This window comes from Burkholderia sp. APQ4-4ca (assembly GCF_057837105.1).
Genome location: NZ_JBYQCG010000100.1, coordinates 1 through 57207 on the forward strand (window position 1 = coordinate 1; position 57207 = coordinate 57207).

Below are 57207 nucleotides of genomic sequence, written 5' to 3' on the forward strand. Positions count from 1 at the left end.
GGGTTCGAACCGTCACTTCCTCATCCCGGCCAAGGCCAACACCAAATGGGAAGTCATCGAGGGAACGCCTGATGATGCGGTGGTAAGCATGCGCGTGTCGCCCCAGGCACGCAAGAAATGCCCGGACCTGCCAGAGGTGTGGCAGGCGCGAGCCGTCACCCTGGTCGACTCAAGTGCCCGCAAGCGCGTACTGCTGACGTCACTGTTCGACCGAAAACGCTACACGAGCGCCGATATCGTGGCCTGCTATGCGCGCCGCTGGCAAATTGAAACCAGCTATCGAGAACTCAAGCAGACGATGATGGGCATGGCGCCGATCCTGCGCAGCCGCAGCGTTGAGGGGGTGTATCAGGAAATCTGGGGCGCGCTGATTGCCTACAACCTCGTGCGATTGGAGATTGCCAAGGCCGCGCTTGCGGTGAAGTGCGAGCCGACTGAGATTAGCTTCGTGCGCGCCTTCCACGTCATCCAGTACGAATTGCACTGGGCCGCGGTTACCCGTGCGCAGGGCAAGCTCCCAGCTCTGCTGCAACGACTGCGACTACGTCTGGTCGCGCTACTCAAAGAAGAACGGCCCGCTCGAAAATTCGAGCGGGCCGTGAAGGCTGTGCCAAAACGCTATGCCGTCCGTGTCCTTAAAAAGAACCTTAACTGAACGGCATTAGCCCTCGAGCCGGTTTTTTCATGGCAGGCAGCGGGGCGGCTTGCGAAGCCGCCCGCCGCCGCGCGGCGCAGGCCGTCAGGCCGGCTTGCCCCAGCTGTCGCGCAGCCCGACGATCCGGTTGAACACCGGCTTGCCCGGCTTCGAATCGACACGGTCTGCAACAAAGTAGCCATGGCGCTCGAACTGCAGGCGCGTTTCCGGCGCGACGTCGCCGTTGCCCGGCTCGACGTACGCCTGCACGATCTTCTTCGAATCGGGGTTCAGCGCCTCGAGGAAGTTCGCGCCGCCCGCATCCGGGTGCGGCTCCTTGAACAGGCGATCGTAGATCCGCACTTCGGCCGGCTGCGCGTGCTTCGCGCTGACCCAGTGGATGTTGCCCTTGACCTTGTACGTGTTCGCGCCTTCGGTGCCCGACTTGCTGTCCGGGAAGTAGTTGCAGTGCACGGCCGTCACGTTGCCGTCCGCGTCCTTGTCGAAACCCGTGCATTCGATCACGTAGCCGTAGCGCAGGCGCACCTTGTTGCCCGGGAACAGCCGGAAATAGCCCTTCGGCGGATGCTCGACGAAATCCTCGCGCTCGATCCACAGTTCGCGCGAGATCGGGAACGTGCGCACGCCGCGGTCCGGATGGTGCGGATGCACGGGCGCCGTGCAGGCTTCCTCGAGGTCTTCCGGATAGTTGTCGATCACGAGCTTCAGCGGATCGAGCACCGCGACCGTACGCGCGGCCTTGTCGTCGAGGTCGTCGCGCAGCGCGCCTTCGAAGATGCTCATGTCGATCCACGAATCGATCTTCGTCACGCCGATCCGCTCGCAGAACAGGTGAATGCTCTCCGGCGTGAAGCCGCGGCGGCGCACGCCGACGATCGTCGGCATGCGCGGGTCGTCCCAGCCGTCGACGTGGCCTTCGGTGACGAGCTGCAGCAGCTTGCGCTTGCTGGTGATCGCGTACGTGAGGTTCAGCCGCGAGAATTCGATCTGTTGCGGCAGCGGGCGCGTGAACACGCCGGCTTCCGCGAGTTCGTTCAGCACCCAGTCGTACAGCGGGCGATGATCCTCGAATTCGAGCGTGCACAGCGAGTGCGTGATGCCTTCGAGCGCATCCGAGATGCAGTGCGTGTAGTCGTACATCGGATACACGCACCATGCGTCGCCGGTGCGGTAGTGGTGCGCGTAGCGGATCCGGTAGATCACCGGGTCGCGCATGTTCATGTTCGGCGACGCCATGTCGATCTTCGCGCGCAGCACATGCTCGCCTTCCTTGAACTCGCCGGCCTTCATGCGGCGGAACAGGTCGAGGTTTTCCGCCGGCGTGCGGTCGCGGAACGGCGACGGCTTGCCGCCTTCGGTCAGCGAGCCGCGGTTCGCGCGCATTTCGTCGGCGCTCTGGCTGTCGACGTACGCCTTGCCGCGCTGGATCAGCAGCTCGGCGAATTCGTACAGCTTGTCGTAGTAGTCGCTCGCGAAATACTGATGATCGACGGCATCCTTGCGCCAGTCGAAACCGAGCCAGCGCACCGCGTCGACGATCGAGTCGACGTATTCGACGCTTTCCTTTTCCGGGTTCGTGTCGTCGAAGCGCAGGTGGCACACGCCGCCGTAGTCGCGCGCGACGCTGAAGTTCAGGCAGATGCTCTTCGCGTGGCCGATGTGCAGATAGCCGTTCGGCTCGGGCGGGAAGCGCGTCTCGACGCGCCCGCCCCATTTGCCGGTGCGGTTGTCGTCGTCGATGATGTTGCGGATGAAATTGGAAGCCGCGGGGGCGTCGTTGCGTTCGGTGCTCATGCGGTTGGCGTCAGGGTTGTGTCGGCGCGTCGCGCCGGTTTAATCCTGTAATTCTACCTGACCGGGGTCCGTCCCGCGCGGCCTGCGGGTCGGGCGCCGTCCGTTCGCGACGCGTATCCCAATATATCGAGTGTGTGTCGGCTGTAACACGACGTAAATCGGATTGCCGACGTCGTTCGGCGTTTCCTATGATGCCTTCACCGAGTCAATGCCGCCATTCGCAACTTTTGCGGGGCGGGAGGAAACCAACAACCATGATGAAGAAGACCACTTTTCTCGTTCGTACCGCGGTGATCGTCGCGGTCCTGTCGCAACTCGGCGCATGCGCGATGACGCATACGCAGCGCAATGCCGGTATCGGCGCGGCCGCGGGCGGCGCGCTCGGCTACCTGATCACGGGCGGCCCGGTCGGCACGGTGGCCGGCGCGGCGGCAGGCGGCCTGGTCGGCGCCGGCGTACGCTGATTCACGCCGGCGGGCGCCCGCGACGCGGGCGCACCCGACCGCCGGCCCGGTCGTGACGCCTGCCTGAGCGCGTCACGACCCGCTTGAAGGTTATGCACATCCCCCGGATTTTGACAGGCACCATCAGGGAGAGGCGGGTGTGCGACACTGCGTCGACGCTACAACACGATTTCATTCGTCGACGAATCCCTCCATGACCGACCCCGTCGTTTTCGTCTTGCCGGGCTACGCCAATTCGGGCCCGCTTCACTGGCAGAGCCGCTGGGAGCGCGCCGATCCGCGTTTCGTGCGGATTGCGATGCCTGACTGGGATCACGCTTTCCGCAACGGCTGGTGTCTCGCGCTCGACCGGGCGGTCGAAGCCGCGCGCGGGCCCGTGCTGATCGCCGGCCACAGCCTCGGCACGCTGACCACGGCGTGGTGGGCGACCCGCTACGCGCGGCCGGCCGCGCTCGCGAAAGTGCGCGGCGCGCTGCTCGTCGCGTTGCCCGATCCGGCCGGGCCGGCGTTTCCGGTCGACGCGCACGGGTTCGGCCCGGTCCCGCACGAGCGGCTGCCGTTTCCGACCTGCGTGGTCGCGAGCAGCGACGATCCGTACGGTTCGCTCGCGTTCGCACGCGGCTGCGCGAACGCGTGGGGCAGCACGTTCCATGACCTCGGCCCGCGCGGCCACATCAACGCGGACAGCGGGCTCGGCGACTGGCCGCAAGCGCGCGGCTGGCTCGATGCGCTGGCGCGCTGACCCGTCGACTCCGTCAATCTCGTTGGTTCGCGTGGCGCGTTCGATCGGCGTATCGGTCGCAGGCGATCGCCTGATACGCCGCCGCGCGCGCCCCGCAGCCACCGCGAGGCCATCGCGAGGCCGCCGCTCGAACCGCGCTCAGATCGCCTGCTTCGCCTTCAACGCGGCGATCCGCACATCGTCGTAGCCGAGCATGTCGCGCAGCACGTCTTCCGTCTGCGCGCCGAGCAGCGGCGGGGCCGTGCGCGCGTCGGGCGGCGTCGCGCTCATCCGGATCGGGTTGCGCACGAGCTTCACGTCCGCGCCGCACGGATGCGGCAGCGATACCTGCATCCCGCGCGCAACCACGTGCTCGTTGTCGAACACCTCGTCGAGTTCGTTGATCGGCCCGCACGGCACGCCGGCCGCTTCGAGCGCGCCGATCCAGTCGGCCTTGTCGCGCGCCTTCACCATCTCCGCGAGGATCGGCACCAGCGTGTCGCGGTGACGCACGCGCGACGGGTTCGTCGCGAAGCGCTCGTCGTCGGCCAGCTCGGCCCGGCCGCCCGCCTCGACGAACTTGCGGAACTGCCCGTCGTTGCCGACCGCGACGATGATCCAGCCGTCGCGCGTCTGGAACGTCTGGTACGGCACGATGTTCGGATGCGCGTTGCCCCAGCGCACCGGCGGCTTGCCGCTCGCGAGGAAGTTGGTGTTCATGTTCGCGAGCAGCGCGACCTGCACGTCGAGCAGCGCCATGTCGATGTACTGGCCTTCGCCCGTGCGGTCGCGGTGCGCGAGCGCGGCGAGCACGGCGATCGTCGAATAGAGGCCGGTCGCGAGATCGGCGATCGCGACGCCGGCTTTCTGCGGGCCGCCGCCCGGTTCGCCGTCGCGCTCGCCGGTGATGCTCATGAAGCCGCCGATCCCCTGCACGATGAAGTCGTAGCCCGCGCGATGCGCGTACGGCCCCGTCTGGCCGAAGCCGGTGACCGAGCAGTAGACGAGGTCGGGCTTCACCGCGCGCAGCGATTCATAGTCGAGCCCGTATTTCTTCAACTGGCCGACCTTGTAGTTCTCGAGCACGACGTCGCTTTGCGCGGCGAGCTCGCGCACGATCCGCTGCCCGTCGGGCGTCGCGATGTCGATCGTCACCGAGCGCTTGTTGCGGTTCGCCGCGAGATAGTAAGCGGCTTCGGCGGTATCCGCGCCGTCCGCGTCCTTCAGGTACGGCGGCCCCCAGTGGCGCGTGTCGTCGCCGGCGCCCGGGCGTTCGACCTTGATCACGTCCGCGCCGAAATCGGCGAGGGTCTGCGCGCACCACGGGCCCGCGAGCACGCGGGTCAGGTCCAGCACGCGGATATGGCTCAGGGCACCCATCGTCGAATCGTCTCCTTTCATGGCGGGCCTGCGTTGTCGGGCAAGGCCGATTGGCATCCCGAGCATCTTAAGGCGAATCGGCCGCGCGGGTGGCCCAGGCCGGTCGTCCGGATAGCCGGGCCGCCTTGCCCGCGCTTTGCCCGGAAGCCGGCCCCGATCCCGTATAATCGATCGTTTCCGAATCCATGCCGCCGTGCGCCCCGCCTGGGGCGCCGGCGTTTGAAGCCGTCTTTGCCAGACTGTCCCCGCACGCCATGAAAGCTGCCGAAATCCGCGAGAAATTCCTCAAATTCTTCGAATCGAAGGGCCACACGATCGTCCGCTCGTCGAGCCTCGTGCCCGGTAACGACCCCACGCTGATGTTCACGAACTCGGGCATGGTCCAGTTCAAGGACGTCTTCCTCGGCACGGACCCGCGCCCGTACTCGCGCGCCACGACGGCGCAGCGCAGCGTGCGCGCGGGCGGCAAGCACAACGACCTCGAGAACGTCGGCTACACGGCGCGCCACCACACGTTCTTCGAGATGCTCGGCAACTTCTCGTTCGGCGACTACTTCAAGCACGACGCGATCAAGTTCGCGTGGGAGCTGCTGACCACGGTCTACCAGCTGCCGAAGGACAAGCTATGGGTGACCGTCTACCAGGAAGACGACGAAGCGTACGACATCTGGGCGAAGGAAGTCGGCGTGCCGACCGAGCGGATCATCCGGATCGGCGACAACAAGGGCGCGCGCTACGCGTCGGACAACTTCTGGACGATGGGCGACACCGGCCCGTGCGGCCCGTGCACCGAAATCTTCTACGATCACGGCCCGGACGTGTGGGGCGGCCCGCCGGGGTCGCCCGAAGAAGACGGCGACCGCTACATCGAGATCTGGAACCTCGTGTTCATGCAGTTCAACCGCGACGCGCAGGGCAACATGACGCGCCTGCCGAAGCAGTCGGTCGACACCGGCATGGGTCTCGAGCGTCTCGCCGCGGTGCTGCAGCACGTGCACAGCAACTACGAGATCGACCTGTTCCAGAACCTGATCAAGGCCGCCGCGCGCGTGACCGAGATCAGCGACCTCACGAACAACTCGCTGAAGGTGATCGCCGATCACATCCGCGCATGCTCGTTCCTGATCGTCGACGGCGTGATCCCCGGCAACGAAGGCCGCGGCTACGTGCTGCGCCGGATCGTGCGCCGCGCGATCCGCCATGGCTACAAGCTGGGCCGCAAGGGCGCGTTCTTCCACAAGCTGGTGGCCGACCTCGTCGCCGAGATGGGCACCGCCTATCCGGAACTGAAGGAAGCGGAGCAGCGCGTGACCGACGTGCTGCGCCAGGAAGAAGAGCGCTTCTTCGAAACCATCGAGCACGGGATGTCGATCCTCGAAGCCGCGCTGGCCGACGTCGACGCGAAGGGCGGCAAGGTGCTCGACGGCGAGCTCGCGTTCAAGCTGCACGATACCTACGGCTTCCCGCTGGACCTGACGGCCGACGTGTGCCGCGAGCGCGGGATGACCGTCGACGAGCCGGCCTTCGACGACGCGATGGCGCGCCAGCGCGAGCAGGCGCGCGCGGCCGGCAAGTTCAAGGCCACGCAGGGCCTCGAATACTCGGGCGCGAAAACCACGTTCCACGGTTACGAGGAAATCGCGTTCGACGACGCGAAGATCGTCGCGCTGTACGTCGACGGCTCGGCCGTCAACGAAGTGAAGGCCGGCCAGGACGCGGTCGTCGTGCTCGACCACACGCCGTTCTATGCGGAATCGGGCGGCCAGGTCGGCGACCAGGGCGTGCTCGCGAACGCCGCGACGCGCTTCGCTGTGGCCGACACGCTGAAGGTGCAGGCCGACGTGATCGGTCATCACGGCACGCTCGAGCAGGGCACGCTCAAGGTCGGCGACGTCGTGCGCGCGGAAATCGACGCGCACCGCCGCGCCCGCACGCAGCGCAACCACTCGGCCACTCACCTGATGCACAAGGCGCTGCGTGAAGTGCTCGGCGCGCACGTGCAGCAGAAGGGTTCGCTCGTCGACGCGGACAAGACCCGTTTCGACTTCGCGCACAACGCACCGATGACCGATGACGAAATCCGTCGCGTCGAGCAGATCGTCAACGACGAAATCCTCGCGAACGCGCCGGGCATCGTGCGCGTGATGCCGTACGACGAAGCGGTGAAGGGCGGCGCGATGGCGCTGTTCGGCGAGAAGTACGGCGACGAAGTGCGCGTGCTCGACCTCGGCTTCTCGCGCGAACTGTGCGGCGGCACGCACGTGCATCGCACCGGCGACATCGGCCTGTTCAAGATCGTCGTCGAAGGCGGCGTCGCGGCCGGCATCCGCCGCGTCGAGGCGATCACCGGCGACAACGCGGTGCGCTACGTGCAGGAACTCGACGCACGCGTGAACGAAGCCGCGGCCGCGCTGAAGGCGCAGCCGTCGGAACTCACGCAGCGGATCGCGCAGGTGCAGGAGCAGGTGAAGTCGCTCGAGAAGGAACTGGGCGCGCTGAAGTCGAAGCTCGCGTCGAGCCAGGGCGACGAGCTCGCGCAGCAGGCCGTCGAAATCGGCGGCGTGTACGTGCTGGCCGCGACGCTCGACGGTGCGGACGCTAAGACGCTGCGCGAAACGGTCGACAAGCTGAAGGACAAGCTGAAGTGCGCGGCGATCGTGCTGGCGGCCGTCGAAGGCGGCAAGGTCAGCCTGATCGCGGGCGTCACGCCGGACGCGAGCAAGAAGGTCAAGGCCGGCGAACTCGTGAACTTCGTCGCGCAGCAAGTGGGCGGCAAGGGCGGCGGTCGTCCGGACATGGCGCAGGCGGGCGGCACCGAGCCGGCGAACCTGCCGGGCGCGCTGGCCGGCGTGAAGGGCTGGGTCGAGGAACGGCTCTGATCGTTGCACGACCGATGCGATGCCGTCGCGCCGACGGCATCGCGTGAATCGAAAAACGACCCGATCGGCAGTGCCGGTCGGGTCGTTTTGTTTGTGCCGGCTGGGCAAGTTGTGCGCGTCGCGATCGCCACGGCGGCGCGCGAACCCGGGTCAGGCCGGCACGGTCGCGGCCGGCTTCGCCGCGTCGTCAGGCTGCCGCGTGGCTTCGGTGAGCGCATCGCGGAGTGCTGCGAGCGCCGCCGACGCATAACCGCGCCGCCACCCGAGCAGCGTGTCGATGCCGGCGAGTTCGGGAATCGCGTGCGCGGCGATGTTGTCGGTGCCGAGCTGCAGATCGAGCACCGAGCGTGGCGCGACCGCGATGCCCGCGCCGGCCGCGACACACGCGACGATCGCGTGATACGAGCCGAGTTCGAGCACGCGCGCCGGCCTCACGCCGTGCGCCGCATACCACTGTTCGACGTACTTGCGATACGCGCAGCCGCGCTCGAACGCGATCAGCGTCGGCAGGATCACGTCGCGCGGCGTGCGCACCGGCGGATGGCCGCGCGGCGTGAGCAGCACGAGATCCTCGCGGAAAATCGGCACCGTCTCGAACGTGTCGGGCAGCGCGTCCGGCTCGGGCGGGCGCGCGAACAGCGCGGCGTCGATCTCGAAGTCGCGCACGCGGTCGATCAGGCAACCCGTCGTGCCCGTCAGCAGCTCGAGCGACACGTTCGGCCACGCATGGTGGTAGCGCGCGAGAAGGGCCGGCAGCCGGCTCGCGGCCGTGCTTTCCATCGTGCCGAGCCGCAGCCGGCCGCGCGGCGTGTCCTCGCGCACCGCGTCGCGCGCCTCGTCGGCGAGCGCGAGCAGGCGCTCCGCATACGGCAGCAGCGTATGCCCGGCCGGCGTCAGCACGAGCCGGCGGCCGTCGCGCACGAACAGCGCCGCGCCGAGTTCTTCCTCCAACTGCTTGATGCGCGTCGTGACGTTCGACTGCACGCGATTGAGCTTGGCCGCCGCGCGCGTCACGCCGTTCTCGCGCACGACCGCCCGGAAGATCGCCAGCGCCGCCAGGTCCATGATTCTCTCCGAGGGATGAGTTGATTCTTAATTATTCATTTTTCGAGAATGGTTGGTCAAGCTAGGATGAACCCATTCCGATTTCCGATCCGGCCGGCGTGCGCGACGCGCCGGCCTTTGCCGCCATGTCCCGCTTCGATGCCCTGACCGCAGCCGCCCGCGTCCTTTCGTCCGACCAGGCCGACCGCCGTGCCCGCGCGGCCGCGCTCGCCTGCATGGTCGGCCTGGCCGTCGTGCTCGGTGTCGGCCGTTTCGCGTTCACGCCGCTGTTGCCGCTGATGCTCGCGGACGGCTCGATCGGCCTGAAAGCCGGCAGCTGGCTCGCGTCGGCGAACTATGCGGGGTACTTTGCCGGCGCGCTCAGTTGCGCGGCGCTGCGCGTCGCGCCGGCGCGGATGGTGCGCTTCGGGCTCGCGGCGACCGTGCTGCTGACCGCCGCGATGGGCGTCGGTCACCTGCTGCCGGTGTGGCTCGTCGTGCGTTTCGTCGCGGGCGTCGTCAGTGCGTGGACGTTCGTGTTCGTGTCGCAGTGGGGCCTGCGGCGGCTGGCCGACCTGCATGCGCCCGAATGGAGCGGGGTGATCTATGCGGGGCCAGGCGTCGGCATCGTGGTGACGGGCCTGATCGGCAGCGCGCTGGCCGGCCAACATGCGGCGGTGGGCTGGCTCGGTTTCGCGGCGTTGTCGGCCGTGCTGTCGGTCGCGATCTGGCGCACGTTCGGCGCGGCCCCGGCGCCGGCCCCGGCCCCGGCGCACGCGCAGGCGACGCCGCCGGCCGCCGCGCCGCATATGGCCACCGGAGCGTCGGCCACCCAGGCCGCGCGGGCCGACACGCGAGGCCACCGCGCGGACGCCGCGTGGCTCGTTGCGCTATACGGCGCACCGGGCTTCGGCTACATCATCACCGCGACGTTCCTGCCGGTGATCGCGCGCGCCGCGCTGCCGGCCGGCTCGCCGTGGCCCGACCTGTTCTGGCCGATGTTCGGTGCGGCGCTGATCGTCGGCGCGATCACCGCCGCGCGGCTGCCCGGGCACTGGGACAACCGGCTGCTGCTGGCGGCCGGCTGCGCGACGCAGGCGCTCGGCATCGCGGCCGGGATCGTGTGGCCGAACGCGGCCGGCTTCTCGGTCGGCAGTGCGCTGCTCGGGTTGCCGTTCACCGCGATCACGCTGTTCGCGATGCGCGAGGCCCGGCGCCTGCACGGCGAGCGCGCGGCCGGGCTGATGGGCTATGCGACCGCGTCGTACGGCGTCGGGCAGATCCTCGGGCCGCTCGTCGCGGCGCCGCTGGCCGCGCGCTTCGGGTCGTTTACGCCCGCGCTGTGGGTCGCGGCGGCGGCGCTGCTGATCGGCGCCGGCGGCTTCGCGGCGCGCGCCGCACGCGGGCGCCGGTCCGCCTGACGCCGGTGGGGCCGGATCGTCTCGGGCGCGGGCAAACTCGCTAGAATGAAGCCTTTTCCGCGCCGAGCGGACGCGCGACGCGGCCTGCAGGCCGATGCCGGGCGCTCGCCAGATCCCCATCGATGACCACCGCCGACTACCGCTTTTGCCCGCGCTGCGCGAACCCGCTGACCGAGCGTGCCGATCCCGACCATGAGGGCGGCCGCATCCGCCAGGCCTGTCCCGACGACACCTGCGGCTACGTGCACTGGAACAATCCGCTGCCCGTCGTCGCCGCGATCGTCGAACTCGACGGCAAGATCCTGCTCGCGCGCAACGCCGCGTGGCCCGAAGGGATGTTCGCGCTGATCACCGGCTTCCTCGAAAACGGCGAAACGCCCGAGGACGGCATCGCGCGCGAGGTGTTCGAGGAAACCGCGCTGAAGGCCGAGCACGTGTCGCTCGTCGGCGTGTACGAATTCATCCGCAAGAACGAACTGATCATCGCGTACCACGTGCGGGCGTCGGGCACGGTGTCGCTATCGCCGGAACTGCTCGAATACAAGCTCGTCGATCCGCCGCTGCTGCGCCCGTGGCGCGCCGGCACGGGCGTCGCGCTCGCCGACTGGATGCGCGCGCGCGGCCTCGATTTCGAATTCGTCGACCGGCCGGGGCAGTGACGGGCCGGCCTGCCCGCAGGGTGTCGTCCGCCGTGCCGCGCGTGATCGCGGCGCGGGGCTGCGTTTCCTGCCGGCGCGCTGCGTCATGCGGCCGCCGCGCATCATCCCCGTCGTCCCAACCGCTTTCATCGTCCTGAGCGCCATCGCCATGTCCGACAAGCCGCAACCGCGTCCGCGCGACGCCTATCGCCACTTCCTGCCGATCACGACCCGCTGGATGGACAACGACGTCTACGGGCACGTGAACAACGTCGTCTACTACAGCTACTTCGACACCGTCGTGAACGCGTACCTGATCCGCGCGGGCGTGCTCGACGTCGAGCACGGGCAGACGATCGGGCTGGTCGTCGAGACGCAGTGCAACTACTTCGCGCCGCTCGTGTTCCCGCAATTGGTCGACGCGGGGCTGCGCGTCGTGAAGCTCGGCACGTCGAGCGTGCGTTATGAGGTGGGGCTGTTCGCGCAAGGCGATGCGTCGCCCGCCGCGCAGGGGCATTTCGTGCACGTGTACGTCGATCGCGGCACGCGCCGCCCGGTGCCGCTGCCCGACGCGCTGCGCGCGGCGCTCGAACCGCTCGCCGCCTGACGGCACGCGGTGCACGCATTCGCGCTCCAGGCCTTCAACGGCCTCAGCTACGGCTTGCTGCTGTTCATGCTGTCGGCCGGCCTCACGCTGATCTTCAGCGTGCAGGGCGTGCTCAACTTCGCGCATGCGAGCTTCTACATGCTCGGCGCGTATGTCGGCTACAGCATCGCGGCTCAGGCGGGCTTCTGGCCGGCGCTCGTGCTCGCGCCGCTCGCGGTCGGGCTGCTCGGCGCCGGCTGCGAACGCGTGCTGCTGCGCCGCGTGCAGGCGCGCGGCCATACGAGCGAACTGCTGTTGACCTTCGGTCTCGCCTACTTGATCGGCGAGGGCGCGAAACTCGCGTGGGGCCTCGCGCCGCTGCCGGCGCCCGTGCCGCCGCTGTTCGACGGCGCGCCCGCGAACGTGTTCGGTCTTGCGCTGCCGCGTTACCGGCTGTTCATGATGGCGATGTCCGCGACGATGCTGGTCGCGCTCGGCGTGCTGCTGCGGGCGTCGCGCATCGGGCTCGTCGTGCGCGCGGCGCTCACGCATCGTGCGGCGGTCGAGGCGCTCGGCTACGACGTGCCGCGCGTGATGACGGCGCTGTTCGGCGCGGGCACCGCGCTCGCGGCGCTGGCCGGCGTGATCGGCGCGCCGCTCGCGGTGATCGAGCCCGCGCTGGCCGAGACCGTCGGCTCGGTCGTGTTCGCGGTCGTCGTGATCGGCGGCCTGGGTTCGCTCGGCGGCGCGTTCGTGGCGTCGCTCGCGGTCGGCTTCGCGCAGACCTTCGCGGCCGCGAGCGACACGTCGCTGCGCGATCTCGCGCAATGGACGGGCATCGCGCTGCCCGACAGCGTGGCCGCGGTGTCGATCGCGCAACTGGCGCCGCTGGTGCCGTACCTGCTGCTCGTCGCGGTGCTGGTCGCGCGGCCGCGCGGGTTGTTCGGCGAGCGTGTCGATGCATAGCCGCGCACTCGCCGCAGGCGTGCGCTGGGCGCTGTTCGCCGCATGTTTCGCGCTGCCCGCGTGGCTGTGGCCGCATGGCGCGGTGCTCGGCTATCTGGCTCAGACGGCCGCGCTCGTCGTGCTCGCGCTGTCGTACAACCTTCAACTCGGCACCACCGGGCTGCTGTCGTTCGGGCACGCGGCGTTCGCGGGCCTCGGCGCGTTCGCAGCCGCGCACTGGTTCAATCGCATCGGCGGCCCGCTGCCGCTGTTGCCGCTCGTCGGCGGCGTGGCCGGCGCGGGCTTCGGATGCGTCGCCGGGCTGCTGGCGACGCGCCGTTCCGGCACCGCGTTCGCGATGATCACGCTCGGGCTCGGCGAATGCGTCGCGGCGGCCGCGTGGAGCGTCCCGGTGTGGTTCGGCGGGATCGGCGGCGTGCCGATCGACCGCGCGAGCGGCGCGCCGTGGGGCAACGCGCAGTTCGGCGCGCCGGCGCACGCGTATGCGCTGATCGCCGCGTGGTGCGTCGTGTCGGCTTGGGCGATGCATGCGCTGTCCCGCACGCCGCTCGCGCGGCTCGCGAACGCGGTGCGCGACAACCCGGCGCGCGTCGCCGCGCTCGGCACCGATCCGCGCCGCGTGCGGCTCGCGATGGTCACCTGCGCGTCGTTTTTCGCGGGCGTCGCCGGCACGCTGACGCTGATCGACGTCGAGATCGCGACGCCCGACAGCGTATCGATGGCGCGCTCGGCGACCGTGCTGATCGCCGCGGTGATCGGCGGCACCGGCGCATTCTTCGGGCCGGCGGCCGGCGCGGCCGTGCTGACCGCGCTGAGCGTCGTCGTCGCGGGCGTGTCGCGCGCGTGGGCGCTGTATCTCGGCGTGCTGTTCGTCGCGATCGTCGTCGCCGCGCCGGGCGGGATCGCGGGCATTGCACGGGCGCTCGCGCAGGCGCTGCGGCGCGGCGCGCCGGCGCTCGAGCGGTGGCGCATGGCATGCGGCGTCGGCGCGTGCGCGTTCTGGGGCGTCGCGATCGTCTGCGCGGCAGAGCTCGGCTATGCGTGGCGCTTCGCGCAGGACGACGGCACGGGCGTCGCGTTCGGCGCATGGGGCATCGACGCCGATACGCCGATCGGCTGGGCCGTCGCGTGTTCGGCGGCCAGCATCGGCATGCTGCTGTGGGGCTGGCGTGCGCGGCTCGGGCACGGCGCGGCGACCGGCACGCGGGAGGACGCGCGATGAACGGCAACGCGATCGCGCTTCACGGCATCGTGCAGCGCTTCGGCGCGCAGACCGTGCTAGACGGTGTCGATCTGAGCATCGCGGCCGGCGAGCGCCACGCGCTGATCGGGCCGAACGGCGCCGGCAAGTCGACGCTGTTCGGCGTGATCGCGGGCGCGACGCGGCCCACGCGCGGGCGCGTCATGCTGCACGGCGTCGCGCTGCGCGGGCGCGGGCCGGTCGTCGCGAGCCGCCTCGGCATCGGCCGCAGTTTCCAGCAGACGAGCGCGTTCGCGCGCCTGAGCGTATTCGACAACCTGCGCTGCGCGGCGCTGCATGCGCCGGCCGAACGGCGGCGCTGGTGGAACCGGCTGCGCGAATCCGCGTCGGTCGATCTCGCTGCCGCGCGCGTGCTGCACGACATCGGCCTCGACGCGCGGCGCGACACGCCGGCCGGCGAACTCGGCTATGCGGAGCAGCGCGCGCTCGATCTCGGCATCGCGCTCGCGAGCGGCGCGCGCACGCTGCTGCTCGACGAGCCGACGGCCGGCATGAGCCGCGCGCAGGCCGCGCGGATGATCGCGCTGATCCGGGCGACGACGCAGGGCCGCACGGTGCTGATGATCGAGCACGACATGGACGCGGTGTTCGGTTTCGCCGAGCGCATCACGGTGCTCGTGCGCGGCACGGTGGTCGCGACCGGCGCGCCCGACGCGATCCGCGCCGATCCGCGCGTGCGCGCCGCGTACCTGGGCGAGGGGGCGGCATGAGCGCGGTGCTCGACATTCGCGGGCTGCGCGCGTGGTACGGGATGCAGCCCGTGCTCGACGGCGTCGATCTCGCGCTCGCGCCGGGCGAGACGCTCGCGCTGCTCGGCCGCAACGGCTCGGGGCGCTCGACGCTCGCGAAGGCCGTGATGGGGCTGGTGCGCACGGCCGGCTCGGTGCGCATCGCCGGCGCCGAGTGCGCGGGGGCGCGCACGTTCGAGATCGCGCGGCGTGGCGTTGCTTACGTGGCCGAAAGCCGCGACGTGTTTCCGCTGCTGAGCGTGCGCGACAACCTGCGACTCGGTTTGCGCGGCGCAAGCGGCGCGGCCGAACGGGCGGCGCTCGACCGCCTGTTCGAGCGTTTTCCGCTGCTGGCCGCGCGCGCGGACGTGAAGGCCGGGCGGCTGTCGGGCGGCGAGCAGCAGGTGCTCGCGCTGGTGCGCGCAGTCGCCGGCCGCCCGCGCGTGCTGATCGTCGACGAACCGGCCGAGGGGCTCGCGCCGCTCGCGGTCGACGAAGTCGGCACGTGTCTCGCCGCGCTGCAGGCCGACGGCGTCGCGATCGTGCTGATCGAGCAGCGGCTGCAGCTCGCGCCGCGGCTCGCGCGGCGCGTGGCGGTGATGGGGCGGGGACGGATCGTCCACGACGGCGCACTCGACGGGCTGCACGGCGAGGTGGCCGACGCGTGGCTGAGCGCCGGCTGACCGCGCCCGGTCGATTGTTCGGCAAACTCCGCCAGTCAATTCGCGTCGAGCCGCTTTATCGCTGCGGCGCCGCAACGTAAATTTCCAGTCAGGCCGATTGCCGCCGCAACCCATCGCCGCGGCAACCGGCGCCAACCATCGAAGGTTTTCTGACTGAGGAATGAAATCATGAGCAAGCTGGCAGGCAAGGTCGCGATCGTCACGGGCGCATCGAAGGGCATCGGCGCGGGCATCGCGAAGGCACTGGCCGAAGCAGGCGCGGCGGTCGTCGTCAACTACGCGAGCAGCAAGGCGGGCGCGGATGCGGTCGTGAGCGCGATCACCGAAGCGGGCGGTCGCGCGGTCGCGGTCGGCGGCGACGTGTCGAAGGCCGCCGATGCGCAGCGCATCGTCGATACCGCGATCGACACGTACGGCCGTCTCGACGTGCTCGTCAACAACTCCGGCGTGTACGAATTCGCGCCGATCGAAGCGATCACCGAGGAACACTACCGCCGGCAGTTCGACACGAACGTGTTCGGCGTGCTGCTGACCACGCAGGCGGCGGTCAAGCATCTCGGCGAAGGCGCGAGCATCATCAACATCAGCTCGGTCGTGACCAGCATCACGCCGCCGGCCAGCGCCGTGTACAGCGGCACGAAGGGCGCGGTCGACGCGATCACCGGCGTGCTCGCGCTCGAACTCGGCCCGCGCAAGATCCGCGTGAACGCGATCAACCCGGGGATGGTCGTGACCGAAGGCACGCACACCGCGGGCATCATCGGTTCCGATATGGACGCACAGGTGCGTAGCCAGACGCCGCTCGGCCGGCTCGGCGAGCCGAACGACATCGCGTCGGTCGCCGTGTTCCTCGCATCGGACGACGCACGCTGGCTGACCGGCGAGCGCCTCGTCGCGAGCGGCGGGCTGCGCTGAGCATCCGCGCAGGCCACGCGAACGGTGCGTGTGCGCCGTTCGCGCCGCTACGCGCTCATCGCCAGCGCATGCGCGCCGACGTGCCACCGCAGGCATTCGACGACGAGCGCGTGATTGGCTTCGGAGCCGAGCCCCGCGATCGTCATCGCGCCGACGATGCCAGCGCCGGCGAGCCGCAACGGCACGCCGCCGCCGTCGAGCGCGTAGTCGTCGTCCGACAGGCCGTGCGAGCGCAGCGACCAGCCGGCACGGCGAAAGCACGCGCCGACCGCGAGCGAACTCTGGCCGAAACGCAGCACCGTGTTCTGTCGGCGGCGGATCGTGTCGCCGTCATGCGCGCCGCTGCCGTCGAGTGCGCAGTAGAACAGCGGCGCCTGCCCGCCGACGAGGCTGACCGCGATCGGCAGCCCGCGGCGCGACGCGAGGTTGATCGCGATTTCGCCGATGCGGCGCGCGACGGCTGCATTGAAGTGCGACAGCGCCGGGTTCGACGCATCGTCGTCGAAGGCGGGGAATTCGAGGCGAAAGGGGGGCGTCACCATGGCGGCTCCGTAGCGTGGCCGGCGCGGTACGCGCATGCCGGGCGTCGCATCGTCACGGGCCGCGCGCAGGCCCGTCTTCCATTCAGTGCTTCGGCGTTTCAGCACGTCGGTGTTTCAGTCTGTCGGCGTTTCAGCGTTTCGGCGCCGCATCGAGCATCCACTCGTGCGCGGGATCGTTCTTGAACGCCCACGCGCGGCTTGGGCCCGCCATCACGTTCAGGTAGTACAGGTTGTAGCCGTGAGGCGCAACGACCGGGTGATAGCCGCGCGGCACCATCACGACGTCGTGGTTCTCGACCGCGCAGGCCTCGTCGAGGCTGCGGTCGTCGGTGTACACGCGCTGGAATGCGAAGCCCTGCGGCGGATCGATCCGGTGGTAATAGGTTTCCTCGAGCGACGTTTCGTCGGGCGCCGCGTCGCGGTCGTGCTTGTGCGGCGGATAGCTGCTCGAATGGCTGGCCGGCGTGACGACTTCGACGACGAGCAGCCGGTCGGCCGCCGGGTTGTCGCCCATCAGGATGTCGCACACGTAGCGCGTGTTGGTGCCTTGCCCGCGCACCGAGCGGCGCATCCGCTCGCCGTCGAGACGCTGCACGCGCTTGTCGCCGCTCGCGTACGGCGCGGTGCACAGCGCGACTTCCGCATCGCGCGTCGCCACCAGCGTGACGGTCTTGCCGCCTGGTACGTACAGTGCGTCCGGCGACACGTCGTCGAACACGCTGTCGCGCTTGCCGAGCGCATCGTAGGTTTCGCCGTCGACTTCGGCGCGCACCGTGCCCGTCAGCACGACCACGCACAATTCGCGGGTGCCGGTGTCGAGCGTTTCGGTATCACCGGCCGTCAGGCGCAGCGCACGAAAGCCGACGTGTTTCCAGCCGGCCGATTCGGGCGTGACGTTGCAGATTTCGCGGTCGGCGGATGCCTTGACCAGCAGGGGGGAAATCGTCATGAAATGGGTCTCCGCAATAGGGTAGGGCTCGGGCGCTCCGGCGCTGGCGTGCGAACTCACGCGCTCAACCGGTCGACGATCGCGCGCAGCGACTCGTAGCCTTTCTTCGCATACGCATAGCTCGGTGCGACGGCCGGGTCCTGCTCGGCCTCGACGACGAGCCAGCCTTCGTAGCCGGCGTCCTTCAGCGTGCGCAGCGTCGCGTCGTAGTCGAGCGCGCCGTCGCCGGGCACCGTGAAGGTGCCGTTGATCACGCCGTTCAGGAAGCTCCAGCCGTCGTTGCGCGCCCGGTTGACGACCTGCGGCCGCACGTCCTTGCAATGCACGTGCGCGACGCGCGACACGTGCTTCTTCAGCAGCGCCACCGGGTCGGCCGCGCCGCCGAAATACGCGTGGCCGGTGTCGAACAGCAGGAACACCTTTGCCGGATCGGTCAGCGCCATCAGCCGGTCGACGTCGTCCGGCGACTCGACGTACGCGCCCATGTGGTGATGGTAGGCAAGCTTGATGCCGTACGTGTCGAGCAGGTGCGCGCCGAACGCGTCGAGGCGCGCCGCATAGCGCCGCCACGCGGCGTCGTCGACGAAACGCGGCCGCTTCGCGACCGGCATGTCGATGTTGCCCTGGATCGTGCCCGCGCATTCGCCGTACACGACGACCTTCACGTCGTTGTACTGCAGCTTCGTCATGTGCGCGCGGCAGCGCTCGATTTCCGCCGCGACGGCATCGGCGTCGGTCATGCCCGGCGCGAGCTCCGCGAGGAAGCCCGAATACCAGCCCGACACGCACACGAGCCCGAATTCGGCGAGCTTCGCCTTCAGTTCGGGGCCCGTCTTCGGAAACTTGTTGCCGAGCTCGAAGCCCGCATAGCCGATTTTGGCGCCTTCCTTCAGCGCCGTTTCGAGCGGCGTCTCGCCGCCGAGCGACGGCAGGTCGTCGTTCATCCACGACAGGGGATTGATACCGATGCGGACGTTCCAGCTCATGACGTGTTTCCTGGGTTCGAATGGGGTTGTCTCGGCGCGGCCGATGGAAAGGGTGGACGGATCAGCGCCGCTGGCGGGTCTTCGCGTCGAGATACGCGCGGTGCGCCGCTTCGACGCCGGCGCGTTCGGACACCTGCGGCACCGCGACTTCCCACCACGCGCCGCCGTCGTCGGTCGTGCGCCGGTGCGTGGTGTCGATCACGAGCACCTGGCTCGTCGTCGCCGCACGCGCGCGCTTCATTTCGTGGCGCAATTCGCCGACGTCGCGCACGTGCACGGCGTCGGCGCCCATCGCGCGTGCGTGCATCGCGAAGTCGATCGTCGAGCGTTCGCCGCCTTCGGGCACGCAGTCGTCGAGCATGTTGTTGAAGCTCGCGCCGCCGCAATTGAGTTGCAGCCGCTCGATGCAGCCGTAGCCGCGGTTGTCGAGGATCACGACGATGAGCTTGCGGCCGAGCATCACGGACGTCGCGAGTTCCGCGTTGAGCATCATGTACGAGCCGTCGCCGACGATCACGATCACTTCGCGCTCGGGCCGCGCGAGCTTCGCGCCGAGGCCGCCCGCGACCTCGTAGCCCATGCACGAGTACGCATAGTCCATGTGGTAGTTGCCCGGCACGCCGCTGCGCCACAGCTTGTGCAGCTCGGCCGGCAGCGTGCCGGCCGCGCAGACGACCAGATCGTCGCGCGCGCTGTCGCGCCCCGCGTCGGCCGCGGAGTCGCGCACCGCGCCGATCACTTCCGCGTCGTACGGCAGCGTGTCCTTCGGAATCCGGGTGGTCAGGTCCGTCACGCGCGTGTTCCAGGCGGCGGCCTGGTCGCGGTTCGCGGCGGTCCACGCCGGGTCGGCGCGCCAGCCGGCCAGCCCGGCCGACAGCTGGCCGAGGCCCGTGCGCGCATCGGCCACCAGTTGCCGGCCGCGCTTCTTGCCCGCGTCGAACGGCTGCACGTTCAGGCTCAGCAGCGTCGCGTCGCCGTAGAGCGCATGCGAGCCGGTCGTGAAATCCTGCAGCCGCGTGCCGACCGCGAACACGACGTCGGCCTGCGCGGCCGCGCGGTTCGCGGCGGGCGAGCCCGTCACGCCGATCGAGCCGAGGTTCAGCGGGTGGTCCCACGCGAGGCTGCCCTTGCCGGCCTGCGATTCGGCGACCGGCACGCCGTGCGTGTCGGCGAACGTGCGCAGCGCGTCCCACGCCTGGCTGTACAGCACGCCGCCGCCCGCGACGATCAGCGGCTTCTTCGCGGCCTTCAGCACGTCGAGCGCATCGGCGAGTTCGAGCGCGTCGGCCGGCGAGCGGCGCATCCGGATCACCGGCGGCGCGAAGAAATCCTCGGGCCAGTCGTACGCGAAGGTCTGCACGTCCTGCGGCAGCGCGAGGCACACGGGCCCGCACTGCGCGGGATCGGTCATCACCTGGATCGCGCGCGGCAGCGCGACGAGCAGTTGCTCCGGCGACGTGATGCGGTCGAAGTAGCGCGTCACGGGCCGGAAGCAGTCGTTCGCGCTGACGTCGCCCTGTTCGAAATCCTCGACCTGCTGCAGCACCGGGTCGGGCAGCCGCGACACGAACACGTCGCCAGGCAGCAACAGCAGCGGCAAGCGGCCGACGTGCGCGAGCGCGGCGGAGGTGAGCATGTTGGTCGCGCCCGGGCCGATGCTCGACGTCGCGGCCATCATCCGCTGGCGGAAATGCGCTTTCGCGAACGCGACGGCCGCGTTGGCCATCCCTTGCTCGTTGTGCGCGCGAAACGTCGGCAGCCGGTCCTTCTCCGCGTGCAGCGCCTCGCCGAGCCCGGCCACGTTGCCGTGGCCGAAGATCGCGAACACGCCGCCGCAGTACGGCAGGATCTCGGTGCGGCCGTCCGGCTGGACGACTTCGGCGCGCAGGGCGGCCAGGTAGCGCACGAGCGCCTGGCTGACGGTCAGTCTTACGGTGGTGGTCATCGTCGGTCGATAGAGAGAAGTCGGGTGGTCGTCACGAACACGGGCATCAGGCCGCGGCGGCGCGCGCGGCGGCCCGGCGGCCCAGCCACGCGTCGACCAGTTGCGCGAAGTTGCCGGCCACTTCGTCGATCAGCGCCTGATCGTCGATCCGGCCCGCGAACCAGTTCAGCGACGCATCGGCCCACAGCGTGCGCCCGACCATGAAGCCCTTGACGATCGGGTCGGTCGCCGAGCGAAAGCTGTCGACCAGGTATTGCAGCGGCTGGTTCAGGCCGAGGATCACCGCGCCGCGGCAGTACGGATCGCGCTCGGCGATCAGCGCGGCGAGCCGCGCCCAGCCGTCGGCGCTCAGCGGCGTGAGCTTCCACCATTCGGGCTTCATGCCGAGGTTGTAGAAGCGCGCGACCGTGCGCAGCACCGCGTCGTCCTCGGTGCCGGCCGGCGTCACCGCGCGCGGCGGAATCATTTCCAGCAGTAGCTCGTTGCCGCTCGCGCGCGTCGCTTCCCACAGCTCCAGCACGCGCTGCTCCTGCTCGACGCGCAGGTCGACGGGGTCGTCGGGGTGATAGTGAACGAGGCACTTCACGACCTGTTCGGTCGGCCAGTGCGTGAGCGACGAGCCGACCGAGCGCGTGTCGTCGAAGCGCAGCGGCCGCGAGCCCGGCAGCTCGACCGGGCGGCCGACCCACCAGCCGCGCCCGGTGGCCGACGCGAGCGCGTCGCTGCCGTACGCGCCGCCGTCGATCAGCACGCCGACGTGGCCGGCGATGCCGCGATCGCGCTCGACCTGTTCGACCGCGCGCACGAGCAGGCGCTTCAGCGTCTTGATCCGCGCTTCGTCCGCGCCGGCCTGCACCGCGAGCTCGTAGAACTGGCTGCGATGGTCGAACGCCATCACGCAGAGATCGTCCCATTCGCGGCGCGGCACCGTCACGCGATGCAGGTGCGCGAGCGTGCGATCGGCGTCGACCTGCGGATTGCGACTGCCGTCGAACCAGTGCGCGAGTTCGGCCGGAGTTGGCATCGCGGCCGAGCACGCGTGGCGCGACACGACGATCGCGCCGCACGCGTTCGCGATGCGCGTCGATTCGGCCCAGTCGCGCCCGCGCAGCAGCCCGGACAGCAGCCCCGACAGGAACGCGTCGCCCGCGCCGAGCACGTTGAGCACTTCGACGCGCTCGCCGAGAAAGGTCGGCGCCTCGTCGATGCGCGCGGGAACGTCGCCTTCGATCACGCAGCAGCCGAGCGCGCCGCGCTTGACGACCAGCGTCGCGTTCGTGATCGCGCGCACCGCCTGCAACGACCCGATCAAATCATGCGGCACGCCGCCCGCGATCAGGAATTCCTCCTCGGTGCCGACCAGCAGGTCGAATTCGCCGAGCACCTGCTGCAGTTGCCGCGTCACCTGCGCGTCGGGCACGTAGCGGTTTTCGCCGGCGCCGCGCGCGGTGAGCCCCCACAGCACCGGCCGGTAGTCGATGTCGAGAATCCGCACGGCGCCGTGGCGGCGCGCATAACCGAGCGCGGTCAGCGACGCCTCGCGCGTGCCCGGCGTCGACAGGTGCGTGCCGGTGATCGCCAGCGCGCGGCAACCGGCGATGAAGTCCTCGCTGATCTCGTCGGCGCGCACGGCCATGTCCGCGCAGTTCTCGCGCACGAACAGCAGCGGAAACGTATCGCGATCCTTCAGCCCGAGCAGTACCAGCGCGGTGAGACGCTCGCGGTCGGTCTGCAGCTGGCTCGTGTCGCAGCCTTCGCGCTCGAGCGTCTCGCGCAGGAAGCGGCCCATCTGCTCGTCGCCGACGCGCGAAATCATCGCGGTCTTCAGCCCGAGCCGCGCGACGCCGAACGCGACGTTGCCCGACGAGCCGCCGAGATACATCTGGAAGCTGCGCGCGTCCTCGAGGCGGCTGCCGTACTGCTGCGCATAGAGATCCACGGCCACGCGGCCGAGGCAGGCGAGATCGATGGGGCGGTCACTCGGAAAGTTCAGCAGGCTCATATCACGTGTCACGCTCGCGGCCGGCGTTCGGCGCTGCCGGCAGATTAGGGGATCGATCCGGTGGCGGCTGTCCGCGGCATGCGCCGCACGACGCGACGCTGCCTGCCGCCGGGATTCGGGCTACGGAACGGAGTCTAGACTTTTTGGAAATCCAGTTCCCTAGGTGAAATCACGTAGAAATAAATTTCCAAATTTTCGAGGAAGTGATCTACAGTTTCATCCGGATGCTTCAGTCCGGATCGGCCCCGATCGGACTCGGCCCGGCGGCGCGCAACGCGCCGTCTTCCGCCCCCCGGAGATGAGGAGACAGATTGATCATGAAGACCAAGCTGATGGCTGTCGCGGCCGCCGCGATCCTGGCTGCGCCGCTCGCGCATGCCGAGAAGATCGGCGTGACGATGGCATCGTTCGACGACACGTTCCTGACCATCCTGCGCAACAGCATCGCCGATTCGGCGAAGAAGGACGGCGCGACGGTGCAGATCGAGGACGGCGGCAATGACGTCGGCAAGCAGTTGAGCCAGGTCCAGAACATGATCGCGCAGAAGGTCGACGCGATCATCGTGAACGCGGTCGATACCGACGCGACGCCGAAGATCACGAAGATGGTGACGGCGGCGAAGATCCCGCTCGTCTACGTGAACCGCAAGCCGGTCGATTTCGACAAGCTGCCGGCCGGCGTCGCGGTCGTCGCGTCCGACGAGAAGCAGTCGGGCACGCTGCAGGCGCGCCAGGTGTGCAAGCTGCTCGGCGGCAAGGGCGACCTGCTCGTGCTGATGGGCGAGCTGTCCAACGAATCGGCGCGCGCCCGCACCAAGGACATCGAGGACGTGATCGCGACGAAGGAATGCTCGGGCATGAAGATCGTCGACAAGCGCGAAGGCAAGTGGAGCCGCACGCAGGGCCAGGACATCACGATGAACTGGCTGAGCTCCGGGACCAAGTTCGACGCGATCGTGTCGAACAACGACGAGATGGCGATCGGCGCGATCAATGCGCTGAAGGCCGCGCGCAAGCTGACGCCGAAGACCGTCGTCGCCGGCATCGACGCGACGCCGGACGGGCTCGCGGCGATGAAGGCCGGCGAGCTGAAGGTATCGGTCTACCAGAACGCGACCGGGCAGGGCGCGCAGGCGGTGGCCGCGGCGCTCAAGCTCGCGAGGAAGCAGCCGGTCGATCGCTACGTGAACGTGCCGTTCGAACTCGTGACGCCGGAGAACATGAACCAGTACGCGAAGCACTGACCGGTTTTTCCGCTGAACTGCGCGGGCCCGGCGCGGCCGGGTTCGCGCGCGATTTTCGAGGAACGTCCATGTTTACAGCCAGGATCGCGCGCTCGATGGCCAGCGAAAGCGCGCCGGCCGCGTCGTCCGCCGCGCCGGGTTCGTCCGGTGCGCCCATGGCCGACTGCGTGCTCGAAGTGCGCGGCGTCGGCAAGTCCTTTCCCGGCGTCGTCGCGCTCGACGGCGTGCAGTTCCGCGTGCGCCGCGGCACCGTGCATGCGCTGATGGGCGAGAACGGCGCCGGCAAGTCCACGCTGATGAAGATCATCGCGGGCGTCTACACGCCCGACCAGGGCGAAATCCTGATCAACGGCGAACCGGTCGTGCTGAACGGCCCGCTCGATGCGCTCGACCGCGGGATCGCGATGATCCATCAGGAGCTCAACCTGATGCCGTACATGACGGTCGCGGAGAACATCTGGATCCGCCGCGAACCGAAGAACCGCTTCGGCCTGATCGATCACGCCGAGTTGCGCCGCCGTACGGCCGCGCTGTTCGAGCGGCTGTCGATCGACATCGATCCGGAAACCGACGTGCGCACGCTGACCGTCGCGAGCCGCCAGATGGTCGAGATCGCGAAGGCCGTGTCGTTCGACTCGGACGTGCTGATCATGGACGAGCCGACCTCCGCGCTGACCGACAAGGAAGTCACGCACCTGTTCCGGATCATTCGCCAGCTGCGCGAGCAGGGCAAGGGCATCGTCTACATCACGCACAAGATGAACGAGCTGTTCGAGATCGCCGACGAGTTCTCGGTGTTCCGCGACGGCAAGTACATCGGCACGCATGCGTCGAGCGACGTCACGCGCGACGACATCATCCGCATGATGGTCGGGCGCGAGATCACGCAGATGTTCCCGAAGGAAGCGGTGCCGATCGGCGACGTCGTGCTGTCGGTGAAGGATCTGTGCGTCGACGGCGTGTTCCGCGACGTGAGCTTCGAGCTGCGCGCGGGCGAGATCCTCGGCGTCGCGGGCCTCGTCGGCTCGGGGCGCTCGAACGTCGCGGAGGCGCTGTTCGGCGTCGTGCCGGCCACGTCGGGCGAGATCCGCATCGACGGCAAGCCGGTGCGCATCGCGACGCCCGCGCAGGCGATGAAGCACGGGATGGCGTTCCTCACCGAGGACCGCAAGGATTCCGGTTGCTTCCTGAATCTCGACCTGCTCGCGAACATGGAAGCGGCGGTGCTCAGCCACCGCTACGTGAAGTTCAATTTCGTGCAGCAGGCGCAGTTGAAGCGCGACTGCGAGGAAATGAGCCGGATGCTGCGCGTGAAGTCGCCCGGGCTGCACGAGGAAATCCAGAACCTGTCGGGCGGCAACCAGCAGAAGGTGCTGATCGGCCGGTGGCTGCTCACGCAGCCGCGCATCCTGATCCTCGACGAACCGACGCGCGGCATCGACGTCGGCGCGAAGGCCGAGATTCACCGGCTCGTCAGCGCGCTCGCCGGCAAGGGCGTCGCGGTACTGATGATCTCGTCCGAAATGCCGGAAGTGCTGGGGATGAGCGATCGCGTGATGGTGATGCACGAAGGGCGCATGACCGGCATCGTCGATCGCAAGGACGCCGACCAGGTCCGCATCATGGATCTCGCGTCGCGCTGAGCCGAAACAAGATTGGAGACAATTGAAATGGGCAACCTGAACCCGGTCGCGGATGCGCAGACCATGACACTCAAGTCGCGGCATGCGAAGTGGCCGCCCGAACTGAGCATCTTCCTCGTGCTGGTCGGCATCAGCCTGTTCTTCGAGATCGTCGGCTGGATCGTCGTCGGCCAGAGCTTCCTGTTCAATGCCGAGCGACTCGAGATCATCGTGCTGCAGATGGCCGTGATCGGCATCATCGCGGTCGGCGTGAACCTCGTGATCATCACCAGCGGGATCGATTTGTCGTCGGGGTCGGTCGTCGCGGCGGCCGCCGTCGTGTCGGCGAGCCTCGCGCAGGTGTCCGACTTCCCGCGCGCGGTGTTTCCGCACCTGACCGACCTGCCGGTCATCTGGCCGGTGCTGGCCGGCGTGTGCGTCGGGCTGCTGGTCGGCCTGCTGAACGGCACGCTGATCGCGCTGACGGGCATCCCGCCGTTCATCGCGACGCTCGGCACGATGGTCGCCGCGCGCGGCTTCGCGAAGTGGTTCACCAACGGGATGCCGGTGTCGATGCTGACCGACCCGTTCGCGGCGATCGGCGCGGGGGCGAATCCGGTGATCATCTTCCTGGTGGTGGCCGCGATCTTCCACGTCGTGCTGCGCTATACGCGCTTCGGCAAGTACACCTATGCGATCGGCGCGAACCGCCACGCGGCCGTCGTGTCGGGCATCAACGTCACGCGGCACCTGATTTTCGTCTACGCGATCGCGGGCCTGTTGAGCGGGATCGCCGGCACTGTGACGGCCGCGCGCGCGATTTCCGGCCAGTCGGGCATGGGCGTGATGTACGAGCTCGATGCGATCGCGGCCGTCGTGATCGGCGGCACGTCGCTGTCGGGCGGCCTCGGCCGCGTGACGGGCACCGTGATCGGCGTGCTGATCCTCGGCGTGATGACGTCGGGCTTCACGTTCATCCGCATCGACGCGTATTACCAGGAGATGGTGAAGGGCGCGATCATCGTCGCGGCCGTGATCGCCGATCAGTACCGCAACAAGAAGTCGCGTCGCTGATCGAGTCCACCGCTGCCGAAACCACCGAACCCCGAAACCACGGAACGAACCGGGAAGAAGATGAAGATCGCGCCGGACCTCTGCATGATTCGCCACCTGCCGCTCGACCGGCTGCCGCACGCGGCGGCCGAGCTCGGCTACGACCCGATCGATCGCACCGCACGCTGACCGATTACCGACCGGCGCGGCATGGGCCGCGCCGCTGATGAACGAACGACTGGAGAGAACTGCATGACCTTGCAAATCGGCGTGATCGGCTGCGGCGCGATCGGCCAGGACCACATTCGCAGACTGACCCGCACGCTGTCCGGCGCGCGCGTCGTGGCCGTCAACGACATCGAGCCGCGGCAGGCGCGCGACGCGGTGTCGAAGTACGGGCTCGACGCCGAGATCTACGGCGACGGCCACGAAGTGGTCGCCGCTGCCGACGTGCAGGCCGTGCTCGTCACGTCGTGGGGGCCGACGCACGAAGCGTTCGTGCTCGACGCGATCGCGCACGGCAAGCCGGTGTTCTGCGAGAAGCCGCTGGCCGTCACGGCCGACGGCTGCATGCGGATCGTCGAAGCCGAAGTCGCGCACGGCAAGCGGCTCGTGCAGGTCGGCTTCATGCGGCCGTACGACGAAGGCTATCGCGCGCTCAAGCGCGTGATCGACAGCGGCCGGATCGGCGCGCCGCTGATGCTGCATTGCGCGCACCGCAACCAGTCGGTCGGCGAGCGCTACACCACCGACATGGCGATCACCGACACGCTGATCCACGAACTCGACGTGCTGCGCTGGCTGCTCGGCGAGGATTACACGAGCGCGCAGGTCGTCTATCCGAAGAAGACGCGCCATGCGAGCACGCATCTCGCCGATCCGCAGATCGTGCTGCTCGAAACCGCGAGCGGCGTGCGCATCGACGTCGAGATCTTCGTGAACTGCCAGTACGGCTACGACATCCAGTGCGAGGTGGTCGGCGAGCAGGGCATCGCGAAGCTGCCCGATCCGCCGGCCGTCGGGCTCAAGCATGCGGCGCGGCAGTCGGTCGAGATCATGACCGACTGGAAGGAGCGCTTCATCGCGTCGTACGACGTCGAGCTGCAGGCGTTCATCGACGGCGTGCGGCAGGGCGCGCTGACCGGGCCGTCCGCGTGGGACGGCTACGCGGCGGCGGTCGCGGCCGACGCGTGCGTGCGCGCACAGCGGAGCGGCGCGGTCGAGCCGATCGCGATGGCCGACCGTCCCGCGTTCTATCGCGGTTGACCCGCGCGTTCGCCGCTTACTTGCCGGATCGACCGAATGACGATGAAGATTGGCTGCGCGCCGTGCTGCTGGGGCGTCGACGACGTGAAGAACCCGCACCTGCCGCCGTGGCGGCACGTGCTCGCCGAGGCCGCGCAGGCCGGCTACTCGGGCATCGAGCTCGGGCCGTACGGCTACCTCCCGCTCGACCTCGACGTGGTGAGCGCCGAGCTCGAGCGCCAGCGCCTGAGCATCACGGCCGGCACGATCTTCGACGACCTCGTGTCGCCGGAGAACCTGCCGAACCTGCTGCGCCAGACGCGCGACATCTGCGCGCTGATCACGCGGTTGCCGAAGCTGCCGACGCAGGACGGCCAGCGCTACGCGGCGCCGTACCTCGTCGTGATCGACTGGGGCCACGAGGCGCGCGACTACGCGGCCGGCCACGGCGATCGCGCGCCGCGGCTGTCCGACGCACGCTGGGCGCGAATGGTCGACCACATCCGGCAGGTCGCGACGATCGCGCGCGACGAATTCGGCGTGCGCGCGGTGATCCATCCGCATGCGGGCGGCCATATCGAATTCGCGGACGAGATCGACCGGATCGTCGCCGATGTTCCGGCCGACACGGCGGGCCTGTGTCTCGACACCGGCCACCTGCATTACTCGGGCATGGACCCGGAAACGTGGCTGCGCCGCCATGCGGAGCGGCTCGACTACGTGCATTTCAAGGACATCGACGCGGCCGTCTACGACGCGGTGATGGGCGAGCACATCGCGTTTTCCGCGGCGTGCGCGCGCGGCGTGATGTGCCCGATCGGCGCCGGCGTGCTCGATTACCCGGCGATCCGCCGCGCGCTCGTCGACGTCGGCTATGCCGGCACCATCACGATCGAACAGGAGCGCGACCCGCGCAACGCCGGCACGAGCCTGCGCGACGTCGCCGCGAGCCGCGCGTTTCTCGCGTCGGCCGGTTTTGCATGCCCCCCTGAACCCGCACCAGGAACACCATCATGATTGACGGACAGATTCTGCTTGGACATTCGATTCGCTGGGGCATGGTCGGCGGCGGGCTCGGCAGCCAGATCGGCTACAGCCACCGGTCGGCCGCGCTGCGCGACGGCAGCTTCCAGCTGGTTGCCGGCGCATTCGACATCGATCCCGAACGCGGCCGCCAGTTCGGCGTGAAGCTCGGCGTCGCGGCCGAGCGCTGCTATCCCGACTACGCGACGATGTTCGACGCCGAGGCGCGGCGCCCGGACGGCATTCGCGCGGTATCGATCGCGACGCCGAACAACACGCACTTCGAGATCTGCCGCGCCGCGCTGAACGCGGGGCTGCACGTGGTCTGCGAGAAGCCGCTGTGCTTCACGACCGAGGAGGCCGAGGCGCTGCAGCGCCTGTCGGTCGAGAAGAACCGGATCGTCGGCGTCGCGTACGGCTATTCTGGACACCAGATGATCGAGCAGGCGCGCGAGATGATCGCGCGCGGCGACCTCGGCGAGATCCGCATCGTGCAGATGCAGTTCGCGCACGGCTTCCACAGCGAGGGCGTCGAGGCCGCGAGCGCGGCCGCGCGCTGGCGCGTCGATCCGAAGTTCGCGGGCCCGAGCTACGTGCTGGGCGATATCGGCACGCATCCGTTGTACATCTCCGAGGTGATGGCGCCGGCGCTGAAGATCCGCCGGCTGATGTGTTCGCGGCAGAGCTTCGTGAAGAGCCGCGCGCCGCTCGAGGACAACGCGTTCACGATCATGGAATACGACACCGGCGCGATCGGCTACGTGTGGTCGAGCGCGGTGAACGCCGGCTCGATGCACGGGCAGAAGGTGCGCGTGATCGGTTCGAGGGCGAGCATCGAATGGTGGGATGAACACCCGAACCAGTTGCGCTACGAAATCCAGGGGCAGCCCGCGCAGGTGCTCGATCGCGGGATGCCGTACCTGCATCCGCACGCCTTGCGCGAAGACCGCATCGGCGCCGGGCATCCGGAAGGGCTGTTCGAAGCATGGTCGAATCTCTACGCGCGCTTCGCGCTCGCGATGGACGCGGCCGATCGCGGCGACGCCGCGGCGGTGAAGGCCATCCGCATTCCGGACGTGCACGCGGGCGTCGAGGGCGTGCGCTGGGTCGAGAATTGCGTGCGTTCCGCCGACGCGGGCAGCGTGTGGGTCGACTATCGTTGAACGGAGGCGGGCCGGCCGCGCCGCGCGTCGGCGCGACGGCCGGCCTCGGTACACATCCTGATCTTTACGCCGCCGCGAGCGCGTTGGACAATCGCTTCCAGTCTTGCCGTGAAGCGTATGCAAGTGATGATCGAGCGCGTGGGAGCGAGCGGGGCGGCGCGGGCCGTGCCGCAAACGTGATTAAATTCGCCCTTCATGCATGTATCCAGTCGAGCCCCGCGCCGCGCCGGCCAGCCACGCGCGCGCATCGGGGCCGTCAACTTCGCGCTATCCGATGAGTTCATCCGAGAAACCTCCCGCCACCGTCGAGCAGTTCCTGCAGCACCTGACGCAGGAGTACGACGGCCTCAGCAATCGCCTGAAGGTGATCGCGCGCCACGTGGAAACGCATCGGGACCAGCTTGGGCTGGAGGGCATCCAGTCGCTCGCCGAGGCCTGCGGCGTCCAGCCGTCGGCCGTCGTGCGCTTCGCGAAGCACTTCGGCTTCTCCGGTTTCTCGGAGATGCAGCGGCTGTTCCGCGAAGGGCTCGCGCAGCAGATCGCGCCGGGGCGCGCCTACAACCTGCGTGTGCGCGACGTGATCGAATCGGGTTCGTCGAGCCTGCAACCGGAACAGATCGCCGACGAATTCATCAAGGGCAGCATTGCCGGGATGCAGCAGTTGCGGCAGACGCTCGATTCGCAGGCGCTCGCGCAGGCCGTCGACCTGCTTGCCGAGACGCAGGCGATCTGGATCGCCGGGTCGCGGCGCGCGTTTCCGATCGCCGTGTATCTCGACTATGCGCTGCAGCACACCGACAAGCGCATCGGGCTGTTCAGCGCGCTCGGCAGCATGCATCTCGGCCAGATCCGGTCGGTGCGCGAGGGCGACGTGATGATCGTGATCTCCTTCATGCCGTACGCGGACGAGACCGTGCAGGTCGCGCAGCAGGCCGCGCAGCGCGGCGCGCGGCTGATCGCGATCACCGACAGCCGGATGAGCCCGCTCGCGCGGGAGGCGGAAGTGACGCTGATGGTGCAGGACAGCGCGACGTTCGGCTTCCGCGCGCTGACGGCCACGATGGGCCTCGCGCAGAGCCTGTTCGTCGCGCTCGCGTACCGGCTCGAGCTGTCGTATCTGCCGACCGCCGACGGTGCGCACGGCACGAAGGCCGGTTGATCCCCGCTGCCGGTGCGCTGGCCGCCGAACGGATCGGCGCAGCGCGCACCGGTTGGCTTACTTCGCGGTCGGCATCGCGAATTCGGCGCCCTTGCCGATGCTCGACGACCAGCGCTGCATCACCGACTTCTGACGCGTATAGAAGCGCACGCCTTCTTCGCCGTACGCGTGCATGTCGCCGAACAGGCTCTTCTTCCAGCCGCCGAAGCCGTGCCACGCCATCGGCACCGGGATCGGCACGTTGATGCCGACCATCCCGACCTGGATGCGCCGCGCGAATTCGCGCGCGATGCCGCCGTCGCTCGTGAAGCACGACACGCCGTTGCCGAATTCGTGCGCGTTGATCAGGTCGACCGCTTCGCCGAAGTCCTTCACGCGCACGCAGCCGAGCACCGGCCCGAAGATTTCTTCCTTGTAGATCCGCATGTCGGGGCGCACGTGATCGAACAGCGTGCCGCCGGTGAAGAAGCCGGCCTCGCGGCCCGGCACGCGCAGCCCGCGCCCGTCCACCACCAGTTGCGCGCCTTCGTTCACGCCTTGCTCGATATAGCCTTCGATGCGCTTGAGCGCTTCGCCGGTGACGATCGGGCCCATCTCGACTTCCGGCGACATCCCGTCGCCGACCACCAGCTTGCGCGCACGCTCGGCCACGGCCGGCACGATCTGGTCGGCCACGTCGCCGACCAGCACCGCGATGCTGATCGCCATGCAGCGCTCGCCGGCCGAGCCGTACGCGGCGCCGATCAGCGCGTCGACCGCTTGCTCGATGTTCGCGTCGGGCATCACGACGAGGTGGTTCTTCGCGCCGCCGAGCGCCTGCACGCGCTTGCCCGACTGCACCGCGCGCTGCTGCACGTAGGCCGCGATCGGCGTCGAGCCGACGAAGCTGACGGCCTGCACGTCCGGGTGGTCGAGCAGCGCATCGACCGCGCCCTTGTCGCCCTGCACGACGTTGAACACGCCGGCCGGCAGCCCTGCCTGCGCGAGCAGGTCGGCGATGAACAGCGCGGCCGACGGGTCGCGCTCGCTCGGCTTCAGCACGAACGTGTTGCCCGTCGCGATCGCGACCGGGAACATCCAGCACGGCACCATGCAGGGGAAATTGAACGGCGTGATGCCCGCGACGACGCCGAGCGGCTGGCGCATCGTCCAGTTGTCGATGCCGGTGCTGACCTGGTCGGTGAAGTCGCCCTTCAGCAGTTGCGGCACGCCGCATGCGAATTCGACGATGTCGATGCCGCGCGCGACTTCGCCCTGCGCGTCGGAGAACACCTTGCCGTGCTCGGCCGTGATGATTGCCGCGAGCGTGTCGCGGTGCTCGTTCATCAGTTGCAGGAAGCGGTGCAGCACGCGCGCGCGGCGGATCGGCGGCGTGTCGGCCCAGGCCGGGAACGCCGCGTGGGCGGACGCGACGGCCCGCTCGACTTCGTCGCTGCCGGCGAGCGCGACGCGGCGCACCGCGCGGCCGAGCGACGGATTGAGGACATCCTGGAAGCGGCCGCTGCGGCCGGCGACGGGCGCGCCGTCGATGTAGTGGCCGACGTCGGCGTCGGACGTATAGGCGGGAACCGTGGTCATGCGTGTCTCCTGGGATGGGGGGTGAACCGGGCCTAGTCTAGGCAAAGCGGCGGGGCGGGAGAAGGCCGCGCAGCTTGATTCACTGTTCAGAATTCTGAATAATTACTGGATGAATCAGCAAAATGTCCAGGCGCTCTGGCCGCATATCCATTCGCTGACGGTGCTGGCCGCGGCCGGCAGTTTCACGGCTGCCGCGCAGCGGCTCGGCATCAGCAAGGCCGCGATGAGCCAGCGCATCGCCGATCTCGAAAAGGCGGCCGGCGTGCCGCTCGTGCGCCGCACCACGCGCAGCGTACGGCTCACCGACGCGGGCCAGACGCTCGTCGACAGCACGCGCGACGCGTTCGAGTCGATCGGCCAGCATTTCGCGCGGGTGAAGGATCTCGCCGGCGAGCCGCGCGGGCTGCTGCGTGTCACGGTGCCGGTCGCGCTCGGGCGCCAGCAGGTCGTGCCGCACCTGCCCGAGTTCCTGCGCCAGCATCCGGGTGTCCAGATCGAGCTCGACCTGTCGGACCGCCTGCATTCGCTGACGCAGGAGGGCTTCGACCTCGCGATCCGCCATACGACCACCGCGCCGCAGACCCACGTCGCGTGGAAGCTGTGCGACACGCGTTCGCTGCTGGTCGCGAGCCGCGACTATCTCGACGCGCGCGGCGCGCCGCGCCACCCCGGCGAGCTCGTCGATCACAGCTGCCTGTGCTACCTGCGCGACAACGAGCCGGCCGCGTGGAGCTTCGAGCCGGACGGCCGCCGGCGCGAGCGCGTGAGTGTGCCGGTGCGCGGCAGTTTCGCGGCGAACAACAGCGAGGCGATGCGCGAGGCCGCGCTCGGCGGCCTCGGTATCGCGCTGCTGCCCGATTTCAGCGCGCGGCGCGATCTCGACGCCGGCCGGCTCGTCGCGTTGCTCGACGGCTGGCGTCCGTCGGGCGCGTTCGGCGACCACATTTTCGCGATCCGCCCGTACAGCCCGGTCGTGCCGAGTGCGGTGCGCGCGCTCGTGCGGCACCTGCGCGAGCGGCTCACGGGCGGCTTCTCCGGCGCGTGACCCGGGTGCCCGCGGGCGCCCGGCCGTCGGCGGCCCGGGCAGGCGCGGCGGCGCTGCGGTAAAATCGCTGCTTCCTCCCGCGCCACGTGTGGCGCGTCATTCGAAGGTCGACAACCGATGCAGATTCACAAGGAAGTGGACGCGCGCGGGCTCAATTGCCCGTTGCCGATCCTGCGTGCCAAGAAAGCGCTTGCCGATATGGAAAGCGGGCAGATCCTCAAGGTGCTCGCGACCGATCCGGGCTCGCAGCGCGATTTCGCCGCGTTCGCGAAGCAGACGGGCAACGAGATCGTCGAATCGACGACCCAGGACAAGACCTTCGTGTTCCTGATGCGCCGCCGCTGAAGGCACGCATCACATGTCCCGCCGCGCCAGGCGCCCCTGGCCGGCCACACTTTTCTGACAATTCTTAAACCTCGTTGCGTGACCGGCTGCGTATACTGACCCGGCCGGTCGTCCGCTCCCAGCGGAGGCGCCGGCCACGGTACGTCGCACGGCGGGCTCGGGGGCCATGCCTGACGCTACCGTCGTACAACGGGGAGAGGACATGTCCTTCAGACCAGGGACCCTTCGAAGTCCGTCCGGAGCGGCAAGCATTGCGCCCGTGCGCACCTCGGAATTGAGCCGGATCGAGCTCGATCCGCAGCGGGACCGCCACGCGCGTGCCGCGCTGGAGGCCTATGCGGATTCGGCCGCGGCCGAGATGCCGTGGCTGGCCGAATGGCTGGACGAACGGCTGCGCGACGCCGCGCGGGACGACGGCTCGGGCCTGACCTACTGCGGTGCGACGATCGAACGCGTGTTCGATCTGGCGCAGGCATGGGCGGCGGGCCAGCCCGACTACGCGGCCGGCGCGTGGGAGCGCGTGCGCGACCAACTGCAGCGGATGCTGGCGCAACCGCCGCTGCCGCGGCGGCCGTCGCCACGCATGCCGACGGATGATTTCGCCGAGCCGGTGGCCGGCATCGCGGGCGCCGAATAGGCGTCCGATTGCGCAAGAGAAAGGATTATTCGAAGAAAGGGCGATAGTCCGCGCAATTTCTTGGCGAATTTCATACTACTATGATGAAATCGCCGGTTCGTCCGTGCCCCGTTTTTGAGATATTTAGCCGGGTCGCCGGCTTGCGCAGGTTAGCGCGAGCGGCGAACGATGGCTCGCCGGCCGGTATCCGGCCGCCGCGCGCAGGTTGCGCGGCCGAGGCAGGCGGGCAGCCGAATGGACGAATCGACTTCGATTTGCGGGGTGCTATGAGAATTGCTGTACTGGATGACGATCCGGCCCAGACGGATTTCGTCAGTCAAACGCTGACGGCCGTGGGCCATACGTGCTACGCGTTCAAGGAAGGCAAGGCCCTGAAGAAGCGCCTGCAGCGCGAGACGTTCGACCTGCTGGTGCTCGACTGGAACGTGCCCGACATGTCCGGCGAGGAAGTGCTCAAGTGGGTGCGGGCGAACCAGACCGAGCACAGCCTGCCGATCATCTTCATGACGAGCCGCGACGACGAGGCCGGGATCACGCAGATCCTCAACGCCGGCGCCGACGATTACGTGGTCAAGCCCGTGTCGGGCCCGATCCTGCGCGCACGTATCGGTTCGCTGCTGCGCCGCGCGTATCCGGTCAATGCCGAGGCCACCGTCCGCGAATTCGATCAGTTCCGTTTCGACGTGAACCTGAAGCAGGCGTACGTCGGCGACAAGGCCGTGAGCCTCACGCAAAAGGAATTCGAGCTCGCGCTGCTGCTGTTCCAGCATCTCGACCGCCCGCTGTCGCGCGCGCACATTCTCGACCTCGTGTGGAAGCAGGCGACCGACATTCCGTCGCGCACGATGGATACGCACATCTCGATGCTGCGCACCAAGCTCGGCCTGCGGCCCGAAAACGGCTACCGTCTCGCGCCGATCTACGGATACGGCTACCGGCTCGAACGGGTCGGCCAGGGGGAACCGGAGTGACCGCGCGCATCACGCGGCGCACGGCGGGCTTGTGCACGGCGGCGTTGCGCGCGGCCTGTGCGGTCGCGTTCGCGTTCGCCGCGCAGCAGGCCGCGGCGCAGCCGCCCGCCGCCGCGGGCAAGACGGTCGTGTATCGCACGCAGGCGGGCGACACGCTGTACGACGTCGCCGTGCGCTACCTGCAGGGCGCGGACGACTGGCAACTGCTCCAGCAGATCAACGGCGTGCCGGCGCCGAAGCACCTGCAGCCCGGCATCGCGCTGAAGCTGCCGGTCGCGCGGCTGCGCAAGGAAAAGCTCACCGCGCGCGTGGTCGCGGTGCAGGGCACGGCGGAGCGCGCGTCCGGCGCCGCGTTCGCGCCGCTCGCGAACGATGCGACGCTCGCCGAAGGCGACCGCGTGCGCACGGGCCCGAACGGCTTCGTGACGATCGAGCTGGCCGACGGCACGCACATGAGCCTGCCGCCCGACAGCCAGCTCGACCTGAAGTCGTTGCGCCGCACGGTGCTGACCGGCACGCTCGATCGCGAATTCGAACTCACGCGCGGTTCGGTCGAAAGCGAAGTCACCCACCTGAAGAAACGCGACGACCGCTTTCAGATCCGCTCGCCGTCGGTCGTCGCCGGCGTGCGCGGCACGCGCTTTCGCGTGAACTACGACGCGGCCGGCACGGCGGCGACGCGCGTCGAAGTGCTCGACGGCACCGTCGGCGTCGCGGGCGGCCGGCAGCCGGCCGGCGCGACGCTCGTGCATGCGAACTTCGGCAGCGTCGCGACGTCGTCGGGCGCGGTCGGCGCGCCGGTCGAGCTGCTGGGCGCCCCCGCGCTCGCGCATCCGGACAAGGTGCAGGACGAGCCCGACGTCGCATTCGACGTCGCGCCGCTCGCGCAGGCGCATGGGTATCGCGTGCAACTCGCGCACGACGCGGGGCTGCTCGACCTGTTCCGCGAAACGCGTACCGATTCGCCGCGCGCGGTGTTCCGCGACGTGCCGAACGGCAACTACTTCGTGCGGATCGCCGCGATCGATGCGAACGGCCTCGAGGGGCTGCCGCGCACCTATGCGTTCGAGCGCCGCGTGATGGGGCTCGACGCGAGCGCGTCGCAGGGCGCGGGCGGTTACGAGTTCCGCTGGGCGCCGAACGGGGCGGGCCAGAACGCGCGTTACCGGTTCGTGCTGTCGCGTTCGAAGGACCTGAGCGCGCCGGTCGTCGACCAGGTCGGCCTGCACGCGCGCCAGATCACCGTCGCGCACCTGCCGCCGGGCGACTATTTCTGGGCCGTGACCGTCGAGGAATTCGAAGGCGGCAAGTTCTACGAGAAGACCAGTCCGGTCAACGCGTTCACGTTGTCGCGCTGACCCGCGGCGCATGAAACCCGATTCCGTTTCCACACGGCGGCACCTCGGCCGCCGCTTCCTGATCGAATGGATCGCGATCGGCTGCCTCGGGGTCGCGGTGATCCTCGCGTGCGCGCTCGGCCGTCTGTCGTCGAGCGTCGACGGGTTGATCTACGACCGGCTGCTGATGCTGCGCAGCCTGCCGTTGTCGCCCGACGTGGTCGTCGTCGACATCGACAACCAGAGCGTATCCGCGCTCGGCCGCTGGCCGTGGCCGCGCGACGTGCACGCACGGCTGCTCGACACGCTCGCGCGCGCGCAGCCGGCCGCCGTCGTCTACGACGTGCTGTTTACCGAACCGTCGCCGGAGGATCGCGCGTTCGCGGACGCGATGAGTCGCGTGCCGACCTTCCTGCCGGTGCTGCTGAGCCCCGAGCAGGCGGACGGCACGCGATCCGTCGATCCGCCGGTCGCGGCGCTCGCGGCGCAGGCGACGGGGCTCGGCCATATCAATCTCGAAGTCGATCGCGACGGCATCGTGCGCAGCGTCGCGCTGTTCGAAAGCGACGGCCGCGTGCGCTGGCCGCAATTGATGGTGCCCGTCTATCGCGCGATCCAGGCCGGCCGGCTGCACCCGGTCGGCGGCGTGCCCGGCGCGAACGCGCACGACTTGTCGCGCGATGCGGCGGGCGAGGGCCGCTATCTGATCCCGTTCAGCCGCAACACGCCCGCGTATCCGACGCTGTCGTTCGACGACGTGCTCGAAGGGCGCGTGAAGCCCGACGCACTGCGCGGCAAGGTCGTCGTCGTCGGCGTGACGGCGTCCGGGCTGTACGATCGCTTCGCGACGCCGGTGTCCGGCGAGTTCGGCCCGCTCGCCGGCGTGTACATCCATGCGAACGTGCTCGACATGCTGGCGACCGGCAGCGCGATCTCGCCCGCGTCGCCGCTGGGGCTGTTCGTCGCGTCGCTGCTGCCGCTCGCCGTGTTGCTGGGCGGTTTCCTGATGTTGTCGCCGTGGCGCGCGCTGCTGCTGACGCTGAGCCTCGCCGCGCTCTCCGTCGTCGGGAGCCTGGCGCTGCTGTTCGAGGCGCGCATCTGGCTGACGCCGGCGCCCGCGATCTTCGGGCTGATCGCCGTCTATCCGATCTGGAACTGGCGGCGGCTGGAAATGACGATGTCGTACCTGCGCCGCGAGCTGCAGAAGCTCGCCGACGAGCCGCACCTGCTGCCCGAGGCGCCGCGCACGCGCAGCGTCGGCGGCGACGTGCTGGAGCGCCAGATGGCGCTGATGGCGCAGGCCGCGCAGCGCGTGCAGGACATGAAGCGCTTCGTGTGGGACAGCCTCGACAGCATGCCCGAGCCGATCTTCGTGACCGACCTCGACGGCACCGTGCTGATCGCGAACCACGCGGCGAAACGCTACGGCTCGCGGCTCGCGCTGCCGCTGCCGGAAGGGCGGCCGCTGCGCACCGCGCTCGGCGAATTGACGTTCATGAAGACCGTCGACGGCAACGCCGAGCACGACGTGACGATCCGCGAGCACTGGCCGGCCGCGCTCGACCCGACGCTCGGGGCCGAGCACGACGCGATGGCGCGCGGCATCGAGGTGCGCGATCGCGACGGGCTCGACCACCTGCTACGCTACGCGGCGTGCACGAACGCGCAGGGCCGCGTGACCGGCTGGATCGCCGGCCTCGTCGACGTGACCGAACTGCACGCGGCCGAGCGGCAGCGCGAGGAAGCGCTGCACCTGCTGTCGCACGACATGCGTTCGCCGCAGTCGTCGATTCTCGCGCTGGTCGAGATCGAGCGCGACCGCGTCGAGAGCGACGCGATGCGCGGGCTGCTCGCGCGGATCGAGCGCTATGCGCACCGCGCGCTGTCGCTCGCCGACGAGTTCGTGCAACTGGCGCGCGCCGAGTCGCAGGCGTACCAGCTCGAGGCGACGAGCCTCGTCGACGTGCTGATCGATGCGAGCGACGAGGTGTGGCCGCAGGCGCAGGCGAAGCACATCCGCGTCGAGACCGACGTGGGCGGCGACATGTGCTGGGTGCGCGCGGACCGCTCGCTGATCACGCGCGCCTTCGTGAACCTGCTGAACAACGCGGTCAAATACAGTCCGTCCGACACGGTGATCACGTGTACGCTGACGGTCGAGCACGCATCGAAGCGGATGTTCTGTACGATTCGCGATCAGGGGTACGGCATTGCGCCGGAAGATCAGCGGCATCTGTTCGAGCGTTTCAAGCGATTCCATGCCGGCGAGCGGCCCGACATCCCGGGTTCCGGGCTCGGCATGGCGTTCGTGAAGACGGTCGTCACGCGCCATGGGGGCAGCGTGTCGGTCGACAGCGAAGTGGGTGTCGGCACCGCGGTGACGGTGTCGCTGCCCGCGATCGACGAGCCGTCCGCCTGACAGGGCCGGGCACGACGGCAGGTATTTGGGGAAAGCCATGAGAAAGCAATGGGCGGCGACCGCGCTGGCGGCGTCGCTGTTGACGGGTTGCGCCGGCGTGACGAGCGGCGTGAGTGCGGTCGGGCAGCCGAATGCATTTGCATCGGGGGCGCACGGCTACGATTTCGTGCGGACGGCCGCGCAGGCGGGCGACGCCGAGTACCGGCGGATCGAGACGCTCGTGCGCGACGAACTCGCGCGCCGCGGCTTCGATGCGCAGCCGCTCAAGGACGCGCGCTATCGCTTGTCGATCGCATATGCGACGCAGCCGGCGGCGGTCGCGGCGAGCGCCGAGCAGTGCGGCGCGGCGAGCAGCGCATGCGTGACGGTCGACGGGCCCGCGCCGCTCGCGCTGCCGTTCATGGGCCGCGTGTACCGCCACGTGCTGACGCTGCGCTTCGTCGATGCGAAATCGGGCGCCGACGTCTATCGCGTGTCCGCGTCGCTGCGCGATCGCGATCCGGGCACGCAGCAGGCCGCGCCGGCGCTCGTGAAGAGCGCGCTGGCGAAGGTGCCGTTCGGCTACGGCAGCGGCTGGCTCGTCAAGACGAAAAAAGACGACGCGGTCGGCATGCCGGGCGTCGTCTCGGTGAAGCCGGCCGACGCGCGCTGAAGCGGTGGCCGCGAAGTGAGGGCGGGCCCGCCGGGGCGAGCCCTTGCCGCGTTCAGACGGTGGTTTGTCCGCCGTCGCGCGTGCGCAGGTACGTTTCGAACTCCGCACCGACTTCCGGGTGGCGCAGCGCGAATTCGACCGTCGCCTTCAGGTAGCCGAGCTTGCTGCCGCAGTCGTAGCGCGTGCCCTGATACTTGTAGGCCAGCACCTGTTCGTCGGCGAGCAGCGCCTGGATCGCGTCGGTGAGCTGCAGTTCGCCGCCCGCGCCCGGCTTCAGCGCGCGCAGATGCTCGAAGATCCGCGGCTTCAGGATGTAGCGGCCGACCACGCCGAGGTTCGACGGCGCGACTTCCGGCGCCGGCTTCTCGACGATCGCCGACATCTTGACGATCGACTCTTCCCATTCCTTGCCGTCGACGATCCCGTACGACTTCGTCTCCGACGGCGGGATTTCTTCGACGCCGATCACCGAGCTGTGATAGTGGTCGAACACGTCGACCATCTGCTTCATCACCGGCGGGTTGCCGTCGAGCAGGTCGTCCGCGAGGATCACCGCGAACGGGTTGTCGGCGACCAGCTTTTCCGCGCACAGCACCGCGTGGCCGAGGCCGAGCGCTTCCGGCTGGCGCACGTAGAAGCAGTCGACATGGCTCGGCTTGATGCTGCGCACGAGTTCGAGCAGCTTTTCCTTGCCGCGTGCCTCGAGTTCGGCCTCGACCTCGTACGACTTGTCGAAGTGGTCCTCGATCGCGCGCTTGCTGCGCCCGGTCACGAAGATCATTTCGGTGATGCCCGCGGCGATCGCTTCCTCGACCGCGTACTGGATCAGCGGCTTGTCGACGACGGGCAGCATTTCCTTCGGGCTCGCCTTCGTTGCCGGCAGGAACCGCGTGCCGAGGCCGGCCACGGGGAATACCGCCTTGGTGACTTTCAACATGATCGAACCTTTATTCCTGTAATCGACTTGTCAGACGGACTATGTTCACGTTCCGATTATAGTGAACGCAAACGACCTTACCGTTTGTTACGCAGGCAACCGATCGAGCTGCGCGCGCAGTTTGTCGAGCGTGCCCTGGAATTCCGCGACGCGTTTCTGCTCCTGCTCGACCACGGCCGGCGGCGCTTTCGCGACGAATGCCTCGTTGCCGAGCTTCGCGTTGCACTTCGCGATCTCGCCCGTCAGGCGCGCGATTTCCTTCGACAGGCGCTCGCGTTCGGCCGCCACGTCGATTTCCACCTTCAGCACCAGCTTGTTCGGGCCGACGATCGCGATCGGCGCGCCGTGTGCCTCCTTGTCCAGCGCCGCCTCGTCCGCGAGGATCTGTACTTCCGACAGGCGCGCGAGCGCCTGGACGTACGGCGCGAACGAGCGCAGGCGCTCGGCGTCGCCGGCCGCCAGCAGCGGCACCTTGGTGGCCGGCGACAGGTTCATCTCGCCGCGCAGGTTGCGGCACGCGTCGACGATCGCCTTCAGGTCGGCCGCCCACTGTTCGGACGCCTCGTCGAGCTTCTGCAGGTTCGCGACCGGATACGCCTGCGTCATCAGCGACGCTTCGCCCTCGGCCTTGCCCTGCGGATAGCGGCCGGCGAGCGGCGCGACCTTCTGCCAGAGCGCTTCGGTGATGAACGGGATGACCGGGTGCGCGAGGCGCAGCACCGTTTCCAGCACGCGCAGCAGCGTGCGGCGCGTCGCGCGCTGCTGTTCCGGCGTGCCGTTCTGGATCTGCACCTTCGCGAGTTCGAGATACCAGTCGCAGTACTCGTCCCACACGAACTTGTAGATGCTGCTCGCGATGTTGTCGAAGCGGTAATCGGCGAAACCCTTCGCGATGTCGGCTTCGGTGCGCTGCAAGAGCGACACGATCCAGCGGTCGGCCGCCGAGAAATCGAGGTAGCCGCCGGGGCCGCAGTCGCCCGCGCCGCACACTTCCGGCTTGTCGGCGCCGCAGTCATGGCCTTCGCAGTTCATCAGCACGAAGCGCGTCGCGTTCCACAGCTTGTTGCAGAAGTTGCGATAGCCTTCGCAGCGCGCGAGGTCGAAGTTCACGTTGCGGCCGAGCGTCGCCATCGACGCCATCGTGAAGCGCAGCGCGTCGGTGCCGAACGCGGGGATGCCGTCCGGGAATTCCTTGCGCGTCTTCTTCTCGATCGTCGCGGCCTGCTTCGGGTTCATCAGGCCCGTCGTGCGCTTCGCTACCAGCGCCTCGAGGTCGATGCCGTCGACGATGTCGATCGGGTCGAGCGTGTTGCCCTTGCTCTTCGACATCTTCTGGCCTTCCGCGTCGCGCACGAGGCCGTGCATGTAGACGGTCTGGAACGGCACCTTGCCGGTGAAGTGCGTGGTCATCATCACCATCCGGGCGACCCAGAAGAAGATGATGTCGAAGCCGGTGACGAGCACCGACGACGGCAGGAAGTGCTTCAGTTCGGGCGTTTCGTTCGGCCAGCCGAGCGACGAGAAAGGCACGAGCGCCGACGAGAACCACGTGTCGAGCACGTCTTCGTCGCGCTTGAGCGCCCCCGTGTAACCCTTGGCCGCGGCCTGCGCGCGCGCGCCTTCCTCGTTGCGCGCGACGAACACCTCGCCGTTCTCGCCGTACCACGCGGGAATCTGGTGGCCCCACCACAGCTGGCGCGAGATGCACCAGTCCTGGATGTTCTCGAGCCACTGGTAGTAGGTGGTCGTCCAGTTTTCCGGGACGAACTTGATCTGGCCGTCGCGCACGACGTCGAGCGATACCTCGGTGATCGACTTGCCCGGATGGAACGTGCCTTCCGGCGCCGGCTTCGTCATTGCGACGAACCACTGGTCGGTCAGCAGCGGCTCGATCACGACGCCCGTGCGGTCGCCGCGCGGCACCATCAGCTTGTGCGGTTTCACCGAGTCGAGGAAGCCTTGCGCGTCGAGGTCGGCGACGATCGCCTTGCGCGCGTCGAAGCGGTCGAGGCCGCGATACTGCTCGGGGCCGTTGTCGTTGATCTTCGCGTCGAGCGTCAGGATCTCGATCGGCGCGAGCTTGTGGCGCAGGCCGACCTGGTAGTCGTTGAAGTCGTGCGCGGGCGTGACCTTCACGACGCCCGTGCCGAACTCGCGGTCGACGTAGTCGTCGGCGATCACCGGAATCTCGCGGCCCGTCAGCGGCAGCGTCACCCGCTTGCCGATCAGGTGCGCGTAGCGTTCGTCTTCCGGATGGACCATCAGCGCGACGTCGCCGAGCATCGTTTCGGGACGCGTGGTGGCGACCGTCAGCGAGCCCGAGCCGTCGACGAGCGGGTAGCGGATGTGCCACAGATGGCCGTTTTCCTCTTCGCTGACGACTTCCAGGTCCGACACGGCGGTAAGCAGCACCGGATCCCAGTTGACCAGACGCTTGCCGCGGTAGATCAGGCCCTGTTCATACAGCGTGACGAACACGTCGCGCACGGCGGCCGACATCTTGTCGTCCATCGTGAAGTATTCGCGCGACCAGTCGGTCGATGCGCCGAGGCGGCGCACCTGGTCCGTGATCGTCGAACCGGATTTCTGCTTCCATTCCCACACGCGCTCGACGAACTTCTCGCGGCCGAGGTCGTGGCGCGACACGCCCTGCGCGTCGAGCTGGCGCTCGACGACGATCTGGGTCGCGATCCCCGCGTGGTCGGTGCCGGGCACCCACAGCGTGTTCTCGCCGAGCATCCGGTGATAGCGGGCGAGGCCGTCCATGATCGTCTGGTTGAACGCGTGGCCCATGTGCAGCGTGCCCGTCACGTTCGGGGGCGGCAACTGGATCGCGAAATCGGGGCGGGCCGGATCGAATGCCGGGGCGGCATAGCCGCGTTTTTCCCACTCCGGCCCCCATTGGGACTCGATGGTATGGGGCTCGAAGCTCTTCGCAAGCGTGTTGTCGCTCATGTTGGAAATCTGCCGAAAAATGCGTGAATTGGATGCCGAATCCGACAATTATAAATGGATGCCCATCGGCCAGCCATCGCCTTGCCGGTGCGGGCCTGTCGGCGCGCGGCCGCAACGTGCCCGCCACGCGCGGGCGACGGGTGGCTGAACGGATCGGGAACGGCATCGCGCGGCCGACTTATAATGTCGGGTCCGCATTTTTCTCGCCCGTCAGCTGCCGCTCCATGCCCGATCTGCTCGCCAATCTGAACCCCGAACAACTCGCCGCCGTCACGTTGCCGAACGAACCGGCGCTGATCCTCGCAGGGGCGGGCAGCGGCAAGACCCGCGTGCTGATCACGCGCATCGCGTGGCTGATCCAGCAGGGCTATGCGTCGCCCCCCACCGTGCTCGCCGTCACCTTCACGAACAAGGCCGCGCGCGAGATGATGGCGCGCCTGTCGGCGATGATGCCGATCGACACCCGCGGGATGTGGATCGGCACGTTCCACGGCCTGTGCAACCGGATGCTGCGCACGCACTGGCGCGACGCGGGCCTGCCGCAGACTTTCCAGATCCTCGATACGGCCGACCAGCTGTCCGCGATCAAGCGGCTGATGAAGGCGGCGAACGTCGACGACGAAAAATACCCGCCGAAGAACGTCCAGTACTTCATCAACAACGCGAAGGAGCAAGGGCTGCGCCCGGACAAGGTCGACGCGACCGACAACTTCAACCGCAAGTTCGTCGAGCTGTACCAGGCGTACGACCAGCAGTGCCAGCGTGAGGGCGTCGTCGATTTCCCCGAGCTGCTGCTGCGCTGCTACGAATTGCTCGCGTACAACGCGCCGCTGCGCGCGCACTACCAGGCGCGCTTCCGGCACATCCTCGTCGACGAGTTCCAGGACACCAACAAGCTGCAGTACGCGTGGCTCAAGATGCTCGCGGGCGGCGAGAACGCGATCTTCGCGGTCGGCGACGACGACCAGTCGATCTACGCGTTTCGCGGCGCGAACGTCGGCAACATGCGCGACTTCGAGGACGAATTCCGCGTGCGCAACCTGATCAAGCTCGAGCAGAACTATCGTTCGCACGGCAACATCCTCGACGCGGCGAACCAGCTGATCTCGAACAACGCGCACCGCCTCGGCAAGAACCTGCGCACCGACGCCGGCCACGGCGAGCCGGTGCGCGTGTACGAAGCCAGCACCGATTCGCAGGAAGCCGGCTGGATCGTCGAGGAGATCCGCTCGCTGATCAATACCGGCATGGCGCGCAGCGAAGTGGCCGTCCTGTACCGCAGCAACGCGCAGTCGCGCTCGATCGAGCACACGCTGATGTCGTCGGGCATTCCGTACCGCGTGTACGGCGGCCTGCGCTTTTTCGAGCGGCAGGAAGTGAAGCATGCGCTCGCGTACCTGCGCCTGATCGACAACCCGAACGACGACACGGCATTCGCGCGCGTCGTGAATTTCCCGACCCGCGGGATCGGCGCGCGCTCGGTCGAGCAGCTGGCCGACGCCGCACGCCTGTACGGCTGCTCGATGGCCGCCGCGATTCCGTACGTGACCGGCAAGGCCGGCACGAGCCTCGGCGGGTTCGCGAATTTGATCGCGAAGATGCGCGCCGACACGCAGCACATGAACCTGCCCGACACCGTCGAGCACGTCGTGCGCGCGAGCGGCCTCGCCGATTTCTACCAGGGCGAGCGCGAAGGCCAGGATCGCCTCGAGAACCTGCAGGAACTCGTGAACGCGGCCACCGCGTTCATCGCCGAGGAAGGCTACGGGCTCGATACGCCGGCCCGCTCGATCCCGCTGCGCGCGGGCGCGATCGCGGCGCCCGAGCTCGGCGCCGCGACCGACGATCCGGCGGTCGACGTGCTCGATCCGGCATCGCCCGCCGATCCGGCACAGAACCCCGACACGATGACGCCGCTCGCCGGCTTCCTGTCGCACGCGTCGCTGGAGGCCGGCGACAACCAGGCGCAGGCCGGCCAGGACGCGGTGCAACTGATGACCGTGCACGCGGCGAAGGGGCTCGAATTCTCGGCCGTGTTCATCACGGGGCTCGAGGAGGGCCTCTTCCCGCACGAGAACAGCGTGCTCGAATCGGACGGCCTCGAGGAAGAGCGCCGGCTGATGTATGTCGCGATCACCCGCGCGAAGGAGCGGCTCTACCTGTCGTTCGCGCAAAGCCGGATGCTGCATGGCCAGACCCGCTACAACGTGCGCTCGCGCTTCTTCGACGAACTGCCGGAGCACGTGCTGAAGTGGCTCACGCCGAAAGTCGAGGCCGGGTCGCGCTGGGGCGGGCGGTCGGACAACGCCGGGTACGGGCGCGACTGGTTCGCGCGGCCGGGCGGCGGCAGTCGCGAGCAGATTGTCGATGCGGCCGTGTCCGCGCCGCTGCCCGCGTTCGCGGACAAGCAGCGCGCGGCCGACACCGGCTTCCGGGTCGGCCAGCAGGTGTTCCACACCAAGTTCGGCGAAGGCACGGTCACCGCGCTCGAAGGCAACGGCACCGATGCGAAGGCGCAGGTGAAGTTCAAGCGCCATGGCGAGAAATGGCTCGCGCTCGCGGTCGCGAAACTGCAGGCGGTGGAATGATGGATATCGACCTGGTCGTGACGCCTGCCGCGCGTCCGCTCGGCATTCTGGCCGCGCTGCCCGAGGAACTCGGCGACCTGATCGCCGCGATGCGCGCCGACGGCGCGATGAAGACGGTCACGCTCGGCCGTCGCGATTATCACGTCGGCACCTTGCACGGCGCGGCCTGCGTCGTCACGCTCGCGCGGGTCGGCAAGGTCGCGGCCGCCGCGACGGTCAGTGCGCTGATCCACGTGTTCGGCGTGTCGGGTGTCGTGTTCACCGGCGTCGCGGGCGGCGTGTCGCGCACGGTGCGTATCGGCGACGTCGTCGTCGCCGATACGCTGCTGCAGCACGATCTCGACGCATCGCCGCTCTTTCCGCGCTACGAGGTGCCGCTGCTCGGCATCACGCGTTTTTCGACCGACGCGGCGCTGACGGCCCGCTTGCGGGCCGCGTGCGCGCTGTTCGTCGAGGAAGAGGGCGCGCGGTTCGCCGAGCGCTTCGGGCTTGCCGGTGCGGCGCTGCACGCGGGGCTCGTCATCAGCGGCGACCGCTTCGTGTCGAGCGAGCAGGAAGTCGTCGCGCTGCGCGACGCGCTGCCGGACGCGCTCGCGGTCGAGATGGAAGGCGCGGCGATCGCGCAGGTGTGCGCCGAACACGACGTGCCGTTCGCGCTCGTGCGCACGATTTCCGATACGGCCGACGATCACGCGACGCAGTCGTTCTCGCACTTCCTGTCGGCGATCGCGAGCAGCTATTCGTCGGGCATCCTCAAGCGCTTCCTGACGCTGTATGCGACGACAGCGGCCTGAAGCCGCCGTCTCGTACTTTTTCCATCAAACCGCTCGACCGGCCGCGGCGCGCACGCCGCGGCCGGTCGTTCGTCACGCCTTCTTGCGCCGGCTGCTTTCGAGGTTCGGCAGGAACACCGTCAGCACGCCGATCAACGGCAGGAACGAGCACACCTTGTAGACGAACGGGATGCTCGTCGCGTCAGCGAGCTGGCCGAGCACGGCCGCGCCGACGCCGCCCAGCCCGAACGCGAAGCCGAAGAACAGGCCCGCGACCATCCCGACCTTGCCGGGCATCAGCTCCGTCGCATAGACGAGGATCGCTGCGAACGCCGACGCCAGCACCACGCCGATGATCACGGTCAGCACGCTCGTCCAGAACAGGTTCGCGTACGGCAGCAGCATCGTGAACGGCGCGACGCCGAGGATCGACACCCAGATCACGTACTTGCGGCCGATCCGGTCGCCGACGGGCCCGCCGATCAGCGTGCCGGCCGCCACCGCCGCGAGGAACACGAACAGATGGATCTGCGCGGCCTGCACCGACAGGTGGAACTTGTCGATCAGGTAGAACGTGAAATAGCTGTTGATGCTCGCGAGGTAGAAGTACTTCGAGAACACGAGCAGCACCAGCACGCCGATCGCGCCCATCACGCGGCCGCGCGACAGCGTCGGGTGCCCGGCCGGTGCGGCCTTCTTCTTCATCGACGGATGCTTCTTGTACCAGTGGCCGATCTGCGTGAGCACGATCATCGCGACGAGCGCGGCCGCCGAGAACCACGCGATGCTGTGCTGGCCGTGCGGAATGATCACGAGCGCGGCGAGCAGCGGCCCGAGCGCGGAGCCTGCGTTGCCGCCCACCTGGAACACCGACTGCGCGAGCCCGTGCTGGCCGCCCGAGGCCATCCGCGCGACCCGCGACGATTCGGGATGGAACACCGACGAGCCGCAGCCGACGAGCGCCGCGGCCACCAGCAGCATCGGGAAATTCGACGCCGCCGACATCAACAGCAGCCCCGCGAGCGTGAAGCCCATGCCGACCGGCAGCGAATACGGCTTCGGGCGCTTGTCGGTATAGAGGCCGATGAGCGGCTGCAGCAGCGACGCGGTGATCTGGTAGGTGAGCGTGATCAGGCCGATCTGCGCGAACGACAGCGCGAACTGGCTCTTGAGCATCGGGTAGATCGCGAGGATCAACGACTGGATCATGTCGTTGAGCATGTGCGAGAAGCTGATCGCGCCGAGCACCGGGTAGACGGTGCGGGCAACGGGCGGTGCGGACGGCTGGGCGGCGGCTGCGCCGGCACCGGCGCCGGAGTCGAGGCTGGTTTCCATGTGAGCTGAACGAGTTGAGGTGGCTGGCGCGCTCTGTTGGGGATCGGCGCGTGGTTGATTCGTTGATGCGTCAAAGAAGTGTAATGTGGCGCATCGAGAATGTCCGGCCAAGTTTTGTCGCGAATCAGACATTCGTCGGACGGATCGGCCGCGTGCTTTTTTGGACGGGTATAACGCTGGCGGCGCGTCGGCCCTTTCAGCGGGGCCGCGCCCGGGGCCCGGTGGGTGTTTTTCCGGACTCAAGAAACGGCGGTGGCGGCCGTAGAACGACCCAATGACAACACGCGCGCCGCGCCTGGCACCGGCTACCCGCCGGGCGGGCGCCGGACGCGCGGCATGGCCTGCCATCGCGGGACCGCCGGGACCGACCTTTCCGGCAGCGTGATCCATACGGGGATAGTTCGATGAAAGCAGCATCTTTGCATCCACAGCCCGGTGCGGCCGTCGCCGCATCCGGTGTTGCCGCCGGTCGTGTCGCACGGCGTGCGCGCGCGGCGCGTCGCGAGCGTCGGCCGTGGACCGTCAAGGCGACGTTGCGCGCCGCATTCGCGATCCTGCTGTCCGGCACGCTCGCGATCGGCGTGTTTTCGCTGTGGCAGATCAGCCGGCTGAACGCGTCGATCGCGTCGGTCTACGAACAGGGCCACGTCGCGAGCCGGGCGGCGGCGGACGTGCGGGCCGAGGTGCTGCGCGCGAGCCGCGCGCAGAAGATGCTGCTGACCGCGACCACCGCGAAGGAGCGCGACGAGCTCGGCGCCGAAGTGAGCGCGGGGCTCGCGTCGATCGGCCAGGCGCTCGGCACGCTGCAGCGCTATGCGGATCCGTCCGATACCGGCGATTCGGCGCGGCTGCACGCGTTCTCGACGGCGGTCGGCACGTGGAGCACGCATCTGCGCGATTTCGTCACGCTGGTGCGCGCGCAGCCGCTCGACCTGTCGCAGATGAACTGGCAGGTCGGCACGCAGGACGTGTCGCTGCTGGTCGAAACCGGCAAGCTCGAAAAACTCGTCGCCGAACTCGTGAAGACGCGCGGCGAGAAGTCGAAGGCGACGCTCGATGCATCCGCGACCATTTTTTCGTCGTCGTTCGCGATGATCGCGGCGATGACGGCCGCATTGATCGTGCTGGCCGTCGTGATCGCCGAGCGCGTCGTGCGGCGTCTCGCGTCGCAGCTCGGCGGCGAGCCCGCGCTCGCGAAGGAAATTGCCTCGGACATCGCGCGCGGCGACCTGACGCGGCCGATCGCGCTCGCCCGCCACGACCGCGGCAGCATGGTGCGCGCGCTGGCCGAGATGCAGACGGGGCTTGCGGCCACGGTGGGCGAGATCGCGGTGAGCGCCGAGGCCATCGCGGCCGCGTCCGGCGAAATCTCGACCGGCAACCTCGACCTGTCGCGCCGCACCGAGCAGCAGGCCGTCGCGCTGGAGCGCACCGCGGCCAGCATGGAGCAGCTCACGTCGACCGTGCGGCAGAACGCCGAGAACGCGCGGCAGGCGAGCACGCTCGCGGCCAATGCGTCGGCGGTGGCGGAGACGGGCGGGGAGGTCGTCGGGCGCGTGGTCGCGACGATGAGCGAGATCGACGACAGCGCGAAGAACATCCGCGACATCATCGGCACGATCGAAGGGATCGCCTTCCAGACCAACATTCTCGCGTTGAACGCGGCGGTCGAGGCCGCGCGCGCCGGCGAGCAGGGGCGCGGTTTCTCGGTGGTCGCCGGAGAGGTGCGGCTGCTCGCGCAGCGCTCGGCGACCGCGGCCAAGGAGATTCGGGAACTGATCGGCGCGTCGGTCGAGCGCGTGGCCAACGGCGCGGCGCTCGCGCACGACGCGGGCCGCACGATGGGCGACGTGGTGCGCGCGGTCAAGCGCGTGACCGACATCATCGGCGAGATTTCGGCGGCGTCGGACGAGCAGAGCGCGGGGATCGACGAGATCGGCCGCGCGGTCACGCAGATGGATGCCGGCACCCAGCAGAACGCGGCGCTCGTCGAACAGGCGGCGGCTGCCGCGAACGCGCTCGACGAGCAGGCTCAGGCGCTGAAGGCGCTGGTCGGGCGTTTCCGCATCGCACACTGAGCGTGCGGCACGCCCCGGCGCTTACGATTTCTTCTGCTTGTCCGGATCGATGATGACCGTGCAGGTCGTGCCCGCCGACAGCACCACGTCGGCCGGCACTTCGTCGATCCGGATGCGCACCGGCACGCGCTGCGCGAGACGCACCCAGTTGAAGGTCGGGTTCACGTCGGCGACGAGGTCGCGGCTTTGCGGGTTGTCGCGATCGTAGATGCCGCGCGAGATGCTTTCCACATGGCCCTTCATCACGCCGCCGCTCATCAGCCGCATTTCGGCCGGCGCGCCGATCTTCACGCGCGGCAGCTTGGTTTCCTCGAAGTAGCCGTAGACCCAGAACGAGTGGCTGTCGACGATCGCCAGCTTCGCCTGGCCGGCCACCGCGTAGTTGCCCTTGAACGTCTGCAGGTTCGTGATGTAGCCGTCGACCGGCGCGACGACGCGCGTGCGTTCGAGGTTGAGCTTCGCGGCGTCGAGGGCGGCGAGCGCCTGCTGGTACTGCGCATCGGCGCTCGACGCGCTGTGCGCGGCGTTCTCGCGGTTTTCCTTCGAAACGACGAGCGCGTCGAGATCCGCGCGGCGGGCCGCGTCGTCGCGGCGCATCTGCAGTTCCGCGCGGCGGGCGGCCACGGCCGCCTGCGCCTGCTCGACGGCGATCCGGTAGTGCGACGGGTCGATCTGCATGATCAGGTCGCCTTTCTTCACGAGCTGGTTGTCATGCACCGGCAGCTCGACGATCGCGCCCGACACGTCCGGCGCGACGTTGACGATTTCGGCGCGCACGCGCCCGTCGCGCGTCCACGGATCGTCCATGTAGTGCACCCATAGCGAGCGCCCGATCAGGATCGCGACGAGAAGGATGGCGGCGGTCGCGATGAAGCCGAAGAGTTTTCTGAGCATCATGATGGTTCGGAATCAACGGTAAACGGCGAGACTGAGTCCGCCGCAAATGCAGACGAGAAGGCAGGCCCGGAACAGCGACGGGTGCCAGACGAGACGGTAGAGGCCGGTATAGGCGAGCAGGCGGTCGACGGCCCAGGTCGCGATCGCGCCGAGGACGAACATCAGCACCACGGTCGGCATGTAGGCATCGAGAATGGCGATTTCACGCGGCATCATGACGAGGCTCCTGGTTGGGGGCGCGCGGGGCGGTTGCGGTTGAGCGGCTCGAGCGGCGATTCCGGGTCGAGCAGCGCGGTCCGCACGAAATGCAGGTGGCTCAGGATGCGCTGCAGCCGGTGGCGCTCTTCGCGCGACGGTTCGACCGCATCGAGCGTCTGCCGGGTCGCGTCGATCGCCGCATTGGTCGCGGCGAGCGTCGCGTCGAAACGCGCGGTGCTCGGCTTCGAGAACAGCGCCGACAGCGCGGTGCGCATCGTCCCGATCGCGCGCCGCCACGGCGTCGCGCTCGCATAGCGCGGGTCGGACGGCAGCGTCGCGAGCTCGTGACGCAGGTCGATCGTCGCGTTGCCGGTTTCGAGCACCGCGAACATCCAGCGCAGCGCGTCGCGCTGCACGTCCGGCTGGTCGGCCGACAGCGTGTGCGCCTGGTACATCAGGTCGCGCGCGCCGCTTTCGAAGCGCGTGCGCAAGCCCGCGAGCCGCGCGTGACCGGCCGCGACGGCCTGGTGGCGCAGGTCCGCGAAGAGCCGCCTCTTGAGCCACGGCGCGGTCGGCGGGAACAGCACCGCGAACGCGATCGCCGACGCCAGCATCGCCAGCACCAGCGCGAGCGAATCGTTCATGAAGCTGGTCGGGTCGTAGTGCGTGATGTTGTCCGGGCCGGCGAGGAAGCTGAAGAAGATCAGATAACCCATCCCGTAGCCGGCGAGCTTCGGCTTCAGCGTCATGAAGATGCCGATCGCGAGCAGCGGCGCGAGCGCGACGCACAGCAGCGGGAAGCCGTCGATGTGCGGATAGATGCCGAACGTGAGCAGGAAGCCCGTGCAGACGGCGAGCGCGGTGCCCATGCCCATCTGCGCGGACATCGCGGTCGGACGCGGCGTCGACGACGCGAGCGCGCAGGTGGCGGCGGCCGTCAGCGTCATCGTCACGCCGCTCGGCCACGCGGTCTCGATCCAGAACCAGCCGAGCAGCAGGATCACGCTCGCCGTGCGGATCGCCGCGATCACCATCGCCGTCGCATTGGTGCGCGGCTCGTAGCGCTCGATCCAGCGTTCGCGCTCGTGCGTCGCGCTCGACAGCGACGCGTAGGTGGCCGCGTACTCGTGCAGGTCGGTGATGAAGCGGTACAGCAGTTCGGCGGCCGTATCGAAGTCGAGCAGCGGAAAGTCCGGCTGCGTCTCGAGCGCCGCGCGCGTCGCGCGGATGCGGCGCGGCAGCGCGTCGCGCCACGCGAGCAGTTGCGCGGCCGCGTGGCCGGCGTCGGCCGACGTGCGCACCGGTTCGCCGGCGGGCGTCAGCAGTAGCGGGGCGATTTCGCGGAAGTACGGCTCGATCGCGTCGATCGCGGCCCGCGCGCCGGCCGCATGCAGCCGGTTCATCAACTGGTGCAGCGCGTGGAAGCGGCTCGACGCGCTCATGAACTCGCTGTTCAGCCGCGCGAGGCGGCCGCTGCGCATCCGCGTGTCGGGATCCTCGAACACGGCCATGCTGCGCGCGGCCTCGAACCCCACCACGTCGGCGACGAAGCGCGTATGGATGGTTTCGATGTGCGCGCGGTCGAGCTTGCCCGACAGCGCCGCGGCGACGTAGTCGACGAAGCTGCCGAAGCGCTTGCGCACCGTCGTGCGCATCTGCTCGCCGGTGGTCTGCGGAAACACGAGCGCGCTGACCACGCCGGCCGACACGATCCCGACCATGATTTCGGCCACCCGCGTCATCGCGCTCATGAATGCGCCGTCCGGGTGCTGCGACGCGGGCAGCCCGATCAGCGCGGTCGTGTAGCCGGCCAGCAGGAAGCCGTAGCTGCGGAAGTTGCGGTTGCGCGCGGCGCCGGCCGTGCACAGGGCAACCCACAGCGCGACCGCCAGCAGGAACAGTTCCGGCTGCTGCGGGAACAGCCCGACGAAGGTGAGCGTCGCGATCAGCCCGAAGATCGTGCCGGCGACCCGGTAGAAGCTTTTCGCGAGCACCGCGCCGCTTTGCGGCTGCATCACGATGAATACGGTCGTCATCGCCGTTTTCGGCGCGGGCAGGTCGAGCCGCATCGACACGCCGGTCGCGATGAACGCGGCGAGCAGCGCCTTGAACAGGTAGAGCCACGCGGCGCCGTCGGTGCGCGCCCAGTCGCCGAACGCGGCGGTCCAGGCCGCGAACGAGCCATCGGCGCGCGGGGAAGCGGGGGAGGAAGCTGACATGGCGGCGCTCCGCGTTACCGTGCGGCCGGCACGGCGGCGGCCGACGCAGCGGTGCCGCCGGCGGTTGCGACCTGCGCGGGTCGGGCGATGGTCGCCGCGGGTTTCGTGCCCGACGCGGCGGCTGGCGCAGCGGCGGCGCGCGCGGCAGCCTTGTCCTTCGACGGATCGCCGCCCGACGGATCGCCGCCCGACGGAGCGCCGCCCGACGGAGCGCCGCCCGACGGAGCGCCGCCCGGAACATCCGTCCCCGTCTCGACCCCGCCGCCGAGCGCAGCCATCAGCTGCGCGTGCGCGGCGAGGCGTTCCGCGTCGATGCGGGCGGCCGTCTCCTGCGCGCGCAGCAGTTGCTGTTGCGCGACGAGCACGTTCACGTAATCGGTCAGCCCGCGGCGGAAGCCTTCGCGCGACAACTGATAGCTGCGATTGTTGGCCGCCACCGAGCGCGCGGCGTCCTTCTTCTGCGTATCGAGCGAGCGGATCCGCACGACCTGGTCGGCGATGTCCTTGAGCGCGCCGACGATCGTCTGGTTGTAGCGCTCGACCGCCTGGTCGTAGCCGGCATTCGCGGCGCCGAGCTGCGCGCGCAGCCGCCCGCCTTCGAAGATCGGCAGCGACAGCGCGGGGCCGGCCGTCCAGCCGCCGTTCATCGCGCGCAGGAAGTCGGTGAACGGCGCGGTCACGCCGAAGCCGCCGACCGTCGCGAGCAGGTCGATGTTCGGGTAGAACGACGCCTTCGCGACGTCGATGCCGCGCGCCTGCGCGTCGACCGTCCAGCGCGCCGCGACGACGTCGGGGCGGCGGCCGAGCAGGTCGGCCGGCAGCGCCGACGGCAGGCCGGCCGGCGCATCGACCGCCAGTTGCGGCCGTTTGATCGCGTCGCCGGCGCCCGGGCCCTTGCCGGCCAGCGCGGCGAGCTGGTGGCGCGCGAGCTGGATCGCTTCCTCATAGCTGTCGATCTGCCGCTCGTAGTCGGGCAGCGTCGATTCCGCCTGGCTCACGTCGAGCTGCGTGCCGAGGCCGGCCTGCAACCGCTTGCGGGCGAGATCGGCAAGCGAGCGCTGGCGTTCGTACGTTTCGTGCGCGAGATCCAGCAGCGCGTAGTTCATCGACATGCCGACATACGCGCGCACCACGTTGACCTCGAGTTCGAGCTTGGCCGCCCGCGCGTCGGCGGCGGTCGCATGCGCGGTGTCGAGCGCGCGCTCGGTCGCGTTCTTGTCCTTGCCCCACAGATCGAGGTGGTACGACAAGCCGAGCGTGCCGGTATTGTTCCAGGTGTCGGTATCGGCGAGCGGCCCCGGGCCGTAGTACACGTTGTCCGGCCAGTGCTGGCGCATCAGCGACAGGTTGCCGTTGATTTGCGGCAATTCGGCCGAACGGGCGACGCGCGCCATTGCCTGCGCTTCGCGCACGCGGGCCTCGGCGGCCGCGAGGGTCGGGTTGCCGGCCTGGGCGGCGGCGATCCACGCGTCGAGCTGCGGATCGCGATACGCGCGCCACCAGTCGGCGGCGGGCCAGCCCGCGTCGCGATCGGCCGCGCGGATGGCCGCACCGGCGTCGAGCGCGTTCGCGTGGATGCGAGTGGACTGGGTGTGGTTGTCGCCCATGCTCGCGCAACCGGCCATTATTAATGAGACTGCAAGAACCGCCAGTGCGAGCGTCCCTTTTGTCGCCGGAGACTGCACGATTTTCTCCCTTTCGGATATAGATGAGTCGGAGGCGATTATATTTTTCAGCGATTCCTGAATAAACGGACAACGGTGCAAGTCATTTTTACGAATCTTGAGATAATATTTGTTGGACCCTGTGCAACAATCCTTGCGGATTCACACGGGTAATCGGATGGATACGTTACAAAACATGCGGGTATTCGTCCGCGTGGTCGACGCGGGAAGCTTTACCGCGGCCGCCCAGCAGATGAATTCGACCACCGCCTACGCGTCGCGCGCGGTCTCGGATCTCGAGGCCCATCTGCGCACGCGTCTCCTGAACCGCACGACGCGCCGGATCGCGCTGACCGAAGCCGGCGAGCGCTATCTGCAACGCTGCGAACAGATCCTCGCTTACGTCGACCAGGCCGAAGCCGAGGCCGGCGACGCGCATGCGCGCCCGTCCGGCAAGCTGAAGGTTCATTGCTTCACGAGCCTCGGCCAGCACTATCTGGTGCCGGCCGTCGCGCGCTACCGCGAGCGCTATCCGGACGTGCACGTCGAGCTCACGCTCGCGCAGCGGATGCCCGACCTGCTCGACGAGGGGTACGACGTCGCGATCGTCGTCGGCCGCGATCTGCCCGATTCGGGGCTCGTGTCGCAGCGGCTCGGGGAGAGCTACAGCGTCGTGTGCGCGTCGCCCGGCTATATCGAGTCGCACGGCGTGCCGCAGCGGCCGGCCGATCTCGCGCAGCACGTGTGCCTCGGGATGGTCGCGCCGGGCTTCCACTTCGACGAATGGGCGCTGGCGGGGCCGAACGGCGAGGAGGTGGTGCCGATCACGGCGCCGCCGTTCCGCGTGAACGTCGCCGAGGCGCTCGCGGTGGCCGTGCGGGAGGGGATGGGGGTCGGCGGGCTGCCGCTCTATTCGGCGATCGGCTGGCTGCGCAGCGGGCACATCGTGCGCGTGATGCCCGATTACCGGTCGCACGTGATGAACATCTACGCGCTGTATCCGTCGCGCCAGTACCTCGACGCGAAAATCCGGACCTGGGTCGATTTCCTGCGCGAAGAACTGCCGCTCACGCTCGAAGCGGACGAAGCCGCGCTCGAACAGTACACGCGTGCGACATGACGGCGCAGTCGACCGCAATCTGACGAGATTTTTCGTTCACGCAACATTTTTTTACGAACGTGTGTCAGACAGTTTGATACTGTTGGAATTAACGAGATACACCACACCGGAGTAGCGATGGATACGCACCTGATGATCGGCCTTGGCGTCCTGCTGGGCGCGGCTGCCGCCGCGGCGGCGACCCGCGACCTGCTGCGTGCGATGAAAGCGAAGGCGCAGCTGAAGCCCGTGCCGGTCCGCGTGCGCGAGCCGCGCCGCCCCGGCCGCTGATCCCGCCGCCGTTACGCTTGAGGTCGAGAAGGCCGCGCCACGCGGCCGCCCGGGCGGGCACTCAGCCGAGCTCGACCACCTTGTCCCACGCGAACGCGGGGTTTTCCCATTCGCCCGTGCG

General features: G+C 68.8%; 48 protein-coding genes and 1 pseudogene (1 of these 49 only partly in view). 32 read left to right on the plus strand and 17 right to left on the minus strand.

The annotated features are described in order from the left end of the window. The coding region (locus AC3IFE_RS11870; RefSeq protein ID WP_489190650.1) for a transposase at positions 1 to 655 on the plus strand (655 nt) is incomplete at its 5' end. A gap of 84 nt (positions 656 to 739) precedes the next feature. On the opposite strand, the gene AC3IFE_RS11875 is transcribed toward AC3IFE_RS11870, so the two are convergent. Continuing rightward, entirely contained in the window at positions 740 to 2449 is a 1710-nt protein-coding gene (locus tag AC3IFE_RS11875) for a glutamine--tRNA ligase/YqeY domain fusion protein (protein WP_489190651.1), read from the minus strand. Positions 2450 to 2703: 254 nt separating this feature from the next. On the opposite strand from AC3IFE_RS11875, the gene AC3IFE_RS11880 reads away from it, so the two are divergent. Both AC3IFE_RS11880 and AC3IFE_RS11885 read left to right on the plus strand, forming a co-directional pair. After that, on the plus strand, positions 2704 to 2913 hold the full coding sequence (locus AC3IFE_RS11880) for a YMGG-like glycine zipper-containing protein (RefSeq protein ID WP_011656605.1): 210 nt from the start codon (positions 2704 to 2706) through the stop codon (positions 2911 to 2913). Positions 2914 to 3106: 193 nt separating this feature from the next. After that, the gene (locus AC3IFE_RS11885) at positions 3107 to 3655 is read left to right on the plus strand and encodes an RBBP9/YdeN family alpha/beta hydrolase (protein WP_489190652.1); all 549 of its coding nucleotides are present in this window, start codon (positions 3107 to 3109) and stop codon (positions 3653 to 3655) included. 138 nt (positions 3656 to 3793) lie between these two features. On the opposite strand, the gene AC3IFE_RS11890 is transcribed toward AC3IFE_RS11885, so the two are convergent. Beyond that, positions 3794 to 5014 (minus strand): CaiB/BaiF CoA transferase family protein, encoded by a 1221-nt coding sequence (locus AC3IFE_RS11890; RefSeq protein ID WP_489190653.1) that lies wholly within the window; start codon positions 5012 to 5014, stop codon positions 3794 to 3796. A 254-nt stretch (positions 5015 to 5268) separates the two neighbouring features. On the opposite strand from AC3IFE_RS11890, the gene alaS reads away from it, so the two are divergent. Further along, the gene (alaS, locus tag AC3IFE_RS11895) at positions 5269 to 7893 is read left to right on the plus strand and encodes an alanine--tRNA ligase (protein WP_301738867.1); all 2625 of its coding nucleotides are present in this window, start codon (positions 5269 to 5271) and stop codon (positions 7891 to 7893) included. Positions 7894 to 8043: 150 nt separating this feature from the next. On the opposite strand, the gene AC3IFE_RS11900 is transcribed toward alaS, so the two are convergent. Further along, on the minus strand, positions 8044 to 8958 hold the full coding sequence (locus tag AC3IFE_RS11900; RefSeq protein WP_489190655.1) for a LysR family transcriptional regulator: 915 nt from the start codon (positions 8956 to 8958) through the stop codon (positions 8044 to 8046). A gap of 125 nt (positions 8959 to 9083) precedes the next feature. Between AC3IFE_RS11900 and AC3IFE_RS11905 the strand changes: the two genes are divergently transcribed. From AC3IFE_RS11905 to AC3IFE_RS11940, 8 genes are all read left to right on the plus strand, one after another. Then, the gene (locus tag AC3IFE_RS11905) at positions 9084 to 10358 is read left to right on the plus strand and encodes a YbfB/YjiJ family MFS transporter (protein WP_489190656.1); all 1275 of its coding nucleotides are present in this window, start codon (positions 9084 to 9086) and stop codon (positions 10356 to 10358) included. Between the two features lie 122 nt (positions 10359 to 10480). After that, positions 10481 to 11017, plus strand: a complete 537-nt coding sequence (locus AC3IFE_RS11910; protein ID WP_089467232.1) for an NUDIX domain-containing protein — start codon at positions 10481 to 10483, stop codon at positions 11015 to 11017. A gap of 148 nt (positions 11018 to 11165) precedes the next feature. Then, on the plus strand, positions 11166 to 11603 hold the full coding sequence (locus AC3IFE_RS11915) for an acyl-CoA thioesterase (protein WP_089467933.1): 438 nt from the start codon (positions 11166 to 11168) through the stop codon (positions 11601 to 11603). A gap of 9 nt (positions 11604 to 11612) precedes the next feature. After that, a complete protein-coding gene (locus AC3IFE_RS11920) occupies positions 11613 to 12548 on the plus strand; it encodes a branched-chain amino acid ABC transporter permease (protein ID WP_489190657.1) in 936 nt (311 codons plus the stop codon). Then, the gene (locus AC3IFE_RS11925) at positions 12541 to 13770 is read left to right on the plus strand and encodes a branched-chain amino acid ABC transporter permease (RefSeq protein WP_489190659.1); all 1230 of its coding nucleotides are present in this window, start codon (positions 12541 to 12543) and stop codon (positions 13768 to 13770) included. The genes AC3IFE_RS11920 and AC3IFE_RS11925 overlap by 8 nt, the downstream gene beginning before the upstream one ends. Next, the gene (locus AC3IFE_RS11930) at positions 13767 to 14519 is read left to right on the plus strand and encodes an ABC transporter ATP-binding protein (protein WP_089467934.1); all 753 of its coding nucleotides are present in this window, start codon (positions 13767 to 13769) and stop codon (positions 14517 to 14519) included. The genes AC3IFE_RS11925 and AC3IFE_RS11930 overlap by 4 nt, the downstream gene beginning before the upstream one ends. Beyond that, positions 14516 to 15220 (plus strand): ABC transporter ATP-binding protein, encoded by a 705-nt coding sequence (locus AC3IFE_RS11935; protein WP_489190660.1) that lies wholly within the window; start codon positions 14516 to 14518, stop codon positions 15218 to 15220. The genes AC3IFE_RS11930 and AC3IFE_RS11935 overlap by 4 nt, the downstream gene beginning before the upstream one ends. 168 nt (positions 15221 to 15388) lie before the next feature. Next, positions 15389 to 16135: a glucose 1-dehydrogenase gene (locus tag AC3IFE_RS11940; RefSeq protein WP_489190661.1), complete on the plus strand. Its 747-nt coding sequence runs from the start codon at positions 15389 to 15391 to the stop codon at positions 16133 to 16135. Between the two features lie 47 nt (positions 16136 to 16182). Here AC3IFE_RS11940 and AC3IFE_RS11945 read toward each other — a convergent pair whose 3' ends face one another. From AC3IFE_RS11945 to AC3IFE_RS11965, 5 genes are all read right to left on the minus strand, one after another. Continuing rightward, the gene (locus tag AC3IFE_RS11945) at positions 16183 to 16677 is read right to left on the minus strand and encodes a heme-degrading domain-containing protein (RefSeq protein WP_489190662.1); all 495 of its coding nucleotides are present in this window, start codon (positions 16675 to 16677) and stop codon (positions 16183 to 16185) included. Between the two features lie 130 nt (positions 16678 to 16807). Beyond that, positions 16808 to 17626: a 5-deoxy-glucuronate isomerase gene (gene iolB / locus AC3IFE_RS11950; RefSeq protein WP_089467237.1), complete on the minus strand. Its 819-nt coding sequence runs from the start codon at positions 17624 to 17626 to the stop codon at positions 16808 to 16810. Between the two features lie 56 nt (positions 17627 to 17682). Next, positions 17683 to 18612, minus strand: coding sequence for a myo-inosose-2 dehydratase (gene iolE, locus AC3IFE_RS11955; protein ID WP_489190663.1), 930 nt, complete (start codon positions 18610 to 18612; stop codon positions 17683 to 17685). 61 nt (positions 18613 to 18673) lie between these two features. Beyond that, complete coding sequence (gene iolD / locus AC3IFE_RS11960; RefSeq protein ID WP_489190664.1) at positions 18674 to 20557, minus strand: 3D-(3,5/4)-trihydroxycyclohexane-1,2-dione acylhydrolase (decyclizing); 1884 nt, start codon at positions 20555 to 20557, stop codon at positions 18674 to 18676. Between the two features lie 46 nt (positions 20558 to 20603). Continuing rightward, entirely contained in the window at positions 20604 to 22559 is a 1956-nt protein-coding gene (locus tag AC3IFE_RS11965; protein ID WP_489190665.1) for a bifunctional 5-dehydro-2-deoxygluconokinase/5-dehydro-2-deoxyphosphogluconate aldolase, read from the minus strand. A gap of 317 nt (positions 22560 to 22876) precedes the next feature. Between AC3IFE_RS11965 and AC3IFE_RS11970 the strand changes: the two genes are divergently transcribed. The 8 genes and pseudogenes from AC3IFE_RS11970 (at position 22877) to AC3IFE_RS12005 (ending at position 31068) form a co-directional block, all read left to right on the plus strand. Then, positions 22877 to 23803 carry a sugar ABC transporter substrate-binding protein gene (locus AC3IFE_RS11970; RefSeq protein ID WP_301738879.1) on the plus strand — a complete coding sequence of 309 codons (927 nt, stop codon included), beginning with the start codon at positions 22877 to 22879 and terminating at the stop codon, positions 23801 to 23803. A 68-nt stretch (positions 23804 to 23871) separates the two neighbouring features. Next, on the plus strand, positions 23872 to 25446 hold the full coding sequence (locus tag AC3IFE_RS11975) for a sugar ABC transporter ATP-binding protein (protein WP_489190666.1): 1575 nt from the start codon (positions 23872 to 23874) through the stop codon (positions 25444 to 25446). A gap of 27 nt (positions 25447 to 25473) precedes the next feature. Continuing rightward, positions 25474 to 26499, plus strand: coding sequence for an ABC transporter permease (locus AC3IFE_RS11980; protein WP_126360995.1), 1026 nt, complete (start codon positions 25474 to 25476; stop codon positions 26497 to 26499). 60 nt (positions 26500 to 26559) lie between these two features. Next, positions 26560 to 26664: pseudogene (locus tag AC3IFE_RS11985) on the plus strand (sugar phosphate isomerase/epimerase); the annotation flags it as partial. 66 nt (positions 26665 to 26730) lie between these two features. Beyond that, positions 26731 to 27744, plus strand: coding sequence for a bifunctional inositol 2-dehydrogenase/D-chiro-inositol 1-dehydrogenase (gene iolG / locus AC3IFE_RS11990; protein WP_489190667.1), 1014 nt, complete (start codon positions 26731 to 26733; stop codon positions 27742 to 27744). Positions 27745 to 27780: 36 nt separating this feature from the next. Then, complete coding sequence (locus tag AC3IFE_RS11995; RefSeq protein WP_489190668.1) at positions 27781 to 28740, plus strand: TIM barrel protein; 960 nt, start codon at positions 27781 to 27783, stop codon at positions 28738 to 28740. Further along, positions 28737 to 29909: a Gfo/Idh/MocA family protein gene (locus tag AC3IFE_RS12000; RefSeq protein WP_489190669.1), complete on the plus strand. Its 1173-nt coding sequence runs from the start codon at positions 28737 to 28739 to the stop codon at positions 29907 to 29909. Before AC3IFE_RS11995 ends, AC3IFE_RS12000 begins: the two co-directional genes overlap by 4 nt. A gap of 274 nt (positions 29910 to 30183) precedes the next feature. Next, positions 30184 to 31068, plus strand: coding sequence for a MurR/RpiR family transcriptional regulator (locus AC3IFE_RS12005; protein ID WP_489190670.1), 885 nt, complete (start codon positions 30184 to 30186; stop codon positions 31066 to 31068). A 57-nt stretch (positions 31069 to 31125) separates the two neighbouring features. Here AC3IFE_RS12005 and AC3IFE_RS12010 read toward each other — a convergent pair whose 3' ends face one another. Beyond that, positions 31126 to 32646 (minus strand): CoA-acylating methylmalonate-semialdehyde dehydrogenase, encoded by a 1521-nt coding sequence (locus AC3IFE_RS12010; RefSeq protein ID WP_489190671.1) that lies wholly within the window; start codon positions 32644 to 32646, stop codon positions 31126 to 31128. Between the two features lie 109 nt (positions 32647 to 32755). Between AC3IFE_RS12010 and AC3IFE_RS12015 the strand changes: the two genes are divergently transcribed. From AC3IFE_RS12015 to AC3IFE_RS12045, 7 genes are all read left to right on the plus strand, one after another. Next, positions 32756 to 33691 (plus strand): LysR family transcriptional regulator, encoded by a 936-nt coding sequence (locus tag AC3IFE_RS12015; protein WP_489190672.1) that lies wholly within the window; start codon positions 32756 to 32758, stop codon positions 33689 to 33691. 117 nt (positions 33692 to 33808) lie between these two features. Then, positions 33809 to 34036, plus strand: coding sequence for a sulfurtransferase TusA family protein (locus AC3IFE_RS12020; protein ID WP_006402122.1), 228 nt, complete (start codon positions 33809 to 33811; stop codon positions 34034 to 34036). A 202-nt stretch (positions 34037 to 34238) separates the two neighbouring features. Then, positions 34239 to 34673 carry a peptidase gene (locus tag AC3IFE_RS12025; protein WP_489190673.1) on the plus strand — a complete coding sequence of 145 codons (435 nt, stop codon included), beginning with the start codon at positions 34239 to 34241 and terminating at the stop codon, positions 34671 to 34673. Between the two features lie 266 nt (positions 34674 to 34939). Continuing rightward, positions 34940 to 35644: a response regulator transcription factor gene (locus AC3IFE_RS12030; RefSeq protein ID WP_006490421.1), complete on the plus strand. Its 705-nt coding sequence runs from the start codon at positions 34940 to 34942 to the stop codon at positions 35642 to 35644. Next, the gene (locus AC3IFE_RS12035; protein WP_489190674.1) at positions 35641 to 37002 is read left to right on the plus strand and encodes a FecR family protein; all 1362 of its coding nucleotides are present in this window, start codon (positions 35641 to 35643) and stop codon (positions 37000 to 37002) included. The genes AC3IFE_RS12030 and AC3IFE_RS12035 overlap by 4 nt, the downstream gene beginning before the upstream one ends. Positions 37003 to 37012: 10 nt before the next feature. After that, a complete protein-coding gene (locus tag AC3IFE_RS12040) occupies positions 37013 to 39400 on the plus strand; it encodes a CHASE2 domain-containing protein (protein WP_089467252.1) in 2388 nt (795 codons plus the stop codon). 37 nt (positions 39401 to 39437) lie between these two features. Next, positions 39438 to 40052, plus strand: coding sequence for a DUF4136 domain-containing protein (locus AC3IFE_RS12045; protein ID WP_489190675.1), 615 nt, complete (start codon positions 39438 to 39440; stop codon positions 40050 to 40052). 52 nt (positions 40053 to 40104) lie between these two features. Here the strand turns inward: AC3IFE_RS12045 and galU are convergent, their stop codons facing one another. Both galU and AC3IFE_RS12055 read right to left on the minus strand, forming a co-directional pair. Next, positions 40105 to 40989 (minus strand): UTP--glucose-1-phosphate uridylyltransferase GalU, encoded by an 885-nt coding sequence (galU, locus tag AC3IFE_RS12050; protein WP_089467254.1) that lies wholly within the window; start codon positions 40987 to 40989, stop codon positions 40105 to 40107. 87 nt (positions 40990 to 41076) lie between these two features. Then, complete coding sequence (locus tag AC3IFE_RS12055) at positions 41077 to 43944, minus strand: valine--tRNA ligase (RefSeq protein ID WP_489190676.1); 2868 nt, start codon at positions 43942 to 43944, stop codon at positions 41077 to 41079. A 224-nt stretch (positions 43945 to 44168) separates the two neighbouring features. On the opposite strand from AC3IFE_RS12055, the gene AC3IFE_RS12060 reads away from it, so the two are divergent. Then, on the plus strand, positions 44169 to 46532 hold the full coding sequence (locus AC3IFE_RS12060) for a UvrD-helicase domain-containing protein (RefSeq protein ID WP_089467256.1): 2364 nt from the start codon (positions 44169 to 44171) through the stop codon (positions 46530 to 46532). Continuing rightward, a complete protein-coding gene (locus tag AC3IFE_RS12065) occupies positions 46529 to 47326 on the plus strand; it encodes a 5'-methylthioadenosine/adenosylhomocysteine nucleosidase (RefSeq protein WP_489190677.1) in 798 nt (265 codons plus the stop codon). The genes AC3IFE_RS12060 and AC3IFE_RS12065 overlap by 4 nt, the downstream gene beginning before the upstream one ends. Before the next feature lie 72 nt (positions 47327 to 47398). Here the strand turns inward: AC3IFE_RS12065 and AC3IFE_RS12070 are convergent, their stop codons facing one another. Continuing rightward, positions 47399 to 48640 (minus strand): MFS transporter, encoded by a 1242-nt coding sequence (locus AC3IFE_RS12070; protein WP_301738896.1) that lies wholly within the window; start codon positions 48638 to 48640, stop codon positions 47399 to 47401. 404 nt (positions 48641 to 49044) lie between these two features. On the opposite strand from AC3IFE_RS12070, the gene AC3IFE_RS12075 reads away from it, so the two are divergent. Continuing rightward, positions 49045 to 50718, plus strand: a complete 1674-nt coding sequence (locus tag AC3IFE_RS12075) for a methyl-accepting chemotaxis protein (RefSeq protein WP_489190678.1) — start codon at positions 49045 to 49047, stop codon at positions 50716 to 50718. A gap of 21 nt (positions 50719 to 50739) precedes the next feature. On the opposite strand, the gene AC3IFE_RS12080 is transcribed toward AC3IFE_RS12075, so the two are convergent. The 4 genes from AC3IFE_RS12080 to AC3IFE_RS12095 are packed head-to-tail and all read right to left on the minus strand — an operon-like array spanning position 50740 to position 55717. Beyond that, positions 50740 to 51615, minus strand: a complete 876-nt coding sequence (locus AC3IFE_RS12080) for an efflux RND transporter periplasmic adaptor subunit (RefSeq protein WP_301738898.1) — start codon at positions 51613 to 51615, stop codon at positions 50740 to 50742. A gap of 12 nt (positions 51616 to 51627) precedes the next feature. Further along, positions 51628 to 51831: a DUF1656 domain-containing protein gene (locus AC3IFE_RS12085; RefSeq protein WP_006476212.1), complete on the minus strand. Its 204-nt coding sequence runs from the start codon at positions 51829 to 51831 to the stop codon at positions 51628 to 51630. Beyond that, positions 51828 to 54032: an FUSC family protein gene (locus AC3IFE_RS12090; RefSeq protein ID WP_489190679.1), complete on the minus strand. Its 2205-nt coding sequence runs from the start codon at positions 54030 to 54032 to the stop codon at positions 51828 to 51830. Before AC3IFE_RS12090 ends, AC3IFE_RS12085 begins: the two co-directional genes overlap by 4 nt. Positions 54033 to 54046: 14 nt before the next feature. Further along, positions 54047 to 55717 (minus strand): efflux transporter outer membrane subunit, encoded by a 1671-nt coding sequence (locus AC3IFE_RS12095; protein ID WP_489190680.1) that lies wholly within the window; start codon positions 55715 to 55717, stop codon positions 54047 to 54049. Positions 55718 to 55874: 157 nt separating this feature from the next. On the opposite strand from AC3IFE_RS12095, the gene AC3IFE_RS12100 reads away from it, so the two are divergent. Next, the gene (locus AC3IFE_RS12100) at positions 55875 to 56816 is read left to right on the plus strand and encodes a LysR family transcriptional regulator (protein ID WP_489190681.1); all 942 of its coding nucleotides are present in this window, start codon (positions 55875 to 55877) and stop codon (positions 56814 to 56816) included. A 117-nt stretch (positions 56817 to 56933) separates the two neighbouring features. Further along, entirely contained in the window at positions 56934 to 57086 is a 153-nt protein-coding gene (locus tag AC3IFE_RS12105) for a hypothetical protein (RefSeq protein WP_162838134.1), read from the plus strand. Between the two features lie 61 nt (positions 57087 to 57147). Here AC3IFE_RS12105 and AC3IFE_RS12110 read toward each other — a convergent pair whose 3' ends face one another. Continuing rightward, positions 57148 to 57207, minus strand: partial view of a metallophosphoesterase gene (locus tag AC3IFE_RS12110; protein WP_489190682.1) — the final stretch only. The gene runs 771 nt beyond the window's last position; 60 of the gene's 831 nt are visible here — the last part of the coding sequence; its start codon lies beyond the right edge, outside the window; its stop codon occupies positions 57148 to 57150.

Coding starts and splice junctions, on each gene's coding strand:
- AC3IFE_RS11875 (WP_489190651.1), bottom strand. CDS start 2,449: ATGAGCACCGAACGCAACGACGCCCCCGCGGCTTCCAATTTCATCCGC.
- AC3IFE_RS11880 (WP_011656605.1), top strand. CDS start 2,704: ATGATGAAGAAGACCACTTTTCTCGTTCGTACCGCGGTGATCGTCGCG.
- AC3IFE_RS11885 (WP_489190652.1), top strand. CDS start 3,107: ATGACCGACCCCGTCGTTTTCGTCTTGCCGGGCTACGCCAATTCGGGC.
- AC3IFE_RS11890 (WP_489190653.1), bottom strand. CDS start 5,014: ATGGGTGCCCTGAGCCATATCCGCGTGCTGGACCTGACCCGCGTGCTC.
- alaS (WP_301738867.1), top strand. CDS start 5,269: ATGAAAGCTGCCGAAATCCGCGAGAAATTCCTCAAATTCTTCGAATCG.
- AC3IFE_RS11900 (WP_489190655.1), bottom strand. CDS start 8,958: ATGGACCTGGCGGCGCTGGCGATCTTCCGGGCGGTCGTGCGCGAGAAC.
- AC3IFE_RS11905 (WP_489190656.1), top strand. CDS start 9,084: ATGTCCCGCTTCGATGCCCTGACCGCAGCCGCCCGCGTCCTTTCGTCC.
- AC3IFE_RS11910 (WP_089467232.1), top strand. CDS start 10,481: ATGACCACCGCCGACTACCGCTTTTGCCCGCGCTGCGCGAACCCGCTG.
- AC3IFE_RS11915 (WP_089467933.1), top strand. CDS start 11,166: ATGTCCGACAAGCCGCAACCGCGTCCGCGCGACGCCTATCGCCACTTC.
- AC3IFE_RS11925 (WP_489190659.1), top strand. CDS start 12,541: ATGCATAGCCGCGCACTCGCCGCAGGCGTGCGCTGGGCGCTGTTCGCC.
- AC3IFE_RS11930 (WP_089467934.1), top strand. CDS start 13,767: ATGAACGGCAACGCGATCGCGCTTCACGGCATCGTGCAGCGCTTCGGC.
- AC3IFE_RS11935 (WP_489190660.1), top strand. CDS start 14,516: ATGAGCGCGGTGCTCGACATTCGCGGGCTGCGCGCGTGGTACGGGATG.
- AC3IFE_RS11940 (WP_489190661.1), top strand. CDS start 15,389: ATGAGCAAGCTGGCAGGCAAGGTCGCGATCGTCACGGGCGCATCGAAG.
- AC3IFE_RS11945 (WP_489190662.1), bottom strand. CDS start 16,677: ATGGTGACGCCCCCCTTTCGCCTCGAATTCCCCGCCTTCGACGACGAT.
- iolB (WP_089467237.1), bottom strand. CDS start 17,626: ATGACGATTTCCCCCCTGCTGGTCAAGGCATCCGCCGACCGCGAAATC.
- iolE (WP_489190663.1), bottom strand. CDS start 18,612: ATGAGCTGGAACGTCCGCATCGGTATCAATCCCCTGTCGTGGATGAAC.
- iolD (WP_489190664.1), bottom strand. CDS start 20,557: ATGACCACCACCGTAAGACTGACCGTCAGCCAGGCGCTCGTGCGCTAC.
- AC3IFE_RS11965 (WP_489190665.1), bottom strand. CDS start 22,559: ATGAGCCTGCTGAACTTTCCGAGTGACCGCCCCATCGATCTCGCCTGC.
- AC3IFE_RS11970 (WP_301738879.1), top strand. CDS start 22,877: ATGAAGACCAAGCTGATGGCTGTCGCGGCCGCCGCGATCCTGGCTGCG.
- AC3IFE_RS11975 (WP_489190666.1), top strand. CDS start 23,872: ATGTTTACAGCCAGGATCGCGCGCTCGATGGCCAGCGAAAGCGCGCCG.
- AC3IFE_RS11980 (WP_126360995.1), top strand. CDS start 25,474: ATGGGCAACCTGAACCCGGTCGCGGATGCGCAGACCATGACACTCAAG.
- iolG (WP_489190667.1), top strand. CDS start 26,731: ATGACCTTGCAAATCGGCGTGATCGGCTGCGGCGCGATCGGCCAGGAC.
- AC3IFE_RS11995 (WP_489190668.1), top strand. CDS start 27,781: ATGACGATGAAGATTGGCTGCGCGCCGTGCTGCTGGGGCGTCGACGAC.
- AC3IFE_RS12000 (WP_489190669.1), top strand. CDS start 28,737: ATGATTGACGGACAGATTCTGCTTGGACATTCGATTCGCTGGGGCATG.
- AC3IFE_RS12005 (WP_489190670.1), top strand. CDS start 30,184: ATGAGTTCATCCGAGAAACCTCCCGCCACCGTCGAGCAGTTCCTGCAG.
- AC3IFE_RS12010 (WP_489190671.1), bottom strand. CDS start 32,646: ATGACCACGGTTCCCGCCTATACGTCCGACGCCGACGTCGGCCACTAC.
- AC3IFE_RS12015 (WP_489190672.1), top strand. CDS start 32,756: ATGAATCAGCAAAATGTCCAGGCGCTCTGGCCGCATATCCATTCGCTG.
- AC3IFE_RS12020 (WP_006402122.1), top strand. CDS start 33,809: ATGCAGATTCACAAGGAAGTGGACGCGCGCGGGCTCAATTGCCCGTTG.
- AC3IFE_RS12025 (WP_489190673.1), top strand. CDS start 34,239: ATGTCCTTCAGACCAGGGACCCTTCGAAGTCCGTCCGGAGCGGCAAGC.
- AC3IFE_RS12030 (WP_006490421.1), top strand. CDS start 34,940: ATGAGAATTGCTGTACTGGATGACGATCCGGCCCAGACGGATTTCGTC.
- AC3IFE_RS12040 (WP_089467252.1), top strand. CDS start 37,013: ATGAAACCCGATTCCGTTTCCACACGGCGGCACCTCGGCCGCCGCTTC.
- AC3IFE_RS12045 (WP_489190675.1), top strand. CDS start 39,438: ATGAGAAAGCAATGGGCGGCGACCGCGCTGGCGGCGTCGCTGTTGACG.
- galU (WP_089467254.1), bottom strand. CDS start 40,989: ATGTTGAAAGTCACCAAGGCGGTATTCCCCGTGGCCGGCCTCGGCACG.
- AC3IFE_RS12055 (WP_489190676.1), bottom strand. CDS start 43,944: ATGAGCGACAACACGCTTGCGAAGAGCTTCGAGCCCCATACCATCGAG.
- AC3IFE_RS12060 (WP_089467256.1), top strand. CDS start 44,169: ATGCCCGATCTGCTCGCCAATCTGAACCCCGAACAACTCGCCGCCGTC.
- AC3IFE_RS12065 (WP_489190677.1), top strand. CDS start 46,529: ATGATGGATATCGACCTGGTCGTGACGCCTGCCGCGCGTCCGCTCGGC.
- AC3IFE_RS12070 (WP_301738896.1), bottom strand. CDS start 48,640: ATGGAAACCAGCCTCGACTCCGGCGCCGGTGCCGGCGCAGCCGCCGCC.
- AC3IFE_RS12075 (WP_489190678.1), top strand. CDS start 49,045: ATGAAAGCAGCATCTTTGCATCCACAGCCCGGTGCGGCCGTCGCCGCA.
- AC3IFE_RS12080 (WP_301738898.1), bottom strand. CDS start 51,615: ATGATGCTCAGAAAACTCTTCGGCTTCATCGCGACCGCCGCCATCCTT.
- AC3IFE_RS12085 (WP_006476212.1), bottom strand. CDS start 51,831: ATGATGCCGCGTGAAATCGCCATTCTCGATGCCTACATGCCGACCGTG.
- AC3IFE_RS12090 (WP_489190679.1), bottom strand. CDS start 54,032: ATGTCAGCTTCCTCCCCCGCTTCCCCGCGCGCCGATGGCTCGTTCGCG.
- AC3IFE_RS12100 (WP_489190681.1), top strand. CDS start 55,875: ATGGATACGTTACAAAACATGCGGGTATTCGTCCGCGTGGTCGACGCG.
- AC3IFE_RS12105 (WP_162838134.1), top strand. CDS start 56,934: ATGGATACGCACCTGATGATCGGCCTTGGCGTCCTGCTGGGCGCGGCT.